Source organism: Pseudoalteromonas sp. A601 (assembly GCF_002165575.1).
GTDB lineage: Bacteria > Pseudomonadota > Gammaproteobacteria > Enterobacterales > Alteromonadaceae > Pseudoalteromonas.
Genome location: NZ_MXQF01000023.1, coordinates 1 through 56,360 on the forward strand (window position 1 = coordinate 1; position 56,360 = coordinate 56,360).

General features: G+C 39.7%; 45 protein-coding genes. 18 read left to right on the forward strand and 27 right to left on the reverse strand.

The features are described 5' to 3' along the window. Nucleotides 1–182 precede the first annotated feature (182 nt). Entirely contained in the window at nucleotides 183–878 is a 696-nt protein-coding gene (locus tag B5G52_RS16265) for a tetratricopeptide repeat protein (RefSeq protein ID WP_254911234.1), read from the forward strand. Nucleotides 879–904: 26 nt separating this feature from the next. On the opposite strand, the gene B5G52_RS16270 is transcribed toward B5G52_RS16265, so the two are convergent. The 7 genes from B5G52_RS16270 to B5G52_RS16300 form a co-directional block, all read right to left on the reverse strand. After that, nucleotides 905–2,293 (reverse strand): coniferyl aldehyde dehydrogenase, encoded by a 1,389-nt coding sequence (locus tag B5G52_RS16270; RefSeq protein ID WP_087533705.1) that lies wholly within the window; start codon nucleotides 2,291–2,293, stop codon nucleotides 905–907. Nucleotides 2,294–2,447: 154 nt separating this feature from the next. Next, nucleotides 2,448–3,920 (reverse strand): DASS family sodium-coupled anion symporter, encoded by a 1,473-nt coding sequence (locus B5G52_RS16275; protein ID WP_087533706.1) that lies wholly within the window; start codon nucleotides 3,918–3,920, stop codon nucleotides 2,448–2,450. A gap of 10 nt (nucleotides 3,921–3,930) precedes the next feature. Next, on the reverse strand, nucleotides 3,931–4,896 hold the full coding sequence (locus B5G52_RS16280) for a porin (RefSeq protein ID WP_087533707.1): 966 nt from the start codon (nucleotides 4,894–4,896) through the stop codon (nucleotides 3,931–3,933). Between the two features lie 196 nt (nucleotides 4,897–5,092). Continuing rightward, on the reverse strand, nucleotides 5,093–6,457 hold the full coding sequence (locus B5G52_RS16285) for a sigma-54 dependent transcriptional regulator (RefSeq protein ID WP_087533708.1): 1,365 nt from the start codon (nucleotides 6,455–6,457) through the stop codon (nucleotides 5,093–5,095). Continuing rightward, complete coding sequence (locus tag B5G52_RS16290; RefSeq protein ID WP_087533709.1) at nucleotides 6,454–8,190, reverse strand: cache domain-containing protein; 1,737 nt, start codon at nucleotides 8,188–8,190, stop codon at nucleotides 6,454–6,456. The genes B5G52_RS16285 and B5G52_RS16290 overlap by 4 nt, the downstream gene beginning before the upstream one ends. Before the next feature lie 27 nt (nucleotides 8,191–8,217). Beyond that, the gene (locus B5G52_RS16295) at nucleotides 8,218–10,155 is read right to left on the reverse strand and encodes a TonB-dependent siderophore receptor (RefSeq protein ID WP_254911233.1); all 1,938 of its coding nucleotides are present in this window, start codon (nucleotides 10,153–10,155) and stop codon (nucleotides 8,218–8,220) included. Nucleotides 10,156–10,318: 163 nt separating this feature from the next. Then, nucleotides 10,319–10,582, reverse strand: a complete 264-nt coding sequence (locus B5G52_RS16300; RefSeq protein ID WP_087533711.1) for a hypothetical protein — start codon at nucleotides 10,580–10,582, stop codon at nucleotides 10,319–10,321. A gap of 211 nt (nucleotides 10,583–10,793) precedes the next feature. Here B5G52_RS16300 and B5G52_RS22100 point away from each other — a divergent pair, with 211 nt between their 5' ends. The 3 genes from B5G52_RS22100 (at nucleotide 10,794) to B5G52_RS16310 (ending at nucleotide 12,559) form a co-directional block, all read left to right on the forward strand. Next, nucleotides 10,794–10,964, forward strand: a complete 171-nt coding sequence (locus B5G52_RS22100; RefSeq protein ID WP_176372569.1) for a hypothetical protein — start codon at nucleotides 10,794–10,796, stop codon at nucleotides 10,962–10,964. 59 nt (nucleotides 10,965–11,023) lie between these two features. After that, nucleotides 11,024–11,938, forward strand: a complete 915-nt coding sequence (locus B5G52_RS16305) for a M14 family metallocarboxypeptidase (RefSeq protein WP_087533745.1) — start codon at nucleotides 11,024–11,026, stop codon at nucleotides 11,936–11,938. Nucleotides 11,939–12,145: 207 nt separating this feature from the next. Beyond that, a complete protein-coding gene (locus tag B5G52_RS16310) occupies nucleotides 12,146–12,559 on the forward strand; it encodes a hypothetical protein (protein ID WP_087533712.1) in 414 nt (137 codons plus the stop codon). A gap of 23 nt (nucleotides 12,560–12,582) precedes the next feature. Here the strand turns inward: B5G52_RS16310 and ccoG are convergent, their stop codons facing one another. Continuing rightward, on the reverse strand, nucleotides 12,583–13,965 hold the full coding sequence (ccoG, locus tag B5G52_RS16315) for a cytochrome c oxidase accessory protein CcoG (protein ID WP_087533713.1): 1,383 nt from the start codon (nucleotides 13,963–13,965) through the stop codon (nucleotides 12,583–12,585). Nucleotides 13,966–14,108: 143 nt separating this feature from the next. Next, nucleotides 14,109–15,527, reverse strand: coding sequence for a sigma-54-dependent Fis family transcriptional regulator (locus B5G52_RS16320; RefSeq protein ID WP_087533714.1), 1,419 nt, complete (start codon nucleotides 15,525–15,527; stop codon nucleotides 14,109–14,111). 137 nt (nucleotides 15,528–15,664) lie between these two features. Here B5G52_RS16320 and B5G52_RS16325 point away from each other — a divergent pair, with 137 nt between their 5' ends. Together B5G52_RS16325 and B5G52_RS16330 are read left to right on the forward strand one after the other, a co-directional pair. After that, entirely contained in the window at nucleotides 15,665–16,600 is a 936-nt protein-coding gene (locus B5G52_RS16325; protein WP_087533715.1) for an ABC transporter ATP-binding protein, read from the forward strand. Beyond that, nucleotides 16,597–17,799, forward strand: a complete 1,203-nt coding sequence (locus B5G52_RS16330; RefSeq protein WP_087533716.1) for an ABC transporter permease — start codon at nucleotides 16,597–16,599, stop codon at nucleotides 17,797–17,799. The genes B5G52_RS16325 and B5G52_RS16330 overlap by 4 nt, the downstream gene beginning before the upstream one ends. Before the next feature lie 34 nt (nucleotides 17,800–17,833). Here the strand turns inward: B5G52_RS16330 and B5G52_RS16335 are convergent, their stop codons facing one another. Beyond that, nucleotides 17,834–18,379 carry a TIGR00645 family protein gene (locus B5G52_RS16335; RefSeq protein WP_087533717.1) on the reverse strand — a complete coding sequence of 182 codons (546 nt, stop codon included), beginning with the start codon at nucleotides 18,377–18,379 and terminating at the stop codon, nucleotides 17,834–17,836. A gap of 286 nt (nucleotides 18,380–18,665) precedes the next feature. Between B5G52_RS16335 and B5G52_RS16340 the strand changes: the two genes are divergently transcribed. Further along, nucleotides 18,666–18,908 carry a hypothetical protein gene (locus B5G52_RS16340; protein ID WP_087533718.1) on the forward strand — a complete coding sequence of 81 codons (243 nt, stop codon included), beginning with the start codon at nucleotides 18,666–18,668 and terminating at the stop codon, nucleotides 18,906–18,908. Between the two features lie 100 nt (nucleotides 18,909–19,008). Here the strand turns inward: B5G52_RS16340 and topA are convergent, their stop codons facing one another. Continuing rightward, entirely contained in the window at nucleotides 19,009–21,720 is a 2,712-nt protein-coding gene (gene topA, locus B5G52_RS16345; protein ID WP_087533719.1) for a type I DNA topoisomerase, read from the reverse strand. Nucleotides 21,721–21,978: 258 nt separating this feature from the next. Then, nucleotides 21,979–25,839 carry a hypothetical protein gene (locus B5G52_RS16350; RefSeq protein ID WP_087533720.1) on the reverse strand — a complete coding sequence of 1,287 codons (3,861 nt, stop codon included), beginning with the start codon at nucleotides 25,837–25,839 and terminating at the stop codon, nucleotides 21,979–21,981. A gap of 204 nt (nucleotides 25,840–26,043) precedes the next feature. On the opposite strand from B5G52_RS16350, the gene B5G52_RS16355 reads away from it, so the two are divergent. Further along, nucleotides 26,044–27,375 carry a dicarboxylate/amino acid:cation symporter gene (locus tag B5G52_RS16355; RefSeq protein ID WP_087533721.1) on the forward strand — a complete coding sequence of 444 codons (1,332 nt, stop codon included), beginning with the start codon at nucleotides 26,044–26,046 and terminating at the stop codon, nucleotides 27,373–27,375. Between the two features lie 588 nt (nucleotides 27,376–27,963). On the opposite strand, the gene B5G52_RS16360 is transcribed toward B5G52_RS16355, so the two are convergent. From B5G52_RS16360 to B5G52_RS16370, 3 genes are all read right to left on the reverse strand, one after another. Then, complete coding sequence (locus tag B5G52_RS16360) at nucleotides 27,964–28,887, reverse strand: pirin family protein (RefSeq protein WP_087533722.1); 924 nt, start codon at nucleotides 28,885–28,887, stop codon at nucleotides 27,964–27,966. A 63-nt stretch (nucleotides 28,888–28,950) separates the two neighbouring features. Beyond that, a complete protein-coding gene (ycaC, locus tag B5G52_RS16365) occupies nucleotides 28,951–29,574 on the reverse strand; it encodes an isochorismate family cysteine hydrolase YcaC (protein WP_087533723.1) in 624 nt (207 codons plus the stop codon). Nucleotides 29,575–29,626: 52 nt separating this feature from the next. Further along, nucleotides 29,627–30,493: a pirin family protein gene (locus tag B5G52_RS16370; RefSeq protein WP_087533724.1), complete on the reverse strand. Its 867-nt coding sequence runs from the start codon at nucleotides 30,491–30,493 to the stop codon at nucleotides 29,627–29,629. 112 nt (nucleotides 30,494–30,605) lie between these two features. Between B5G52_RS16370 and B5G52_RS16375 the strand changes: the two genes are divergently transcribed. After that, a complete protein-coding gene (locus B5G52_RS16375) occupies nucleotides 30,606–31,511 on the forward strand; it encodes a LysR family transcriptional regulator (RefSeq protein WP_087533725.1) in 906 nt (301 codons plus the stop codon). An 88-nt stretch (nucleotides 31,512–31,599) separates the two neighbouring features. Here B5G52_RS16375 and B5G52_RS16380 read toward each other — a convergent pair whose 3' ends face one another. Next, on the reverse strand, nucleotides 31,600–32,088 hold the full coding sequence (locus B5G52_RS16380; RefSeq protein ID WP_087533726.1) for a hypothetical protein: 489 nt from the start codon (nucleotides 32,086–32,088) through the stop codon (nucleotides 31,600–31,602). Here B5G52_RS16380 and B5G52_RS16385 point away from each other — a divergent pair. Continuing rightward, nucleotides 32,073–33,254: a PQQ-dependent sugar dehydrogenase gene (locus tag B5G52_RS16385; RefSeq protein ID WP_087533727.1), complete on the forward strand. Its 1,182-nt coding sequence runs from the start codon at nucleotides 32,073–32,075 to the stop codon at nucleotides 33,252–33,254. The two genes, B5G52_RS16380 and B5G52_RS16385, sit on opposite strands and share 16 nt — an antisense overlap. Nucleotides 33,255–33,457: 203 nt before the next feature. On the opposite strand, the gene B5G52_RS16390 is transcribed toward B5G52_RS16385, so the two are convergent. The 8 genes from B5G52_RS16390 to lrp form a co-directional block, all read right to left on the reverse strand. Beyond that, nucleotides 33,458–33,877, reverse strand: a complete 420-nt coding sequence (locus tag B5G52_RS16390; RefSeq protein ID WP_087533728.1) for a hypothetical protein — start codon at nucleotides 33,875–33,877, stop codon at nucleotides 33,458–33,460. Then, nucleotides 33,874–34,380, reverse strand: a complete 507-nt coding sequence (locus tag B5G52_RS16395; protein WP_140394342.1) for a hypothetical protein — start codon at nucleotides 34,378–34,380, stop codon at nucleotides 33,874–33,876. The genes B5G52_RS16390 and B5G52_RS16395 overlap by 4 nt, the downstream gene beginning before the upstream one ends. A 347-nt stretch (nucleotides 34,381–34,727) precedes the next feature. Beyond that, on the reverse strand, nucleotides 34,728–36,026 hold the full coding sequence (serS, locus tag B5G52_RS16400) for a serine--tRNA ligase (protein WP_087533730.1): 1,299 nt from the start codon (nucleotides 36,024–36,026) through the stop codon (nucleotides 34,728–34,730). Nucleotides 36,027–36,035: 9 nt separating this feature from the next. Further along, nucleotides 36,036–36,422: a fluoride efflux transporter CrcB gene (crcB, locus tag B5G52_RS16405; protein ID WP_087533731.1), complete on the reverse strand. Its 387-nt coding sequence runs from the start codon at nucleotides 36,420–36,422 to the stop codon at nucleotides 36,036–36,038. Further along, complete coding sequence (locus B5G52_RS16410; protein ID WP_087533732.1) at nucleotides 36,409–37,752, reverse strand: replication-associated recombination protein A; 1,344 nt, start codon at nucleotides 37,750–37,752, stop codon at nucleotides 36,409–36,411. Before B5G52_RS16410 ends, crcB begins: the two co-directional genes overlap by 14 nt. A 5-nt stretch (nucleotides 37,753–37,757) precedes the next feature. Beyond that, on the reverse strand, nucleotides 37,758–38,384 hold the full coding sequence (gene lolA / locus B5G52_RS16415; protein ID WP_087533733.1) for an outer membrane lipoprotein chaperone LolA: 627 nt from the start codon (nucleotides 38,382–38,384) through the stop codon (nucleotides 37,758–37,760). Further along, nucleotides 38,385–40,865, reverse strand: a complete 2,481-nt coding sequence (locus tag B5G52_RS16420) for a DNA translocase FtsK (RefSeq protein WP_087533734.1) — start codon at nucleotides 40,863–40,865, stop codon at nucleotides 38,385–38,387. Between the two features lie 122 nt (nucleotides 40,866–40,987). Beyond that, the gene (lrp, locus tag B5G52_RS16425; protein WP_087533735.1) at nucleotides 40,988–41,467 is read right to left on the reverse strand and encodes a leucine-responsive transcriptional regulator Lrp; all 480 of its coding nucleotides are present in this window, start codon (nucleotides 41,465–41,467) and stop codon (nucleotides 40,988–40,990) included. Nucleotides 41,468–41,608: 141 nt separating this feature from the next. Between lrp and ald the strand changes: the two genes are divergently transcribed. Beyond that, on the forward strand, nucleotides 41,609–42,730 hold the full coding sequence (gene ald / locus B5G52_RS16430; RefSeq protein WP_087533736.1) for an alanine dehydrogenase: 1,122 nt from the start codon (nucleotides 41,609–41,611) through the stop codon (nucleotides 42,728–42,730). A gap of 90 nt (nucleotides 42,731–42,820) precedes the next feature. Here ald and pssA read toward each other — a convergent pair whose 3' ends face one another. Then, on the reverse strand, nucleotides 42,821–44,146 hold the full coding sequence (gene pssA, locus B5G52_RS16435; RefSeq protein ID WP_087533737.1) for a CDP-diacylglycerol--serine O-phosphatidyltransferase: 1,326 nt from the start codon (nucleotides 44,144–44,146) through the stop codon (nucleotides 42,821–42,823). A 287-nt stretch (nucleotides 44,147–44,433) separates the two neighbouring features. Between pssA and trxB the strand changes: the two genes are divergently transcribed. The 5 genes from trxB (at nucleotide 44,434) to infA (ending at nucleotide 50,401) form a co-directional block, all read left to right on the forward strand. Further along, nucleotides 44,434–45,384 (forward strand): thioredoxin-disulfide reductase, encoded by a 951-nt coding sequence (trxB, locus tag B5G52_RS16440; RefSeq protein ID WP_087533738.1) that lies wholly within the window; start codon nucleotides 44,434–44,436, stop codon nucleotides 45,382–45,384. 349 nt (nucleotides 45,385–45,733) lie between these two features. Beyond that, nucleotides 45,734–48,547 (forward strand): bifunctional aconitate hydratase 2/2-methylisocitrate dehydratase, encoded by a 2,814-nt coding sequence (locus B5G52_RS16445; RefSeq protein WP_087533739.1) that lies wholly within the window; start codon nucleotides 45,734–45,736, stop codon nucleotides 48,545–48,547. A 131-nt stretch (nucleotides 48,548–48,678) separates the two neighbouring features. Then, nucleotides 48,679–49,395 (forward strand): leucyl/phenylalanyl-tRNA--protein transferase, encoded by a 717-nt coding sequence (gene aat, locus B5G52_RS16450; RefSeq protein WP_087533740.1) that lies wholly within the window; start codon nucleotides 48,679–48,681, stop codon nucleotides 49,393–49,395. Beyond that, the gene (locus tag B5G52_RS16455) at nucleotides 49,388–50,092 is read left to right on the forward strand and encodes an arginyltransferase (protein WP_087533741.1); all 705 of its coding nucleotides are present in this window, start codon (nucleotides 49,388–49,390) and stop codon (nucleotides 50,090–50,092) included. The genes aat and B5G52_RS16455 overlap by 8 nt, the downstream gene beginning before the upstream one ends. Before the next feature lie 90 nt (nucleotides 50,093–50,182). Continuing rightward, nucleotides 50,183–50,401: a translation initiation factor IF-1 gene (infA, locus tag B5G52_RS16460; protein ID WP_002962494.1), complete on the forward strand. Its 219-nt coding sequence runs from the start codon at nucleotides 50,183–50,185 to the stop codon at nucleotides 50,399–50,401. Between the two features lie 177 nt (nucleotides 50,402–50,578). Here infA and clpA read toward each other — a convergent pair whose 3' ends face one another. Together clpA and clpS are read right to left on the reverse strand one after the other, a co-directional pair. Then, nucleotides 50,579–52,843: an ATP-dependent Clp protease ATP-binding subunit ClpA gene (gene clpA / locus B5G52_RS16465; RefSeq protein WP_087533742.1), complete on the reverse strand. Its 2,265-nt coding sequence runs from the start codon at nucleotides 52,841–52,843 to the stop codon at nucleotides 50,579–50,581. A 68-nt stretch (nucleotides 52,844–52,911) separates the two neighbouring features. Continuing rightward, nucleotides 52,912–53,220, reverse strand: a complete 309-nt coding sequence (gene clpS, locus B5G52_RS16470; RefSeq protein WP_176372570.1) for an ATP-dependent Clp protease adapter ClpS — start codon at nucleotides 53,218–53,220, stop codon at nucleotides 52,912–52,914. A 209-nt stretch (nucleotides 53,221–53,429) separates the two neighbouring features. Between clpS and cspD the strand changes: the two genes are divergently transcribed. Further along, the gene (cspD, locus tag B5G52_RS16475) at nucleotides 53,430–53,645 is read left to right on the forward strand and encodes a cold shock domain-containing protein CspD (protein WP_058558936.1); all 216 of its coding nucleotides are present in this window, start codon (nucleotides 53,430–53,432) and stop codon (nucleotides 53,643–53,645) included. Nucleotides 53,646–54,078: 433 nt separating this feature from the next. Then, nucleotides 54,079–56,301, forward strand: coding sequence for an NADP-dependent isocitrate dehydrogenase (locus B5G52_RS16480; RefSeq protein WP_087533744.1), 2,223 nt, complete (start codon nucleotides 54,079–54,081; stop codon nucleotides 56,299–56,301). Nucleotides 56,302–56,360 lie beyond the last annotated feature (59 nt).

The following is a 56,360-nucleotide window of genomic DNA, read 5'->3' on the forward strand; positions in this document are numbered from 1 at the left end:
TCCGAAAAGCCCCTCAGGGGCTTTTTTTATTGCTTTAAATTTTCTGTAAAATCTGTATCTTATCTACATAATTCTGATTATCAGCCTTAGTTTGGGGTTTACCCTTACTTGGAGCTAAAATTAAACAGTTCAAATTGATTGGAGGTCTTGTCATGTGGCAGCCTAAATTAAAAATATGGTTAATGGTTGGAGCCTTGAGTTTATCGTGTGCAACTCATGCAGGCTTAGATGAAGGTATTAAAGCAGCGAATGAAGGTCAATTCGAAGAAGCGTTGAAAGAATTTAATTATCTAGCTGATAAAGGCTACGCCCCTGGTATTTATGAACTTGGCAAACTTTATGAAGATGGTCACGGCGTTACTAAAAATTACCGCAAAGCCGCTGATTTATATCAACAAGCAGTAAAAAAATGGCACGTAGACTCTATGTTTGCCCTCGCAGTTCTCTATGATGAAGGCAAAGGCGTTAAGCTAGATAAACAAATGGCGGTGTCATTATTTAAACAAGCGGCCGAAAAAAATATGCCTGCTGCCCAGTTTAATCTAGGTGTTATGTACTCAAATGGTGATGGCGTAGCACAAGATTACAAACAAGCAATGAAATGGTACGAAAAAGCAGCAGGTAACAACTATTCTTTAGCGCAATTTAATATGGCACTAATGTACTTTGAGGGCTTAGGCGTAGATAAGAATATTGAAAAATCTTACATCTGGAATACTGTGGCAGAATTTAATGGTAATTTAAATGCTAGTCACAGTAGAAAGTTAGACGAGCAAAAAATGTTACCCGCAGAAATCATTGAAGCAAAAGAAAAAGCCAATGAGCTATACGAGCGCATACAAGCTGGGCTATATGGCGGTGAAGGCCGACTTTATTAATATAATGCACTGGTTGTACTGACGTCTTAAGGTCGTAAGTACAACCATTTAAGTGCTTTGACCAATAATTTATTATGTGACAATAGCAGCTTCAGCCTTGGGTTAAATTTACCTGTGTGTAGTTTATTACGCACATGGCTAAAAGTTATAAACCCTTCTTTGCCATGGTAGTTGCCCATTCCCGACTCCCCTATCCCTCCAAATGGCGCATCATCAGAGGTTACTTGCAGTAAGGTATCATTAACCGCAAATGTTCCACTTTGAGTTTGTAGCTCAATCGTTTGAATAAGCTGAGAGTTATATCCCATTACATACAAAGCAAGTGGATGCGGGCGCGCATTAATATATGATATTACCTCGGAGATATTGTCATATTCTAATATAGGTAAAATGGGGCCAAAAATTTCTTCTTGCATTACGGCCATGCCATCATTCACATGTGTCACAATATGCAGACCCATACGGTGTTTTTGCTCATCAGCCATATTCTCATCAAGCGGCTTGACTACTTGCGCTCCGTTACCTTTGGCATCGTTAAGTAATTCACTTAATCTTTTAAAATGTTGCTGACTGATAACAGAGGTTAAATTTTTACCTTCAACCCCTTGTGGGTAGTACTTTTTATACAAAGTACATAAACTATGTGTTAATTGGTGCTGCAACTTTTTTGGTACAAATATATAGTCGGGAGCCACACATATCTGCCCAGCATTAGACATTTTACCAAATAAGATTGTTTTTGCTGCTTTGTTAATATCTGCATCGCTGGTGATAATTACAGGTGACTTTCCACCTAGCTCTAAAGTTACTGGCGTTAGGTTTTTACTCGCCGCGGCCATAACATGACGCCCTACATTCGTCGAGCCGGTAAAAAATAAATGCGCAAAGGGCAAGTTTGAAAACTCTTGACTTAACCGGGCATCGCCTTCAATTAGCAAACAATGTGCATCTAGCCCTTCAATGAATAGCCGCTTTAATACTTGATTAGTATGCGGGGTAAACTCACTGACTTTTAATAAAACGCGATTACCAGCAGCCAATGCTGTGATCACGGGCACTAAAGCTAATTGGATTGGGTAATTCCAAGGAGCGATAATACCTACGACGCCTTTGGGCTGATAGCTAACCGACACCTTAGACGGTGCTAAGCTCAGCCCTGGATTACGCGGTGAATCCTTTACCCATTTTGGTAAGTGCTTAACTGTATGGGTTATAGCCTTAACACTGGGTAGTAAATCACCCATAACAGTATCAAAGGCAGTACGATAACCAAAGTCTTTTGAAGTAGCAGCAACCAAGTCAATCTCAAGCGCAATAAGTTGACGCTTTAACTGTTTAAGTAAACGTATTCGTTCTGCAATTGCTAAATAAGAAGCTTCATTAAACCGCTGTTGCATCTTTATAAAATGCGGCATTAAATCACCTGTCAGTGATGTATTCGTTGCATTTTCAGTCAAGTGCGTATCCACGAATAAGATTAATATGTAGACACTATAACGGTGTTTAAAGGTTGGGGCAATAAAGAGTGCCTAATATAAACTAAGCACTCTTGGTTGGGTAACTAATTGATTAAAAATCAAATACTGATGCAGCAATGGTCATAGTGACTAAAGTAATAAAAACAATTGCAATGATATTTAATACAAAGCCAGAACGTATCATGTCGCGTATTTGTATTTGTCCTGAACCGAATACAATTGCATTCGGTGGTGTTGCAACCGGCATCATAAACGCGCAACTACACGCTATAGCCGCAGGAATAACCCATACTAACGGAGTGCCTGTAACGGACTCAGCAACAGGGCCCAGTAAAGGTAAAAAGCCTGCTGCTGTAGCTGTGTTACTGGTTATTTCTGTAAGAAAGGTAATCAATGTAGCAATGACTAATATACTCAATACAAGCGGGATTGTACTCGCCCCCTCTATCATATGTGCGATATATTCAGCCAAACCAGAGGATTTTATTTGTGCAGCTAACGTTAAGCCGCCACCAAATAATAGCAACACGCCCCATGGCACACCGGCAGCGCTTTGCCAATCTAAAATTCGCTCGTCACTGCCTTTGTTAGCAGGCAATACAAATAGCAATAATGCTGCAGCAATAGCGATACCGGTATCTGATATTTTTAAGCCTGTAAAATCAGCCAATAACGGTCTAAAAATCCAACATAGTGCAGCCAGCGTAAATACACATAGCACACCTTTCTCAGCACGTTGAATTCGACCAAGTTCTACTAACTGCCTGCTAAATAAAGATTTAGTATCAACTTTTCCTGCACCAAGTTTGGTCTTATCCACTTTATAAGCAAATTTGGTTAACCAAACCCAGCAAATTAATAACATGGTGATTGATAACGGTACGCCTATTTTCATCCACTGAGCAAAACCAATCTCTATTTGATAACTGTCAGATAAATACGCTGCCATCAAGGCATTCGGCGGAGTTCCAATTAGCGTCGCAATTCCTCCGATACTCGCACCATAGGCAATCGACAATAGTAACGCTTTGCCAAAGCCATTATTATTAGGGTTTGATTTTTGTACTAAATGCGTAATTGATAACGCTATAGGTAGCATCATCACTGCCGTGGCCGTATTAGACATCCACATCGATAAAAATGCAGTTACAAGCATCATGGCAAGAATTTGTAAACTAGGTTTACTGCCTGCATACATCATTGTCTTAAGCGCAATACGCTTATGAAGACCCCAGCGTTCCATCGCAATGGAAATTAAAAAACCACCTAAAAATAAAAATATTAATGGGTGAGCATAGGGTGCAGCGACACTTTTAATTGCTGCTATGTCAGCAAGCGGCGAGAACACGAGTGGTAATAATGCTGTTGCAGGTATTGGCACAACCTCACTGACCCACCACGAAGCCATCCAAAAAGCCAATCCTGCGACTCTAAAAGCAGCAACACTTAATCCTGTTGGAGGATCTACCAAGCAGGTAATTAACATAACACACGGTCCTAGCAATAGCATAAAGTATTGCATGAGGGGTGATTTCTTTTGATTATTACTGGTTAATACACTCATCACTTATCCTCTAAAATTTATACTTAAGGCCTAATGCAAGGCTGCTATCACTTTGTTGATCGAGGTCTAAATTTGTATAAAGCAAGTAAGCGGTTGTTTGCTTATCAAATACATAATCTACACCGCTAGTCCACTGACTACCATCAGTAGCATGGCGCAACTGCGAGTCATCACTAGCAAACTGTACTTTTGGTGCCCATTGACCCATTTTGTAACTAGCACTGAGTACATAGCCATTACCCGACTTACTGCCATCAAGTGATTCACTGCGCTGATAGATTGCGCCAAACTGCCACTGCGCTTGCTTGATGACACCCGCTATACGCGTAGCATTAATATTATTGAGCGAATCAACATGACTGATAGCCACATAGTAACTTTTATTTTTTAAACCACGATCACCATAAATTAGTGTAGCTGCATACCCAGCTTCGTTATTTGCACTGTCATCTTTAGGTGCATAAGTGAAGGATAGTTGTGCACCCGAAAAAGATTTAGATGTGTAGGTTAGCGTGTCACCTAGTCTATCTTGCCCTGGTAAGAGCTGGGCAATATCAGCTTGAGTCTCATTAAAGTTATCTACTTTACCTTCAGAATACTTAAATCGCGTATCATTACGGCCAAAAACCACTTGACCAAAACTCCCCCTCAAACCCAAGTATGTATTACGCGCGCTGAAAGGTTCGCTGGTATTATCGTGTTCAAACCCCTTTACCTGCACCTCGTATTTAAAAATTGCACTGAGTGATTCACTCAGCTTGTGACTTCCTTTAACACCAATACGAGAAAAAGGTGCATCAATCTGTGTGCCTTCTTGCGCATAGCGCATAGTACCTGTATCTGTTTTAGCTATTTGCACCTCAGCTTTGCCATAGATATCGTAGTCTGCGCCGTACGCTTGATGAGTAGCTGTTGTAGTAGTCAGCGCTGTAAAAATAGTCAGCGCGGTTTTATGGGGTTTATATTTTGTTATCATTGCGTGCCCTATTGTTAGGAGAATATGTTGTTCCTAATCAATAAAGGCAACTTTACTGCCAATGTGCACCAATTAAATTAACCAATTAATTATCAATAACTTAATAATAACAATAAAATGAAAGATAAATTAATGGGTGGATTTATACCTATTTTTTTATAGCGCCTGTCACTAAAACCACCCATTTATAAGCTTATTAATCTTTAAACATTTCTTTATTGAGTCCGTACTTATTCATTTTGTCATAGAGGGTTTTGCGCGCGAGCTGTAATGTTTGCATTGTATCTTTTATGCTGCCTTGGTGGCGTTCAAGGGCTTCTTCTACTAAAGATTGCTCATAAAAACTAACTTTTTCAGCCAAACTCAGATCAGTAGGCAAGACATTGTGATGTCTATTGGTTTTTGCAAATGCAAGCTCGGCACCAAGTAATACTGCACGCTCGGCTTGGTTTCTCAGCTCACGAACATTCCCAGGCCAATCATATTGCATTAAGTATTGTTGTGCTTCGCAGTTAAGAGGTGCTGGGGCTTTATGAAAACGAGTCGCAGCGATTGAACTAAAATGTTTAAATAATAATGGAATGTCGGCTTTTCTATCTCGAAGGGCTGGAATACTCACTTTAACGAGATTCAAACGATAATATAAATCAGCTCTAAACTCGCCTTGCTCAACCAAATGTAATAGGTCAACCTTAGTAGCAGCGACTATTCTCACATCTAAATCAATCGGTTTGTTTTCTCCTACAGGCGTTACTTTACGCTCCTCCAGAACCCTTAATAACTTTATTTGCAAAGCCATTGGTGTACTTTCTATTTCGTCTAAAAATACGGTGCCACCTTGGGCAAATTCAAATTTACCTTGACGACTTTGGGTAGCGCCTGTGTAAGCGCCACTAACTGCACCAAACAGCTCACTCTCAATAAGTTGCTCAGGCACAGCCCCACAGTTTATTGCAACAAAATTACAATTAGAGCGTGTACTCTGATCGTGTAGATACCGCGCTACAAGTTCTTTACCTGTCCCGGTTTCACCTTCGATCATCACATCTGCTGGGGTATCAATAACAGTGTTAAGTAAGTGCATCATATGCTGCATTTGCGGGGTGTCACCTAAAATTCTCACCCCGGGCGCAGATGTTTTCTCAACAGCTAGCTTTAATGCTCTATTTTCCATTACTAACGCACGCTTATCAGATGCTCGGGCTAAACAATCTAATAACTGCTCAGTAAGTGGCTTCTCAAATAAATCATATGCGCCTAACTGCATTGCTTTAACAGCAATAGAGACATCAGCAAAACCGGTTAAAAAAATGACGGGAAGTTCACTATCAAAAGCTTTTATTTGTTCAAGCAATTCCAAGCCGTCCATTTTTGGCATATTTATATCACTCAAAACAATACCATTAAAACGGCGATTTAATTTACTAAGCGCACTAATCGGATCACTAAAACATTGAACTTTATAGCCTTCAAGCGAGAGTAATTGTGATAATGAATCTCGAATTATCAATTCATCGTCAATTACAATGACATGGTTACAATCTTGATTTAATTCGCTCATAAAGCTCCCTTATCTGAGGCCAACGTTATAATAAACTGAGCACCACCATTAGGCCTATTATGCGCAGTTAAGCAGCCATCAAATGACTGAATAATTTGTTTTGAAATAGATAAGCCCAGACCTAAGCCATTACTTGATTTAGTGCTATAAAACGGCTCAAAAATGGAGTTCAAAGCATGTTGTTCAATACCTGGGCCAGTATCTAAAATGGATAACTTCACTCGGTCATCAAAAAGTTCAAGTTCAAAACTTAGTTCTTTAACCGATTGCTTATCCATAGCTTGACTTGCATTTGTGATCACATTCACTAACACCTGTTCAAACTTAATACCATCAACCCAGACGCAAACTTCATCATTAATCTGGATAGGTTTTACCTTTACTTGATTTTGCTTTAATTGTGCGCTTGCGATCAACATGGCATTTTTTAATAGCTGAGCAAGACTTATCGAACGCAATTGAGTTTGCGCTGGTTTACTAAAATGCTTTAGTTGGCCAACTATCTGGTGAACACGGTCAATTAAACCTTGTACTATAACAATGTTCTCCTGTGCAGCATTAATATCACCCTTGGCAATGAGCCTTTTAGCACTCACTAAATAGGTATTCATCGCACTTAAGGGCTGGTTTATTTCATGATTAATTCCTGCACTTAGTTGACCAATGGTTGCCAGCTTAGCTGTTTGTATGAGTGCAAGCTGAGCTTTTTCAAGGGCCTGTGTACGCTCAATCACTTCTTGCTCAAGGCTATGGCGAGAAAATAGAAGCTTTTTATATCCGGCAAAACGTGCCATTAAGCTGTAACTTATAATTAATGCTAAAACATAAAACAAACTCAGCCAGATTAATCGAGGTATCTGCTCTAAGCTCACCGATGTCACATCAACTAATACTGATATTTTTCCATTCAATTGACCAATTTTAGCATCAGCAAACACATACTGCTTCGTTGTAGTATTTTGTTTTATGTCTAATAAATTTATACTTTGAACGTTAATTATTGTAGTGCTTACATTACTTGGCTTATGATCAAGATACCTTCGTGATTTAATCAGCTTTTGCAGGACTGTGTCGCTTAACTCCTGAAATGTATTTAAGCGCCAACTAGGCTGGTTCGACATAGCAATCACACCATCATCAAGCATCAAATAGAAATCACTTGTTTGAGAGGTATTTAGCAATTGCCTATCATTTTCAAATTTAGATACATTAATTTTCAACACGACTACGCCAATAACTTGGTTGCCATTATAGATAGGCTCTGAAAAGTAAATACCACGCTCTTGGGAGCGTTGGCCAAGGGCAAAATATGCCAGAGGCTGCCCCGCTAAGGCTTGATAAAAATAAGGACGAAACGCGAAGTTACTGCCGACATAACTGTAATCCAATAACCAATTACTAGATGCTATGACATCTCCATTAGTATCAAGCACATAAGCGTCAGATGCACCACTTGCTTGTTGAATATCTACTAAATAACTATTTATTGCATTGTTTGATAGATCGCTATTTTCAATAAACTGACTAAGCAGCTGATTATCACTTATAAAATGTGGAATTGAAGCAAAACGAGTTAACTCGGCTTTTAAGTAATGACTCAATTGCTGAACTTGTTGCTCAGCTTGGTTTTGACTTTTAGACAGGTCGTAATGACGACCAAAGTAATAAGCACTGAGTAATAATACCAGAAGTACTGCAAAGCAAACTGCATTTCGTTTTAATAGAGCTTGCATTATTTACCTAGCTTGCAAGAGAAGAACTTAAAATTTTAGCTGGTAGTGTAACGATATTTCTCTCGATACTCCAGCGACAGCACCATCAGCCAATCTAGGATCAAAACTATCATAGTGTTTATCAAAAAGGTTATGAATTTTTAAGGATATATCACTTTGCTCAGTTAGTTCATAGCTTGCCACTGCACCAATTAATAAGTAACTTGGCTGTGAAAATTTAGATATATCATGCCCTATAACGTTAACCTCATCACGCCATATCGTATTAACACTAACCATCATTGGCTTCATATCAAAGCTCGCCACAAGGGTTGCAAAACGTTTAAAGGTTGGATTCATTGGTGGATCAAAGTACTGCGTATAAGTGCCAGTTAATGAAAAATCAGGTGCAACTTGCCACTGGCTATCTAATTCAATCCCACGGTTGGTATCATTTAACTGATTTTCAAAGGTAAACATATTTGTGTTAGATGCATGAGGAACTGTGATAATAAAATCATTAAGTTGGTTATGAAAAAATACTGTATTAAAATACCAATTTTCTACCTGATAACGCCAAACTAACTCAGTTGTTTTTACATATTCTGATTGTAAATTTGTATTACCTACGGTTACATCATCATTGGAATACAACTCGTTCGTTACCGGCGTTCTAAATGATTCCCCATATTGTAATTTAACTGTATTAGCTAAACTTGGTTGGTAAATAGCAGCTATTCTAGGAGAAAGTTTACTATCGATGTTTTTAACGTCATCATAGCGCCCACCCACAAATAATGTGAATTGATGTGATAAAGTTAGTTTTAATTGTGTATATAAACTGTGTGTTTCAAACGTAGCTTTAAGGTTTTTAAATGCTGAATAGTCTTTAATCGTCGTTATAGCCCCTAAATAATAGGGTTGTTCAACGATTATTTCACCGCTCGCTTGGTCATAATAATTAGTGCGGACATCTGCTGAAATTTGTTTTGAATTTGCATATTCATAGCCTGCATTTATCACCCAATCATTATTAAAGTGATGGCTATAATCAATGTCTATATTGAAATCAGTGGTTTGCCAATCAGGCCCTAATAAAAAGTCTTCACTTGCCTTAGGGTTATTCGCACCCGCTAAGATCAATCCTGCACTGGCTATTTTGTGACCTGAATAAGCTATTTTAGTGGCAAGTTCTGTCGTCGCATTTTTTATCACGCTATAAGCAAGTGACACAAAACTATTTTCACTGTTGTGCTGGTTTTGTTTCGAGTAGCCAGCTAAGTTAATAAACTCATCGAGTTCAACCTGATTATAGCGACCTCTTAACTCTAATTCAGCTATATCAAGACCAAATTCAAAATACACTGATTGCAGCGGGTCTTTTACACCTTGCGGGTACTTTTCTCCCTCTTTTTGGTTTATCACAATTGACGCAAAACCCATTAGATCATCGGTAAGTTGCTTAGAAACGCTGGCCGAAACACCATACTTACCGTGTGTACCAATCATAGCGGCTAAAGTATTATCAGTATGCTTAGTAATTATATTCATTACACCGAGAAATGCATTACTGCCATACAAAGCAGAGCCAGGGCCACGAATAAACTCGACCTTATCAATGACTTCAATTGGAATAAACGGCATATACACAGATGCTTTACCAAAGGATGACTCGTTAATTCGCTCACCGTTAATCATAACTAAGATATTACCACTATCTAAATAAACACCTCGAGCATGATCTTTTGGGACAGCACCAACCCAATCGCCTCGGGTAGAGTGCATACCAGGCACAAAATTCATTAATTCGTAGGCACTTTCAATCCCTAATAATTGAATGGATTTTTCATTAAATATTGTGATTGATGAAGGAGCTGATGCAATTGTTTCTGGTGTTTTCGATGCAATATCCACTTTTACTTCTAGTAAGTCTTCAAGTTGCATAGTGAATAATTCATTTGACTCAGTTGCAAATAAGGAAGCCATGTGAAAACAGAAAAGGATACAAAAAAAATGCTTTAGAGTCATTACGCCGCATTACACCTAGGATTTATATTGAATTTATTAGATTGTTTACACAAACTACTATTAACAATAATAATACAAATGCACGGCGGCGTGAGGTTTTTTTCTAACTATTTACATTTACTTAGGCAGTAACTGTAGTGCGTTTCGCTTTAATATACTTATACAAGCCAATTAGCGAAGCTGCTATCCAAAATATTTCAATAACAAAACTTGCTAAATTAAAGTTATAACAAAGACTTATAAGCAATAAAATAGCGCCTGAAAGGTTCATCATATTATAAAGCAAGCCAGTAGGTGTTGCTTTACCAAGTTGTAGCATAAAAAACGCGCCAACCACCAAAAAAGTACCTGTCATACCAATAATATCAAATAAAAGTGCAATCACGAGGGGTTCCCTTGTCCATTACGATAATCACCCACACTACTGGCCCATTCCATGGGGAGGGTTGTTTTCATTCATTGAAACAGCAAACCGAGCGATCTTAACAAACTTCTTTGAACATCACAGGATATATGTCCTCCCCTATGAGCACTATAAATAAAGCCAACCTTATTATTTGCTTCAATTATAGAGCCTAACGGCCGCTATTTAATAAATGAATAAACAACATATCACCCTAAACGTGGATCCTGTTAGACAAAGTAATCAAGGGGTTGCCGCTGAAAGAACCCATTCCCTCGAAGGGAAAGAACAAGTTCGTGTCTATTTAGTTAATATGCATAAGCTTCAATATGCTAATTTATACAACGGTATTAATGCCAGTTAGTTGCGCTAAAGTATCAGCATAGATAAGCTATGCCCTTTATTGTTAAAGATGAAGATTTTATGAGCGAAAATAGATACCCAATTGGCACTGCAGGGACACCTTGGTCAAACCAAGAAAAACAGCAATGGTTTAATAAACAAACTATTAAGCGCAGCTATCAGCAGCAAGTTGTCTCTGAGATTAATGAATTAAGTGAACAGTTTGATATTCAGCAGTACGGTACACTGGAGTACAACACTGAACACTACCCGCTTTATGTTATCAAATCTAAAAACTGGCAAGCTGATAAACCATGCGTATTAGTAACGGGTGGTGTCCATGGTTATGAAACCAGTGGTGTGCATGGGGCATTACGATTTGTAAAAACCAAGGCTGCACAATACAGTGAGCATTTTAATTTGCTTGTTGCCCCTTGTATCAGCCCTTGGGGATACGAAACGATTAATCGTTGGAACCCTGCGGCCATAGATCCTAACCGCTCTTTTTATATTGACAGCCCAGCTCCTGAGTCAGCAGCCATAATGGCTTATATGCAAAACAACAATATCGCGCCAATTGCACATATTGATTTACATGAAACCACTGACACTGATAACAGCGAGTTTAGGCCAGCCCTTGCAGCCCGTGAAGGTACGATAAATACAAATTGGAATATACCCGATGGGTTCTACCTCGTTGCAGATTCAGTAAAACCAGAAACTGCATTTCAAACAGCGATTATTAAAAAGGTTGCTCAAGTCACGCACATTGCGCCAAGTGATGAAAACAATCAATTAATTGGTGTGCCTCAAGAACAGTTAGGTGTAATTAATTACAGTGCTCGTAAATTAGGTTTATGTATGGGCTTTACTGACGCACAATATGTGTCGACAACAGAGGTATACCCTGATAGCCCCACAGCGACACATGAAGAATGTATCCTTGCCCAAGTTGCCGCTATTACTGGCGGATTAGATTACATTTTAGCAAAATAGTTAACAATTTAAACCAAAGTATATAGACGTAGAACCTAATTATTTTAGTCTATAATATCTACTTTGGTTAATTTTAAAGCTGTATAAACTACAAACAATTAAAATGATAGAAAATTTATGCAAAACACATAATTTGATAATAAAGAACTAGATTTAAGTCTGTATTTGTTTAAAATTCGCGCTCTTTAATTTTAGCAAGGACAGAAATTGGAATTTAAAAATAAGTATGGTCACGTCATTTTGCAACATAAAAACAACATTATTACAGCTAGCTTTGCCGGCAATATTAATGAGCGTTTAGCTAATGAGTTTAGTCATCAGTTATTAACCTGTGTTAAACAATTCGCAGGGGCTCCTTGGGGTTACATAAGTAATTCATTTTCAGTGCAAGCTGCTACCCCTGACGCAGAAAAAAGCTTTGTTAATTTAACAACCAATATGTTTAAAGAAGGCTGTATCGCCAGTGCCTATATTTTAGGTTCAACCCTGGCTATAAACCAAATGCAACGCGTACTGAATAATGCAGGCCTGAATCACTTAAACATTCATGACTACTTATTTAATAGCTTAGATGAGGCAAAGTTATATATTGAAAAAATGATAACAGAGCCTGCATTCTAAACTTTAAAAACCTTACCGAATATTTAATTTCGATAAAATAAACTTGGCTGCGTTTGTGTAATGCTCGCATCCTCATTTGCTGTTACAACAAACTCAAGCTTTGTCATTTTTTTAGCTAAGTCATAACCATCTGCCACAATAGTCACGGGTATTTGTTTCATAACGCCTGGCTCCACTCTTGTATTCTGCGGGCTCTTAAGTGTTGCTATATCAAGCCCCTTTAATGAAATACGGTAGTGTAACGGTTGCTGTGTTTTATTAATAATAGTTAAAGTATAAGGGTTTTCTACCAATCCCTCATAGTTCACTCTATATAGAGCGTTTCTATCGCGCAATACTGAGACTTCGATTGGCGTTCGTGCGCCAAGCCACGCAATCATCGCAATGGATAACAACAACGTTAGTCCACCATACCCTATAAGCTTTAATCTAAATGGATTGGTCGTCCCACCGGACATTTGTTTTTCACTGGCATATTTTATAAGGCCTTTATCATAGCCAAACTTGTTCATCGTATCATCGCACGCGTCGATACATAAACCACAATTAATACACTCATACTGTAAACCATTGCGAATATCTATACCCGCTGGGCATACCTCTACACACAAATTACAATCAACACAATCACCTAAACCTAACTTTTTAGGATCTGCTTTACGTTTACGTGGGCCACGATTTTCACCTCGTTGACTGTCATAAGTAACAAGCAATGTATCTTTATCAAACATAACCGATTGAAAGCGTGAATAAGGGCATGCAACCGTGCACATTTTTTCACGCAAGAACCCTGCATTGCCGTAAGTACAAAAAGCGAATAAAAACACCCAGAAGCTGGTGATACCTGTCCATTGTAATGTAAGCATGTCGCTATATAGTGACTTTGCAGGTATAAAATACGCCATAAATGAAGTCGCAGTTAAAATTGAGATCACTAACCAGGCGCTATGTTTGGTGATTTTTTTACGCCATTTAGTAAAGCCCCATGGTGATTTATCAAGCTTAATACGTTGATTACGAGTCCCTTCTACACGTTGTTCCACCCACGAAAACAGTAACATCCAAATAGTCTGCGGGCAGGTATATCCGCACCATACCCGGCCCAACCAATTTGTAACAAAAAAAAGCGCAAATGCACCTAACATAAACAACAGCGCAAGTATCATAAAGTCTTGCGGTAGCAGGGTTAAGCCAAAAATGCTGAATTTCTGTGTTGCGACATCAAGTAAAACAGCTTGCTGACCTTTATAAGGGATCCAGGGGATAGCAATAAAAGTAAGCATCAATAACCACCCGAGATTTTGTCGGATGCGTTGAAAAAAGCCCTTTTGCTCACGAATGTATATTGGCCCTTCATGCTTGTAGGGCTTAATGATCATATCTTCTTCTTTAATATCAAACTTCATAATACTTACTTCATAGTGACGGTGACATATAAGTATTTGCAACTTTCAGACCAAACTGAAGATTTTATTATAACTTAAAATTCAATACCTTAAGATTAAAATCAAAAAACAAATTCGCGATATATAACGAATTACGCGCTATATCACGAACTTTTAACTAACCCTAATTTTTTCATTTTGGATCTAAGTGTACTTTCTGGGACGCCTAATAAGCTTGCAGCACCATTAGCACCTGATATTTTATTGTTTGTCAGAGAAAGAACACTACTGATGTGCTGCCTCAATAAATCATCAAGAGACAGTGATGAATTAACTGGCGTTTTCGAATGTGAATTCAACGGTTGGGTCAAATTTAAAATTGATTGTTTTGATAAAATAGCTTCACGTTCAAGTACGTTTTGTAATTCACGAATGTTACCGGGCCAATCATAGGCTTGTAATTGACTAAGCGCTTTATTGCTGAGCCCTTTTAACTGTTTACCTAAACGTTTATTTAGCTGTTGCACCAAGTTAATACATAAAAGTGGGATATCTTCTTTACGCTCTTTAAGTGCGGGAACTCTGATCGGAAACACATTTAGTCGATAATATAAATCTATTCTAAACGTCCCCTCTTCGACCATTTTCGATAGATCACGGTTTGTTGCAGCAATAACACGTATATTTACCTTTATTGTTTGGCTACCGCCGACTCTTTCAAACTCTTGTTCTTGTAACACTCGTAGTAATTTGCTCTGCGCCTCAAGTGGTAATTCGGCTATTTCATCTAAAAACAGCGTCCCATTATGGGCTAACTCAAAACGACCTTTACGCCTTTCATTTGCGCCTGTAAAAGCACCTTTTTCATGACCAAATAATTCAGACTCGAGCAAACTTGCAGTAAATGCTGCACAATTAACTTTTATAAATGATTGAGTGCTGCGATTGCTTAACCGATGCAAGTTGCGAGCTACTAACTCTTTACCCGTGCCATTTTCACCTAATATTAATACAGTACTGTCGGTTGGACTTACTAATTTTATTTGTTCTAACATAGCGTGAAAAACATGGCTTTTACCGACTAACCCTGAGTCTTGCCAATCTTCGTTTAATTGTGCTGTAAGGTAACTATTTTCATCTTTAAGTTGCTCACTTAAGTCACTAACTTGTGTGAGTGCTTGACGTAAAGCCAATTGGGTTTCGTGTTGTTTTGATACATCGCGAAATACAGCGACCGCACCAATTAGTTGATCGTTTTTATACACTGGGGTCGATGTATATTCCACAGGAAAAAAACTGCCATCTTTGCGCCAAAACACTTCATCTTTAACTTGCCGATGAATACCATCAAACATTGTACAATAGATTTGACACTCGTCTGCAGGATACGCCCTCCCATCTGCATGGCTATGGTGATGATACTGATGAATTTTTTTACCTAATAATTCATCTGCGCTCCAACCTGTCATTTTCTCTGCCGCCGGGTTGACAAAAACTGCATTTCCCGACAAATCAAAGCCGTAAATTCCCTCACCTACTGCATTTAATAACAAACTTGGGTCATTTAAAAACTGTTTAATCATTACAATTAATCCATTCGCGAAATATCACGATTATTATGACACTGTTCCTTGATTGTTTACACTTTTTCTTACAATTATTTTGTTACATTAAATTTACCAAAAACTTACACTGACTAAAACAACAGCGCAAGGCTCCTATGTCGTTAATCATCTCAAATCTCGCAAAACACTACGATACAGTAACCGCAGTAAATAACCTGTCATTTGACGTACAACCGGGTGAAATTTTTGCGTTACTAGGCCCGAATGGGGCTGGTAAATCGTCTCTTGTGAAAATGCTGGTTGGGTTTACTTACCCCGATGCGGGCTCCATTAAACTCACTGATGGCAGTACAACCTATTGTAGTATTCCAACCCACTTATTGGGCTATTTACCTGAGGATAGAGGGCTTTACCCCGAAAAAACAATTAAGCAAAATTTACAATTTTTTGCTCAATTGCATGGCGTTACAGCGACTGATTTTGATCTTCGCTGCCAACATTGGCTGGACAAATTCAACTTAGTTAAGCGCATAAATGACCCTCTTAAATCTCTTTCCAAAGGAAATCAACAAAAAGTACAACTGATTACAGCCATCTTACATAAACCTAAATGGGTTATTCTTGATGAACCGTTCTCAGGGCTTGATCCAATCAACCAAGAGTTAGTCGTAGAGTTTTTAGCTGAATTAAAACAACAAGGCATGACCGTTTTGCTAAGTGCACATCAAATGGCTATGGTTGAAAAGCTAGCGGATAGAGTATTACTACTGAATAAAGGCCAAAGCGTACTATATGGTCAGCTTAATGATATCTTTAAGCAATATAATAACAATGTGATTGATGTGACTTTTGAACAATTAATCGAACCGGAGCAATACGCATTGTTAGATACTTACCAAAGCAAACAGCTTAGCAGTAATCATTTGTCTATAACGTTGAATGAACAACAACCACTCAGTCAATTACTGACAATTTTGATCAGAGTTGGAAATATTTGTGAGCTTAAAAACCAATCACAATCATTACATTCAATCTATTTACAAGTAGTCGCTAAACATAATAAAGAAGTTCATCAGGGAGTGGCATCATGAATAAGCAAAGCTCACTAACTCAAAAACAAATTTGGACAGTAGCAAAATGGGAGTTCTTGCATTTTTTTAAATTAAAACAAGAAATTATTTCTAAACTTATCATGTTGGTCATTGCGGGAATTATTTATTTTTTTGCTACTAACAATATGCATCTCGCCAAACAATATAATATCGCTGTCAATACAACATTCGAGTTAGCATCCCACATTGACCCCGCATTTAATTTTATAAAGCTTGGTGATATCAGTGATCTTGAACATAACTTAAATGAGACCACTGACTATGATGGCTTACTCAAATATGATTTCATAACTACAAAGTACGCACTCATAACCGCTGAAAAAGACACCTGGCAAACTACATTTAAAAGCCAGCTCAATTCAGCGCTCAAACAAGCACAACTCGATGCAATTAACCTAACTCAAGCACAACGTGATGGTTTAGCTAAAAATACAGACGTTGAACATTATATTCTAAATGAAGAGCTTAAAAATCAGGCTGATAAAAGCCAAACATACACTGCTTTTGGTGTGTTGATTTTACTGTTTGTTGCAATGTTTGGGATATTTGGTCAGTTATTTGTGAGTATTACTGGTGAGAAACAAAATCGAGTAACCGAGCAGTTAATGGCCACTATGACACCGCAAACCTGGATTGACGGTAAACTTAGCGGGCAGATTTTATTAGCACTTAAAACCATGATCGGCACATTACTCTCTATTATACTTTCTATGCTATTTTTCACCGTTGTTATCAAGCAACAAACGTTAAGTTTAGATTTTATAAACTGGGCAATGCTACCTTGGTTCATTGTGTTTGCTATATCAGGGTTAGGGATATGTGCTGCATTTATGGCTGCAATTGCTGCAGGTATTGATGACCCAAACCACAGTAGTAAAAGCGCGTTAATGATGCTTCCCATAGCCCCAATCGCTATTGCTTTTTTTATAATGGACACACCTAATAGTGTTTTAAGCATAGTACTGAGTTACTTGCCCATTACTGCATTTGCAGTAATGCCAGTGCGTATGTCATTAGTTGACTTACCATTTTGGCAGCCATTGCTTTCACTCTTTCTGAGTATTGTCTGTTTTTATTATTTACGCATTTGTGCCGCACGGATTTTTAAAATGGGTATGAATATGTATGGAAAAGAGCCGAGTTTAAAGGCAATGTGGTTGGCAATTTTCAAACCATAAAATAAGGTAGGCTACTAAAGCCAGCCTACCTAGTTTAATGACTTTGTGTTTTACTATTAATAAAATCAGTTAGTGCGAACAATACGCCAGAGATGACAAACGTGACGTGTATCACTACTTTTAAAATAAGCTCTTCACTTGTATAAGCTGACGAGCTAATAAATACTTTTAATAACTCGACCGCAGAGATGGCAACGATCGCACTGATCAGCTTCATTTTTAAACCTGAAAACCCCACTTTTCCCATCCACACAGGACGATCTTCATGATTATCAATATTGAGCTTGGAAACAAAATTTTCATAACCACTAAAAATGATGATTAGTAATAACCCCGCCAACAATGCGGTGTCTACCAATGTTAAAATACCCACTAATAGCTCTTGATTTGTTGCAGTAAAGGTCGCAACTCCCATAAGGTATAGCTGTTTGAAAAACTTGATCAGTAATAAAATAACCGCAAACAATAAACCAACAAAAAATGGAGCCAATAGCCAGCGTCCGCGAAAAATGAATGACTCAAGAACAAGTTCTGCTTTGCCTGCTTGTCTTGGGGTTTTATTGCTTGGTTGGTGATCCATAACGCGCTTAATTTACTAAAAAACAGATTTTAAACGAGTTTATATTATGATACAAACATTTAAACAGTTTTTATCGTATATTTATTTTATCTTAACGATAAAAATATTTCGTTATCTTTTATTGTCATTTCGATTAAGAATTTCACTACCAACTGAGCATTTCTCTATTGGCTAACTGTTACTTTTTATAAGTAATCGCCATACCGATTACATTATTTAATACCTGCTATTTAGCAGCTAGTTACTTAATCAAATAGGTATAAATACTTTATTTAGGAATGAACAAATGAAAAAACCATTGCTAGCACTAATCGTAGCGCCCTTTTTTAGCCTTGCTACGACTTATGCTGTCGCTCAAAACGCTGTTGAAGCTTCTGTTGAGACTATTCAAGAATACACCGAGATGTGTTTAGATTGGGCTAAGGACGACGATATAAGCAATGAAGCGCTTAAACCATACGTTCTAAAGTGCGTCAATGATGAACTTGAGAATGAAGGCTACAAAAAAATAACTGACGTAAATCTTTAAAAAATCGCTTTATCATATTAAAACCGGGATGACGCAAGGGCGTGCATCCCGATTTTTCCTTACTGGTGTATTAATAGTTGAGCACAGTACGGCTCAACTATTAATCATCAGTTTTTTTAGCAGCCTTTTTTGGCGCTGCTTTTTTGGCTGGTGTTTTTTTAGCGGCTGCTTTCTTTTTAGGCGCGGCTTTTTTCTTTGCCTCTTCAACCCACTTTCCAGCATTGTAATGTGCTGTCCAGCCCGTTGCTTTACCTTCAACCTCGGTCATTACGTACTGCTCTTTATTCTTACGGCTGTAGCGTACAATTGCTAAGTTACCGTCAGGATCTTTTGCAGGTGCGTCAGCTAAGTAATAAAACTTAGGTGATATACGATCTCTAAAACGCTGTAGTTCTTCAACTTTAGGTGCACGAGTTTCACGAGACTTAGGGAATGTATTAGCCGCTAAGAAAATACCTGCGGCACCATCACGCAATACAAAATAAGCATCCGACTTTTCGCATTCTAGTTCAGGTAATTGTACTGGATCTTCTTTTGGAGGCGCAGCTTCGCCGTTACGTAATAACTTACGGGTATTTTTACACTCGTCGTTACTACAACCAAAATACTTACCAAAACGACCCGATTTAAGCTGCATGTCTGAACCACATTTATCACATTCGATAATAGGTCCATCATAGCCTTTAATCTTAAAGGTACCTTGTTCAATAACGTAACCTTTACAGCCAGGGTTGTTACCACAAACATGCAACTTACGCGTTTCATCAATTAAGTATGAATCCATCGCCGTTTCACAAATTGGGCAACGCTTCATTTGCATTAATGTTTCGGTTTCAACATCTTCAACATCAGCTGCAACAGCCTCATCACCTGAAACTAAGTTCATAGTGGTCGTACAACGCTCTTTTGGTGGAAGGTTATAACCTGTACACCCTAAGAATACCCCTGTAGAAGCGGTTCGAATGCCCATTTTACGAGAACACGTTGGACAGTCGATGTCGGTTTCGACCATTTCATTTTTACGCATTCCACCTTCAGCTTCTTCACCACTTGCAATAGTAAGTTGAGTCGAAAAATCAGCGTAAAATTTATCTAAAACTTGGGTCCAAACACGTTCACCTTCAGCGATATCATCCAAACGCCCTTCCATTTTTGCAGTAAAATCAAAGTTCATTAAATCGGTAAAGTTTTCAACTAAACGGTCTGTCACTATCTCGCCCATTTTCTCTGCAAAGAAACGGCGATTTTCAACACGAACGTAACCACGATCTTGTATTGTTGATATGATAGATGCATAAGTAGATGGACGACCGATACCCCGTTTTTCAAGCTCTTTAACTAAACTTGCTTCACTAAAACGCGCAGGTGGCTTAGTAAAGTGTTGCTTAGGATCAAGCTCTATCAAAGTCAGTACTTCGCCTTCTTTTACTGCAGGTAAGGATTGATCTTCTTCATTCTTTTTACGTGCTGCCGGCTGTACACGTGTCCAACCATCAAAGCGTAAAACACGTCCTTTAGCTTTTAAATGAAAATCACTTGCTGCCACAGTGAGCGTTGTTAAGTCATACTCAGCTGGTACCATTTGGCACGCGACAAACTGACGCCAAATTAGCTCATACAGTTTTTTCGCATCTGGGTCTACACCATCAAGGTGGCCTGATAATACAGTTACACTCGATGGACGAATCGCCTCATGCGCTTCTTGTGCATTGCCTTTAGAACTGTAATTAATTGGGTTTTCTGGTAAGTACTTTTGCCCAAACTGTTCAACAACATAATCACGACACATGCCTACAGCGTCTTTTGATAAGTTAGTCGAGTCAGTACGCATGTAAGTGATATAACCAGCCTCATACAAGCGCTGAGCTAGCATCATGGTCTTCTTAACACCATAACCTAAGCGAGTACTTGCCGCTTGTTGCATTGTCGAGGTAATAAAAGGCGCACTAGGTCTACTCTTACTTGGTTTTTCATCAACACTTATAACTTTATATTCAGCGTTTTCAAGTGATGCAACCGCAGCCATTGCTTGCGACTCATTAACCGGTTTAAACGGCTTATCTGCTTGCTTTGCAACTTCTAAACGTAAGTTTGACTCAGTATTTTTAACATCAGCATGAATATCCCAAAACTCTTCAGGAATAAATGCTTTAATTTCACGCTCACGCTCAACTAACAAGCGAACTGCAACAGATTGTACACGTCCTGCGGATAAACCACGGGCTACTTTTGCCCACAATAATGGTGACACCATAAAGCCAACAACACGGTCTAAAAAGCGACGTGCTTGCTGAGCATAAACCATATCAGTGTTTAGTTCGCCAGGTGTTTCAAACGCTTGTTGAATCGCATTTTTAGTGATCTCATTAAAAACCACGCGTTTATATTTTTCGGGCTCACCACCAATAATTTGTTCGAGGTGCCAAGCTATGGCTTCCCCTTCTCTATCCAAATCCGTTGCGAGATAGATTTGGTCAGCATTTTCAGCAAGCTTTTTTAATTCTTGAACGACTTTTTCTTTACCGGGAAGAACTTCGTAGTGAGGCTCCCAGCCTTTTTCTGGATCGATCCCCATCCGAGCAACTAGGTTAGTGTAATCACGCTGCTTTTTATAAGCCGCTTTATCTTCAGGAGACATTTTGCGCACTTCAGCTGGCGTTTTTGTCGGCGCAGTTTTGGTTTTGCCAGAACCTGAGGTAGGAAGATCTCGTACATGCCCAATAGAGGACTTGACGATAAAATCGTTTCCTAGATATTTATTAATTGTTTTAGCCTTAGCAGGAGACTCTACAATTACTAGCGATTTGCCCATAGTTGCCTATTTCTAACCAAATATTTTAAATGTGTTTAGCCCACTTCGGGCACGAATATTTATAGGTATATCTACAAACACCAATTGTTACAAGCTTTTAATCGAAACTTTTCTACATTTAATGATTAATTAAACAATTATTGCCTTTAATTTAGACAAAACGGTGTTTTTACATATTTGCAGTGGAATATATAAGAATAGATACAAAAATGCCAACCTAATGGTTGGCATTTATTTTATCTAAGTGCTCGAAAGCATCTAACCATCATCACTAATTTGTAATCGTGCTGTGGTGTTATTGTCTTTTGGCGTCGTAAATGAAATAGATAAATCACCAACCGATTTTTTATTCGGCTCAGCTTCGCGACTAATTGCAAGTCCAATAACGGCGGCGTTTGTTGCTGTAGAGTTACCAATCACAAAATCATCTACACCACTATAATCGCCATTCTCACTGCCAACCACTACACTTGTATTTGCTGCAAGAGGGTTATTATAGATATCTGAGTAATAAAAATTAAAAGATAATGCATCCAACTCCACACCAGAGTCATAAGTCTTAATATTTACTTCTGTAATATCACACAGTTGATCGTCTTCACTTTCTTCAAGGCCGAGCACCACAATAGATGAATTATCATACTGATTCAGAATATCTGAACAAGTGCTAATACTATCAGTAACACCTAACGCATTTGCTGAAAGATTTCCTGTTAGATTGCCATCTGCATCTAACTCAGGTTCCGCCATTGCTGCTGCAAACTTACGACGTAATGACTCTTTATCAATTGCAAAGCGATAATAAACGGTGCTACCCGACATAATAACTTCAAATGAACGGCGCACATCTATAAGCTCTTTGTTACACATATTAGCAGCCTGTGCAGCTTCTGTGCATAATAAGCCATTATATTTGCCATCACGTAATGTATGCATACCATTAGAGTCTATATCACCAATTGGTTCCTCAAAATGGGCACCGTTTGTTGCAAACTCACTACATGGATCAGTGTCTGATCCATCAGTACAAAGTTGGGCATCTTTGACTATAGAAGCTGTTACTGGATCATAAATAGCTGATAAACCATCGTAAGTACCACTTTCATTATGATCAACGAACGCTTCACTCAAATCATAGCCTGAATAATATTCATTACTATCAAAGAGCCCATTGCCATTAATATCAATGAATGATTCCTGCCCTTTTGCTGTAACTAAAACTGTTGCACGGGCCCCAAGCGGCACTCCTAACTCATTACTATTCGCATTTAAAATCCCGTTCAAACAGGGCGCTGGTGCATTTCTATATAAATCACAGTTACGCGTTTCTTCTAGCAATCCGGAAAAATTGGCATCACTATTTAATTGTGTCAATGATACTGCATTACTTTGTTCAAAGGTTGGATCAACAATACCTTCGATATCTTCTAAGTACTTTGCTTTAACACGAAGTAGTTTTTTAGGGTTATAATCTGATACTTTATTCCCCCACTTACTTTCCGTAAATGGTCTAGGATTTTGGCTACGCCATTGCACCGTACAGGCACCATCAATAGATCGGCATTCTAGTTGGGGATTGCCCTCTTCACCATCTAAAGTACCAATAGCCCCTCCCTCTGTTGTTAAATAGACAGCGGTTCCATCTGGAACTGGGTTATTAAAATGGTCTGCAATGAGTACAGTAATATCAAACGTTTCATTATCGTATTGCAAAGTTTCTGTTGAAAAATCAGTTATGGATGCTGTAAAACTATTATTATCAGGAAGACCTGTACTAATAGAAAGTAAGTCAGATACGCTGATGATTTGTTGATCTAACGACACGAGCGATAAATTCCCAGTTGGACAGCTCACACCTTCCTCACGGTCACCCTCTGCTTTTTGGCATTCGGCATACACATCTTGCCAACACGTTACATCATCATTTTGATCAGCAGGAATTTGCTCATCTGGAATAAAGCACGCTTGCACTCTTACTGCCATTGGCACAAAACCTGAATTAACTTGAACTAGTGCAGATCCTTCCCCATCAGTGTCAACACTATGATGCGATAAACTGATCCCCCCATTAGTCGATGTAAGACGAAAATCTAAGCGTTTGTTTTCTACATCTTGACCAATTTTATCGATTAATTTAAATTCTAGTTTACTGTTTTCTTGACGGCCAACGCCTCCAGTACCCTTTAAAGCAATCACATTTGGCTCCGCTGAAATAAATTCAATTGATGCCACATCAGCTTCAGAAACTGGAATGTTAACAGATGCAATTTCAGGTGTTCCGCCAGTTAATACCGTTGCGATAACGGTATCACCTTGCGTACTTTTACAGCCATTTGTTCTATAGGTTGAAGTCGCAATCCCGCCAATGCTGATCACGTTTTCATCAATAATCGATTTGCCACTTTCTACACAACTTGATGTAAACTGAACATCAAAAGGAGTAACTATTAAATCATCATTATTGTCTCTAATTTCAACAGTAATGACAGTTGTTGCGCCCGCCGCTAATGGTTGATATTGTCCTTCGACTGGGTTGCCCGAGCCATCTAATAAATTGGGTAAACCATTATCAATAGATACATTTAATTCTGCCGTACTAATTGAGAAAGCTTTATTTAAACTGCTATCTTTTGCTGTTGCAGTTAATGTTCCAGCACCACTACTTGCTCCAGGTTGTAATTTTAATAATGCAAAACCAAAATTATCTGTTAATGCTTTTCCTGAATCAGGCAGTAGCTGCCCTAAATCAGTGGACAATTCAGCGATAATACCAGCGATGCCGTCACCACTACTCGTATCAACCACTTTAATAAGAACATCAATCAATACATCTGATGAAAATGTATTAGTCACTGCACAACCAGTCGAAGGATCGAGTGGATTTAATGCCTCGGAATTTCGATTCGCATCCCAATTGGCATTACACCCTTGTAAAAGTTTTATATCTAACTCGGCTTGTGCATTTTCTATCGGGGCATCATCGCCATTTGAAACAAAACCAGCTGTTTTAGTTATGACTTCGTCACTTTCTGACCCATAGCTTGCTATAATCTGGCCTGCACCTTTGAAATTACCGCTACTTAGTGTCACAGTAGCAACACCATTTACATCGGTTAATGCTGTACCTAACTCTGGGGTTATTTTACCTGTATATTTAGATGTGAAACTGATTAATTGTGACGCTAATGGAAGTCCATCATCTTTTAATGTTGCAGTGACGATACCTTTATTATCTTTACTTACCGGGTTTAACTCTGAAAATACAGCACCACTTTGGTCTAAAATATTTAAATCGAGAGTAATTGTACCTGATACCCCTGTATCAGTTCCTTGACCACCAGTTGACTGAAAATCAAATGTACCTGTGTAAGAATCACCATCTATACTGTACGTAGCTGTAACCATACCTGCACCAGCATCTTTACCTGCGGTAAGCTGAACTGTTGCTACGCCGTCATTTTGTGTTAAAGCAGAGCCTGTCGTAGGCTGTAACAAACCGATACTATCAGTTAAGGAGAAAACAATGCGCTTACCGGCTACAACTGAATCGTTGTATTTTAATGTAGCCCTTAAATCGAGTGGCGCAGCATTTGTCACTGTATTAGATGCAGTCCCAGTGTCCTGCGTATACCCTTGTACAGTAATTGTGTAGTTATCTTGTACAGTGCCATCAGCATCTCCAGTTGATGTAAATGCAAACGACTGTGCGCTACTAATCGTTTCGCCCTCAATCGTGACAAAAGCATCAACAGTGCCAGCTCCTGCGTTACTACCCACCGCAAGAAGAATTTTTGCAGAACCATCATCATCAGTGATCGCAGTGCCTGATGTTGGTTCAAAAACTCCGTACTCACCGTCTGTGCTAAAAGTAACTCTGACATCTGAAACTGCAGCTCCATCTTTCAACAATTTTGCCGTTAGCTGTAAACGTTGTTCTGAGGAGACCTCATTAGCGGCTTCACCTGTTGTTTCAGATACACCACTTACAGTTAATGTATACGTTGCAGAATCTGTACTGTCATCAAGTGATCCCCCGTCCTTTTCAATTGAACCACCGCCACCACAGGCTGCGAGTAGAAAACTGAACATCACAACACTGAGCCATCGAATTAAAGGCATTGATCTCTCCCTAGCGTTTGTTATTAATATTAAAATATATATTTACTCAATATTAACCTATAACTGGCACTAAAATCACAACTTTTTATGAGTTTATTAGTTGTTTTTTTGATCCGACTTTTTTTTACATATTTATCGATTTTTTCTGTATAAAAATCTGCAGGCTGGTAGGCTATGGCAAATTTATAAAAATAGATTGTTACTATGTCGAAAATCCGTTCAATGAGTTTAACAACCCGTATTATGATTGGCATGGCCCTAGGTGTGGCTGTAGGCTTTATTTTCCAAGCTATTTTAGCTGGCGAAGACGATTACCTAATTCCGCTTGGGTTATTCTCTTTGCCAATTAAAAGCTTCTTTGTAGATGGTTTATTTCATATTGGTGGGCAAATATTTATTGCCAGTTTAAAAATGCTGGTAGTGCCATTAGTATTTGTGTCTCTGGTGTGTGGAACATGTAGCTTAAGCGACCCTAAAAAATTGGGTCGCTTAGGTGGTAAGTCCATTGGTTTATATTTAATCACCACAGCAATTGCAATAACAGTCGCTATGACTCTTGCTCTTCTTGTCAATCCAGGTGAGGGTATAAATCTTCCAACTGAAGCAGCCTACAGCGCAAAAGAAGCACCAACACTTGCTCAAGTTATTATCGACATGTTTCCTACCAATCCAATCGATGCGATGGCAAGTGGCAATATGTTGCAAGTCATCGTGTTTTCGCTTTTATTTGGTATCGCGATGGCCCTCAGTGGTAAAGCCGGTAAACGCGTCGCTTTAGTATTTGAAGATTTAAATACTGTTATTCTTAAATTAGTAACACTATTGATGAATGTCGCTCCGTATGGTGTGTTTTGTTTAATGGCAAAACTATTTACCACTATAGAGCTTGATTTAATTGTCAGCTTAGCAAAATACTTTGGTGTGGTGATGGCTGCACTCGCTATCCACGCGTTCATTAATTATTCAATCCTTCTAAAAATTCTTACCGGTCTAAATCCTGTGACTTTTTTAAAGAAAATGAAGCATGCTTGCTTGTTTGGTTTTAGCACCTCGAGCTCAAGTGCCACTATGCCAATTACCTTAGAAACTGCGACAAAGAAATTAGGAGCTCATAACTCAGTTGCCTCATTCACTGTTCCTCTAGGTGCCACTATCAACATGGATGGTACTGCCATCATGCAAGGTGTTGCGACTGTATTTATAGCCCAGGTGTTCAGTGTTGATTTAACCCTGTCAGATTATTTAATGGTTATTTTAACAGCTACTTTAGCGTCTGTTGGTACTGCAGGTGTGCCAGGCGTTGGCTTGATAATGTTGGCAATGGTGCTTAACCAAGTAGGTTTACCGATTGAGGGAATTGCGATTATTATTGGTGTTGACCGCTTACTTGATATGACTCGTACAGCCGTCAATGTCACGGGGGACTGTATGGTTACCTGTGTTGTTGCAAAGTCAGAAGGCCAATTAGATGAAACTGTATTTAATGACCCAGATGCAGCAAAAGACTTAGAAGACTATCATCAAAAAGAAAACTAAGTTCTCGTAATACCTAAAAAGCCAGCTACTGCTGGCTTTTTAGGTTAGAATCTTATATTGTTTTTTTAACCACATCAGCAGCTGGTTTTCTTAATTTTACGCGTTTAAGTAATATGCTTTTAAGCGAATCTAATACAGGTTTAGAGTATATTGCCCAAATTGAGTTATGGCCGCATCATATTTACCAACACCAATTGAAATTTTCCCAACTTGATCTACACGGATCAACGTATCAAAAAGCTTATCCCAAATGGCTAAGGCTGAGCCTAAATTTGTATCAAAGTGTTTTGGATTATCACTGTAGTGAATTTAATGTAGCGCAGGACTAATAAACCAATTTTCAGTACGTTTTCCCCAGCTGAGCCATACATGTGAGTGACGAGGGTTTGAGCCCATCGTGTTAAATGGCAAATACGAACACGTAGCTCCTAGTACATCAAGCATAGAGAGCTGCGTGCCAAATATATAAAAACAAAGACCAATCCATTGAGTGAAGGCCATACGACATGCGTATAAATAGTAATAAGGTAAATATAGCTGGTACCGTAGTTAAAACGATAGGCACATATTATATACCTACAGCTATCCCTATTTCCCCGCAACTGGGTATGGGATGAATTCATCTGCATCATTTACTATTTCCGGAAACTGCCTGTCATTCCATAGCTGTTTGGCCTGCTCTATTCGCTGCTTATTACTAGAAACAAAATTCCAATCAACATATCGCTTACCTAAACTTTCGCCTCCTATGAGTGCAATTTGGCTATCTTTATGTGCTGTGACTGTGACATGTTCGTTTGCATCTAGTACAACCATTGAATGTTCAGTTATTTGAGTGTTTTTTAACTTTAACTCACCAGAAACAACATACAAACCTCTTTGTGCCGCATTAGGCAGCTGCAATGATTGCCCTGCCTTTAAATAAGATTCAATATAAAGCGTCGAGCTATAAGTTTTTACTGGTGATGTAGCTTTGAATGCTGTTCCTATCATTATTCTTACACTAACGCCATCGATTTCCAATTGGGGTAAGTCTTGTGCGCGGTAATGATAAAATGCAGGATCCGCTTCTTCATCTTGTTCTGGTAAAGCTAGCCAAAGTTGTAAGCCATGTACCGAGTGCACTTGATTTTTAACCCTTGAAGGCTCTCTTTCAGAGTGAACCATACCTGAGCCTGTTACCATAAGATTTAAATCTCCTGGTCGAATAACCTGCTCACTTCCGATTGAATCTCGGTGTAAAATTTCTCCCTCAAATAAATAAGTTACCGTTGCTATATTAATGTGTGGGTGCGGCCTAACATTAATTCCTTCACCTGCTGCAAAGGTTGCAGGTCCCATGTGATCGAAAAAAATAAAAGGCCCAATATTCTTTATGGCTTGATTAGGTAATGTACGGCGTACACAAAAACCGCCAAGGTTTTTTTCTTTTGGATGAACTATTTTTGTAATTGCACCACAACCTGCCTCAATATCACATGACATTTCAGTTATTTGGCTTTGACTACTCATTTTTATCCCCACTATAATGTATTGAAACAATAAGGCGTGTTTTCTCACGCCTTATTTTGTCTACTACTGTGATTTAAATGTTGTATAGCTATTAATCAAATTGCGGTAATCAGGTATATGGTTTGAGAACAGCTCTCCTAACCCTTCTACATCATTTCGCCAATCACGGTGCAGTTCGCATGCTAAACCAAACCACGACATCATTTGTGCGCCTGCTGCCGACATTCGATCCCATGCGGCATCTCTTGTCATTGGATTAAACGTACCAGATGCATCAGTGACTACAAATACATCAAAGCCTTCTTCAATTGCTGATAAAACAGGAAATGCCACGCATACTTCTGTTACGACTCCAGCAATTATTAATTGCTTTTTACCTGTCGCTTTAATTGCCTTAACAAAATCTTCGTTATCCCATGCATTGATCTGACCAGGTCGAGCTATATAAGGCGAATCAGGAAACATTTCTTTTAGTTCCGGTACAAGAGGACCATTTGGCCCTTCCTCAAAACTTGTAGTGAGTATAGTTGGTAATTCAAAATAGTTAGCACAATCTGCCAACGCTAACACATTATTTTTGAATTTATCGGGGTCAATATCTCTTACTAATGATAATAAGCCAGTTTGATGATCGACTAGAAGAACTGCTGCATCTTCTTTATCTAAACGAACATAAGGTTTAGTCATCTTCATTTCTCCTATATAAAAGTGCGCAATGCACCATATGCATTTAGGAAACCTAAATGCGCGTTAAACGACCAAACTTTCCAGTTTGGTAGTCTGTAATCGCTTGTTTTATCTCAGCTTCGCTATTCATTACGAAAGGGCCATAACCAATAATAGGTTCATCAATTGGCTTTCCTGAAAGTATTAACAACTTACTATCACTAAGTGCTTCTATAGAAAGCCCATGATCTGATCCCGAAATAGCGAGTGTTTGATTTTTAGATAAAATTTTTCCATTTAGTTTTAACTGTCCATCACGAACAACCACAATCGTTGTCCAACCATTTTGTAACGGTAGGTGGTAGTGACCTGAAGTTTTGATTTCACCATCCGCCACTAAAATAGGACTGTGAGTTGATGCCGGTCCTTTTTTGTTAGCTAACTGGCCTGCAATGACACGTAGAAAACCGGTTTTATCAGGCAAAGCCACACTAGGGATTTGCTTTGCTTTAATTTCTTGATATTTAGGTGCAGACATCTTGTCGACCTTGGGTAAGTTGACCCATAACTGCATCATTTCTAATACGCCACCTGTTTCAGCAAAGGCGTTTGAATGAAACTCTTCGTGTAAAATTCCACTTGCCGCTGTCATCCATTGCACATCACCTTCACCAATTACACCTTTCTCACCAGTGGAATCTTTATGTGCGACTTCTCCTTGATACACAATAGTGACTGTTTCAAACCCACGATGCGGATGTTCTCCAACACCGCGTTGATGCTCAGAGGGATAAAATTGCATTGGCCCAGCATGATCAAGTAACAAAAAAGGGCTAATAGATTGTCCCTGTTGCTGATATGAGAATAATGTTTTTACCGGGAAGCCATCTCCCACCCAGTGAGAATGGGGAGAAGAAAAAACACTTTCAATTTTTTTCATTACTGACTCCTATTGTTGAACATGCTTATTAGTTTAGTTTTTAAATATAAGTTTGAGTAGATAGCAAAAATGAGTATCATAGTTCTATAAATAGAACGATAATAGTGACACTATGCAAGATCTTAATGATTTATATTATTTTGCAAAAACAGTAGAATATGGTGGCTTTGCGCCTGCTGGGCGAGCACTGGGGATTCCAAAATCAAAGCTAAGTAGACGAATTTCAGCCTTAGAAAATAGACTAGATGTTAGATTGATATATCGTTCAACTCGTCAATTTAAAGTAACTGAAATCGGTATGACGTTTCTTTCTCATTGCCAAGCAATGCTTGTAGAAGCTGAAGCAGCGAAAGAAGCAGTAGAATTCATTCATGCAGAGCCCTGCGGCACCATTAAACTATCATGCCCAATTGCATTACTTCATGTTCATATTGGCCAAGTACTCGCTGATTTTATGGCACAATACCCAAAAGTAAACGTTCAACTCGAAGCAACTAATCGCCGAGTCGATGTAATAGCTGAAGGAATAGATGTAGCTATTAGAGTCAGGCCTGCGCCTATTGAAGATAGTGAACTCGTGTTAAGAGTATTATCACAAAGAGGAAAATGCTTAGTAGCAAGCCCTGCGCTTGTCAATAAATATGGCCTGCCAAAAAGGCCTGAAGAATTATCAACATGGCCAAGCTTAGGCTTAGGCCAACCGCAGCATCATTACACTTGGCTGCTTTATGGTCCTGATGATCAAGAAGCTAAAGTTAGTCATGTACCACGTTACGTAACAACCGATATGATTGCGTTACGTAATGCAGCTTTAAAAGCAATTGGTATCGTCGAGTTACCTGTACTTATGGTTATGGAGCAATTAAAAGATGGCTCATTGGTTCATTTACTACCTCAGTGGCAACCTAAAACTGATATTATTCATCTTGTATACCCTTCTAGGCGTGGTCTTCTGCCAGCTGTAAGGGCGTTGGTTGATTTTCTAACTAATTATTATCAATCATTCGAAGAAGCGTAAAACTTCCCGCCCCTCTTTTAGTTTATTATCAATCTGATAGGCAACGTCATTAGTCTATTTAATTTCTAAATCACTATCATTTGATAAGTTAATCTATGGAGTTTATTGCTGCTGATGAGTTTAAATTAGGCTGTTTATTTCTTCGGCTTGCTTTAGTTAAGTACTCAAAAATAAAGCCACCGATTGCACCTGCTACCAATTGTAAATAGAAACCCCATCCTCTAGCGCCGGCAATAATGGTAATATTCATAATTGATTCAATCGCTATTAAAACCACTGCAAATGCAGTAATCCCCGATAAAACAAATAATTGAAAGGCGTATTTATTGTATTTTCTATAAATTAGCCCTGCGACCGAAAATGCGATAGCTAGTGCAACGGCTATTATCGCACCGTAGGTGGGCAGTAAGCCTAGCCAGTCGTCGAGCGTTAAATTAATGCGATCGCTAAAACCAACCACAACGCCCACATTCACTAATTGATTGACAACGTATTGACTATGAAACAAGCTAGCAAGGGTGAATGTTAGTAACCAAGAGGTTAAAAATGAAGGCAATAAACGTGTTAAAAAGTGCATGGTTATCTCAAATCAAAATAAAACCTTTTACCTACACTAGCAAAGGCTTGCGCCGTAGACAATGTATCTGTTGCTTTACCGCGTTATGGTCTTTGTCACTTCCTGTGAATGCAAATTTTCCTCTACCAGCAGAACAATATAATACCAACACACTTGCCACGCAATTGCAGTCACCGTGGAGTATGGTTGAGCTGCCAAACGGCACATGGTTAATCACCGAACGTGATGGTCATGTAGTCATTGTGAAAGATAACGCACAAACCCGAGTTAAACTAGCGCTCGATGGTTTATACGTTGCAGGTCAAGGCGGATTACTCGATATCGTGTTATCTCCTGACTATAGCCAGTCCAACGAAATAATTTTCACATATGCTCAAGGTGAAGCTGATGCCAACCGAGTCGTAATTGCTAAAGCCATCTTTGATGGTACAGACTTTTCAAAGCCAGAGATAATTTATCAAGTAGCAACAGATAAAGACACTCCACAGCATTATGCTGGTCGCGCCTTAGTTCTGCCCGACAACACTTTATTATTTTCAAGTGGTGATGGCTTTGATCACCGAGAGCAAGCACAAATTACTACCAGCCAACTAGGTAAAGTATTACGCATTAATTTAGATGGTAGCTTGCCAAGTGATAATCCATATATTGAACACGAAAACCTTGCTGCGCGCGCAATTTATTCAATTGGCCACCGTAACACCCAAGGGTTGGTTTATGATTATGATACCCAGCAAATAGTCAGTCACGAGCATGGCCCTGCTGGCGGCGACGAACTAAACTACTTAACTGCTGGCACCAATTACGGCTGGCCGGTGATAACCTACGGTAACGATTATTCTCAAGCCCGCATTTCGCCTTTTAGGGAATATGCCGGCATGAAAAAGCCCACCATAGATTGGACGCCCTCTATCGCGCCATCTGGTATGGCGTATTATGGCTCTAAGCAAAATGCCTTTCCTGCACTGCAAAAGCACGTACTTATCACTACATTAGTGGATAAAAAACTTTATGCAGTAGATTTAGAAGATGGCGAATTTACCCAAACTCATGTATTCCCAGAAGCAGCCGGACGATTAAGAGATGTACTTGTTACAGCAAAAGGGAATGTCGCGGTGCTAACCGATGGTAAAGAGGCAAAGTTATTGCTCGTTACTCCAAAGTGATTAACTGCATTAAGACGGTAGCGATTTAACTATTGGTATTTTTTATCACAATTTACCTTGGAAGAATAATATCTTTTTAATCACAGTAAATCAGTGGGTTCAAGGTTTAAAAGTGGGCAAAACAAGATGTGTAGATCCAACCTAAATAGGATATTCCTACAGCCTCAACGCCGCTTTATATTCTTGTAATATTGCGCTTTATCCTACCCCTGATTTATTTTATGTTGCATATACATCACATGAAAAATTGATGTAAAAAACGGGTTCAACCAAAGTTTGTCACCTTTATGAGATCCTGCTATTAAATTAATACGATTACGTACCATAATTATCCACGTTACATCGAAAGCACTAGATAAAGCATGAATAACAATTGAGCTTTTTAAAATTGATAAATCGTGAATATTAGCTAAACCATAAATCAAACTGCCTAATGAAATGATAAATAAAATTATTGTAGTAAGAATAAAATAATTAGGTATTTTAAGCTCTGTATGCTCATTAATTTGGCTTGAAAAACGGTAAAGTTTATATATTAAATATGAGCCAATAGTCAGTACACATAAAACTAGAGTCTTTAGCACAGAGTCAACTTCGAATATATCTGTAAGTCCTTTTTTCATTTATCCTCCAATGCTTTACATAGGCTATAGTCGACATCTTTAGCGACTTCATGCGGCATCTTATCAACTTGAAAATACCCCCAAATAGACAATAAAATTAATAACGTTGGTATTAATAAATGCAATACCGACTTTAAATGCCCCTTCCAGCCTCTAAGAATTTTCGTGGGTTTGTAAACTTTCATTCCCTTGGGAGGAAACTGTTTTTGAGTAATACCTTTATAGCCAATTGGAACAGTAACCACACCAATTATGAAAGCACATAAAAGCGGCAAACCTACAAACAACGAATACCACAAAACTGAAATTCCAGAATAACCTAGTGGAGTATGGCAATGTGCTGTGTCAGCATACCAAGAGATAAAAGGGAAAACCCATTTGTTATGAGTGATCATAATAAACAAACCTAGCAACATTGCTAAAAGTATTCTTCTTAATTTTTCTCCTTTAGAGAACTCTTCTGCATATTCGATAACACTCTCTCCTTGAGTAAAAGCTAACAAACCTTACTGAATAAAATTTTGGATGTTATAACACCCAAAACGGTGCATATTGCATGCGCTAATAATTCCATTATACAACTCCAATGTAAACAAGTAATTACGCGGGTTATAAAACAGCTATTTAAAGCATGCCCTACGATGAGCATAAATTTTAATGCCAAAAGCTTAACCTTCATATGAACTTGATAAAATCATGGCTAAAGCCTATTCCTACGTAATAAATTTAACACCGGGTTAATCTCACAACTCGCTAACTTTACTCTTGCTAACTCGCTAACTAAACCTTAATTAACAAAAAAGCCGCTGTTCGTCACAAACAGCGGCTTCTCTTATTAAAGCTATTCAGCTTATTTAATCACTTCAAGTCCACCCATGTATGGGCGTAGTACTTCTGGTACGACAACTGAACCGTCGGCTTGTTGGTAGTTTTCAAGTATTGCTACTAGTGTACGACCAACGGCTAAACCTGAGCCGTTTAGTGTATGCAGTAATTCTGGCTTTTTCTCACCAGTACGGCGAAAACGTGCTTGCATACGGCGTGCTTGAAAATCAACCATGTTAGAACATGATGAGATCTCACGGTACGTGTCTTGTGCTGGTAACCAGACTTCTAAATCGTAAGTTTTTGCAGAGCCAAAACCCATGTCGCCCATGCATAAAATCACTTTACGGTACGGTAATTCTAAAGCTTGTAAGATTTGTTCAGCATGGCCTGTTAGCTCTTCAAGTGCTTGCATTGAATCTTCAGGTTTTACTAATTGTACAAGCTCTACTTTATCAAACTGGTGCTGACGAATAAGGCCGCGGGTATCACGGCCGTAACTGCCCGCTTCACTTCTAAAACACGGCGTGTGCGCAGTTAAACGAATAGGTAAGTCTTTTTCGTCGTAAATTTCATCACGAGCGCTGTTAGTAAGCGGTACTTCAGCTGTTGGGATTAAGCTAAAACCTTCTTGCTCTTCTCCGTCATCATTAACTAGACCTTTGGTGTGAAATAAGTCTTCAGCGAATTTAGGTAACTGACCTGTGCCGTATAGGCTGTCGCGGTTAACTAAATACGGCACGTACATTTCTGTGTAGCCGTTTTTATCCGTGTGGGTATCTAGCATAAATTGAACTAGCGCACGGTGCATGCGTGCAGTTGCGCCGCGCATAACAGTAAAACGAGAGCCAGTGATTTTAACGCCCATTTCAAAATCTAAACCATTTAGGTCTTGGCCTAAATCAACGTGATCTTTAACTTCAAAATCATATTTCTTTGGCTCACCCCATGTTGAAATCTCAACATTTTCAGACTCGTCCGCACCTGCTGGTACTGATTCATCAGGCAAATTAGGAATAGCAAGCGAGAGCTGCTTTAATTGTTCTAAAATTGCATCTTGCTCAGCTTTAACGCTATCTAGTTGAGCGCCTAAGCTACTAACTGCATCAAGTAATGGTTGTGCGTCTTCGCCTTTTGCTTTTGCTTGGCCAATCGCTTTAGAGCGGCTGTTACGCTCACTTTGTAGTTCTTGTGTTTTTACTTGCAGTGTTTTACGTTTTTCTTCAAGTGCGCTGACAGTCGCTGTATCAAGCTCGTAGCCACGTGCTGCTAGGCGCGCTGCTGTTTGTTCGATATCTTGACGTAATAATTTAGAATCTAACATGTTAGTTTTTTAACCTTTTTGCATTACCAGCTGAAGGCCCAGCCAAGCCATAAAAATACACACCGTCACGTTTAAGACGATATTGAGGGCCATTTTTAAAAAGTGGCCTTGTTGCAATAGCAACAACGAATCCATTGAGAATGTCGAAAAGGTGGTCAAAGCACCTAAAAAGCCAATTCCGATAAGGGATTTAGCGGGGCTGACGGTGATAATTTCGCGCTCTATCAAACCGTATAATACGCCCATCAACAATGAACCCAGAATATTAACCGCCAACGTGCCAAAAGGGAATCCCCTACCTAGCAGTTTTAGCATGCTTTCGCTAATAAAAAAGCGTAAACAAGCACCAGATGCCCCACCCGCTGCAATCATGAGGTAGAACTTAAGTGTTGTCATAGCGCTTTAGCTCACTTTGTTGATCACGTTGTTTGAGGTAATCAAGCTTTTGCTTAATTTTTTGCTCAAGGCCACGCTCTGTTGGGTAATAATATTGCGTGTCGGCAATTGGCTCAGGAAAATAATTTTCGCCTGCGGCAAATGCACCTTCTTCATTATGTGCATAACGATACTCGGCACCATAGCCTAAGTCTTTCATTAGATTGGTAGGCGCATTGCGTAAATGCTCAGGCACAGGGTAACTGGGTTCATTTTGCGCATCCGCCTTGGCTTGATTAAACGCCATATAAACCGCATTACTTTTTGGCGCACTGGCTAAATATAAAGTCGCTTGGGCGATAGCTCGTTCGCCTTCGCTTGGCCCTACGCGCTGAAAAATATCCCATGCATTTAGGGCCACTTCCATTGCGCGTGGATCTGCGTTACCGATGTCTTCTGTGGCAATGGCTAATAATCGTCTTGCAACATAAAGCGGATCGCCGCCACCAGCCAGTATTCTGCAATACCAATACAAGGCACCATCGGGTGAACTACCGCGCACTGACTTATGAAACGCGGAGATCAAATCGTAAAACTCATCACCGCCTTTGTCATATTTGGCTAAATGTGTTGGTAGTACTTGGCTCAATACGTGTTCATCCACTAAGTATTGACCGTTGCTTTGTGTGGTTAAATCAATGGCTTGTTCGAGTAAATTAAGCACTTTTCGGGCGTCACCATCGCTTGCTTGGCACAGTGCTTTTTTTGCATTATCGGCAAGGGTAATGGTTTTTGTGCTGAGTTCATCATCGCTTTCAAGGGCGCGTTCAATAACTAAATGTAAATCAGCTTCTTGTAATGACTTAAGCACATATACTCGGGCACGGGATAAAATCGCGTTATTTAACGCAAATGATGGGTTCTCGGTGGTGGCGCCAACAAATATAAAGGTGCCATCTTCAATGTGTGGTAAAAATGCATCTTGCTGAGATTTGTTAAAGCGGTGTACTTCATCAACAAACAATAATGTACGCTGCCCACGGCCCTCAAGGTTATTGCGAGCCTCACTCACTGCATCACGAATATCTTTAATACCTGCAGTTACCGCCGACATTTGAATCAGCGCGGCATCTGCGTGATTCGCTATAATTTGCGCAAGGGTGGTTTTACCCACGCCCGGTGGCCCCCACAAAATAAGGCTATGACAGCGCCCTGCTAATATCGCCTGGTACAGTGGTTTATCTTGGCTTAATAGGTGTTGCTGCCCTATATACTGCTCAAGGTTCGTTGGTCTCATACGCGCTGCAAGCGGGCGCACATCTGGGCCAAAATTAAAGCCTAAGTTACTCACTGCTATTATTCGCCTTGGCTTTGGTCATCTATTTCAACGTTTTCAGGAATGGTAAATTCAAACGTTGCGTTGGCTAATTGTTCATTTACTTTGGTATCACTAAAGGTGAAGGTAGATGATTGACCTGAACTGTCTTTAACCAGTAGTTTTTCAAGCCCTGTTTGGCCTTGAGCAAATACGATATCAAGCTGTTCAACTTGGCTTGCAACGCCTTTATTTGGTGTCACGCTAAAGCCTGTTTCAGTGGCTTTCACTTGGTACTTTTGCCACTGCGCTGGGTCTTTTGAGGTTAATAATACAAACGGTGTTGAATCAATCAAGCTATGGGTATTCATGATAGTCACTTGCTCAGCAAAGCTGTCAAAATAATACGTTTTATCACCATTTGATATAAACAAGGTATCGTCTGGACTGGCTTGTTGCCAACGGATCATCATAGGTTGTTGTAAGGCAATATTGCCCTTCCCTTGCATGATTGACTCACCTTGGTCGTCATTAACTTGTTGTACAAACTGCGCTTGAAAACTTTTTAGCTCGGCAAGTTTATCTTGTAGTGCTTGGCTGTCACTGGCAATCGCTGTTGTAGATAAAACACAACTTACTGCTAGTGCTAAATAGTTAAATTTTTTCATTTAATTTGCTCCACTGTTGGGCACTAAAACATCGCGAGCACCGTTATGTCCTGGTGCGCTCACAATACCCGACGTTTCCATTTGCTCGACTAAACGCGCTGCGCGGTTATACCCTACTCGCAACTTACGTTGTACACTCGAAACCGACACTTTGCCGGTTTCAATCACAAATGATACTGCTTCATCATAAAGCGGATCAGACTCTTCATCCGCGTTTTCGCTGGCTTCGCCCGGCAGTAATATCTCTTCTGTGGCATCACCGTTAAGTATTTCATCTACGTAGTTTGGTTTACCCCGTTTTTTCCAATCATCAACCACCGCATGTACTTCGTGGTCGTCTACAAATGCGCCGTGTACACGCACAGGTACGCTGGTCCCTGGCGGTAAATACAACATGTCACCCATACCAAGTAGGTTTTCTGCACCTTGTTGATCTAATATGGTGCGCGAGTCAATTTTACTTGATACCTGAAACGCCATACGCGTTGGTATATTGGCTTTTATTAAACCGGTTATTACATCAACCGAAGGGCGCTGCGTTGCCAGTACTAAGTGAATCCCCGCAGCACGGGCTTTTTGCGCAATACGTGCAATCAGCTCTTCAACTTTTTTACCAACAATCATCATCATGTCGGCAAATTCATCAATCACTACAACGATGCTTGGTAGTTTATCAAGCTCATCTGGGCCTTCTTTCATGCCGTCGGTGTCTTTAAATAATGGATCTAGAATTGGATAACCCGCTTCTTTGGCTTCCAGTACCTTTTGGTTGTAACCTTTTAAGTTACGAACACCTAACGCTGACATTAACTTGTAACGACGTTCCATCTCGCCCACACACCAACGTAGCGCATTGGCAGCTTCTTTCATGTCGGTGACAACTTCACACAATAAATGTGGGATACCTTCGTAGACTGAAAGTTCCAACATTTTCGGGTCAATCATGATCATGCGAACATCATCAGGGCCTGATTTATACAGTAAGCTTAATATCATCACATTAACGCCCACTGACTTACCTGAGCCCGTTGTACCGGCTACAAGTAAATGCGGCATTTTGCCTAAGTCGGCACAAATTGGCTCACCCGCGATGTCTTTACCTAGCACCATAGTAAGCGGTGATGGATTTTGCTCAAACTTAGGCGCGTCAATGACTTCTGATAAACGCACTATTTCACGGTGTTTATTTGGCAGCTCAATCCCCACGTAGGTTTTACCAGGGATGACTTCAACAACACGTACGCTCACCGCTGATAATGAACGGGCTAAATCTTTAGCAAGGCCGGTAATTTTAGACACCTTTATACCCGGTGCTAAATCTAACTCAAAACGAGTAACTACAGGGCCTGGGTATACCCCGACAACTGCTGCTTGTACGTTAAAATCAAGTAATTTGGTTTCAACTAAACGAGATACAGCTTCAAGCTCTTCAGGCGAAATTGGGTTTTTCGCTTTGTCTGGCCTGTCAAGTAAATCAAGGGTTGGCAGCGGCGCACTTGGCGGCTTTTCATCTAATAACTGCTCAAACTTTTCTTTCGCTGTAGGTGGCGGCTGATAGGTGCTTTTTGGCTTAGGCATAGGTCTCGCTGGTGAAACAACCGTTGTTACTGGTTTTTCAGGCTCAGCCACATGGCTTTGATCCAGTGCATTTAATGCAGCAGCGGTATCCATTGGCTCATCATCTATGGCGCTAAAGTTAATTTCTTGATCAAGAATATCATCGAGTTCATCAAAGGCATTATGCTGTGGTTGCGACTGCATTTGATCTGCGGTAAATCTTTTTGGTGGTTGTTCGTTAGTTGGTTCATCATTAAAACTAATTGCGCCTGCTTCAACTAAAGGTTCGTCTAAATTGCTCTGTTTTTCTGGGTGTGTTGCTTCGCGTTCACGGTGTAACCAACTGTTAAATTGTGCCGCAATGTATTTGTAAATACGTACGACCCAATCACCCAAGAAGTCAACAAACTGCACCCAAGACACACCTGTTAGTAATGTAAGACCAGCGAAAAAAAAGCACAGTAATAAGATTGATGTACCGGTGAAGTTAAACGCTGGCATCATGGCCCCAGCAATCACATCTCCTACTACCCCACCCGATGAAAAGTTATAAATATCATCAAAATTTATGCTGCTAATTGCTGTGGCCGAGGTAATAAATAACGCAAATCCAATTACTCTTAAGGCAAGTGTGGTGTAATCAAGCTGAAAAATTTTATGGGGTTGTTTAAATAATAAATAACCGAATACTTGAATCGCAGCAGGCACTAAATAAGCTAACCAACCAAAAGTAAGAAGTAAAATATCAGCTATCCAAGCCCCTGCGGCGCCGGTAATATTATTGACGTTTCTAAACTCACCTGTTTGCGACCATGCAGGATCGGCAGGATCGAAACTAATTAACGCACACAAAATAAATATTGCCGCGAAGCTACTAATGATTAGTCCGGTTTCTAATAGTCTTTGTACACCGTTTAGGCGCATAATTCCCTATTCCTCATTTTTCTTTATTCTCACACTTAGCAGTGGAATACCTTAGCAGGAAATACTTTTTGTTGCACTTTATCTTAACCTTGATGGCCTGATTATGAACGGCTTTTTAAGATTTACGCGATATAAGGTCGAATGATCACGCCTTGTTCGCCTTTTACTTCTTCCATCACCACATAAGTACGGCTTTCACTGACATTAGGTAGCTTTAATAAAATATCGCCTAATACCCCTCGATACTCGGACATATCATTAACCCGGGTTTTTAGTAAAAAATCGAAATTACCCGACACCAAATGACATTCTATGATTTCATCGTGCTTTTTCACCGCTGCGCTAAACTCATCAAATACATCCGGGGATGTTTTAGTAATGGTCACTTCTACGTAAACCGATAAGCCCTGCCCTAACTTAGTTGGGTCTACCACAGCTTTATAACCTACAATGTAACCTTCTCGTTCCAGCTTTTTTACGCGCTCTAGGCAGGGCGTGGCGCTGAGGCCAACTCGTCGGGCCAGTTCAACATTAGAAATACGGCCATCATGCTGTAATTCCATCAATATTTTACGATCAATTCGGTCTAATAACTCATGCATTTCGCCAACTAGTTTTTTACACTGTTTATTTTCTATATTTAGATTATATCACTAGTTAGCAACTTAAAAAAGGTGAGACACACTGGTCAATGATGAATATAATAGTGAAAAATTTTATCCCGTTCCAACAAGGCAAAGATTATGATTATTGGTGTACCTAAAGAAATTAAAAACCATGAATACCGTGTAGGTATGGTTCCTGCGAGTGTTCGTGAATTAGTAAATCACGGCCACCAAGTGATTGTTGAAACTGATGCAGGTATGGGCATTGGTTTTACTAACGAAGATTACACCCTTGCAGGTGCTGAAATTTTACCGACAGCTGCAGATGTATTCGCAAAAGCAGAAATGATTATAAAAGTAAAAGAACCACAAGCTGTTGAACGTGCAATGCTACGTGAAGACCAAATTCTTTTCACTTACCTGCACCTTGCACCGGATCTTCCACAAACTGAAGACCTTGTTAAGAGCAAATCAATCTGTATCGCTTATGAAACAGTCACTGATTCACGCGGTGGTTTACCACTTCTTGCTCCGATGAGTGAAGTAGCTGGTCGTATGTCTATTCAAGCTGGCGCACAAGCACTTGAAAAATCAAACCACGGCCGTGGCATGCTATTAGGTGGCGTACCAGGAGTTGAGGCAGCTAAAGTAGTTGTCATTGGTGGTGGCATGGTTGGTCGTAGCGCTGCACAAATGGCTGTAGGCCTAGGTGCTGACGTTGTTGTACTTGACCGTAATATCGATGTACTACGTGCACTAGACGCACAGTTTGGTAATAAAGTTAAAGCGATTTACTCAACGGCTGATGCACTTGAAAAGCACGTGTTAGAAGCTGACTTAGTAATCGGTGGCGTGCTTATCCCAGGTGCAGCTGCACCTAAGCTTGTAACAGCAGAGCACATCAAAGCAATGAAGCCTGGCGCTGCAATTGTTGACGTTGCAATCGACCAAGGTGGTTGTATCGCAACTTCTAAAGCAACCACTCACGCTGATCCAACTTACATCGTTGATGAAGTTGTGCACTACTGTGTTGCTAACATGCCAGGTGCTGTACCGCGTACTTCTACGTTTGCACTTAACAATGCAACACTGCCTTTCATCATTAACCTTGCAAATAAAGGTTATAAGAAAGCTTTATTAGATGACGCTAACTTCCTTAAAGGTCTAAACGTGATCAAAGGCCAAGTTACTTATAAAGAAGTTGCCGAAGCGTTCAACATGGAATACGTGGACCCACGTACTGCTGTTGAAAATGCATAAACTGCAACACGCATAAATGAAAAAAGCAGCTAAATTTAGCTGCTTTTTTTGTATCTAAATCTTAGAGTCTGCTGTCAACAGACCCTAGTGTTATATAAAGCGTTTAATTATAAAGTCAACTTTAACGCGCTTAGCCTGCCCTAACAACTTCTTCACCGCTTGCGGATAGTTATCCATTGTTTCTAAATCTTCTGGCCCATTAAGGCGCCTACAGTGTTTTAGGATCTCTGCTTTTTCATTATCAATTGCAGGCATGAGCGATTGCTCAGGATCTTCCAATAAGATGCCGTTTTCAATATCTAAGCCCCATGCACGTGGGTTTAAATTATGGCCACTTAGTAAATGATACTTACGATCAGAGCAGATACCTTTTAAGTGAAACGAATTGCTTTCATGCTTCCACAAATAGACATTTAAGTTACCATTGGTAATGTGACGTTTTTGCGATTTTAAAAACTTAAGTAAAATCGTTTCATATAAATAAGGCAATGCACCAATTTTACTAAATGGCTCACTCGGCGGTAAATAAAAGTCATTGGCGGTTTTATCACCTACCACAATAGTGACTTGCTTGCCTTGTTTAAGCAAACGCCTTAAAGAGCGCATTAATGGTGCAGGAAAATTAAAATAAGGTGTGTACAACACCAGCTCCTGCTCCGTGCTATCAAACAGTGACTTTATCAGTCGATTAAGCTCATTGCTACGACGCCCTAAACCTAAAAACAGTCTAACCCCAAGCGGCTGCGTATTTGCATCGACTGCGTGAGCGTAACTAGCTTGCTTTAAAGAGCGCATTAATTGTTTTTGCGCTAGCTTAATGTCGTTAAACTTAGTAAGCGGACGTGTATCAATGCGCGGAACTGCTTCAGAGCTTAATAATTGCCCTTCAATAAAATCAACAACTGCATTACATAAGGATGCCTGCTTAACTAAAAAATAACGGTCTAGGCGATAGCGTTCATCGTACTGTAAATACACATTATTTAAGCTTGCACCGCTATAAAGCAAGGTATCGTCTATTACAAAGCCTTTTAAGTGTAATACACCAAATAGCTCTTTTGCTTTTACTGGAACGCCATATACTTGAACATTAGATTGATACTTTTGTTGATAGTCACAATATAAGCTGGCGTTACCATCTGATTTTGCTGCGCCAATCAACCCGCGTTGGGCACGGTGAAAATCAACCAGTACTTTTACTTCTAGTTCTGGTTTGGCTAATGATGCTTGATGTAATGCTTCAAGTATTTCTCGCCCTGCTTCGTCATCTTGTAAATAAAGCGCGGTAATATATATACGTGTTTGTGCGCTTGCGATCAAAGCAAGTAATTGTGTGTGGTACTGTTTTGCATTGGTTAAGACGTTAACGTCTTTTGAAGTCAACCCAAATGCGGGTTTTTCCTGCCAAAATAACATAGTTGCCTATTCACTTAGGTCACCCTTGTGCAGGGGGACAAATCAAAATTAATTAAAACATATCAAAAAAACCGAGCTTGGTCATGAATTAACGGTGTCTGTTAGATTAATAATGGTTTGATAGTTCATATATCATACAGAACGGTTGTTTTGTGCATTCTAGTACACAATATTTGACAGCTTTGCGATTTGCTAAAAAAAATAATCGATAGTTTTATTTACTTCCCCCTTGTTTCTCTTAAAATCGAGCACATTAATACGCTATCAAAACGTTTAGGATAAAAAGCATGAGTGAAGCAAAACATTGTAAGTTACTAATTTTAGGTTCTGGCCCTGCAGGCTATACTGCAGCAGTATACGCAGCACGCGCAAATTTAAACCCTGTATTAATCACAGGTATGCAGCAAGGTGGCCAACTTACAACAACAACTGAAGTTGAAAACTGGCCTGGCGATGCTCATGGTTTAACAGGTCCTGCATTAATGGATCGTATGAAAGAACACGCAGAGCGTTTTGAAACTGAGATTGTGTTTGATCACATAAATAAAGTTGACGTATCAAAACGCCCATTTACCCTTACTGGCGATCAAGGCACATATACATGTGATGCTTTAATCATCGCAACCGGTGCATCTGCTAAATATTTAGGTTTAGAGTCTGAGACAAACTTTCAAGGTCGTGGTGTTTCAGCATGTGCTACCTGTGATGGCTTTTTCTATAAAGGCCAAAAAGTAGCGGTCGTTGGCGGAGGTAATACAGCCGTTGAAGAAGCGCTTTATTTATCAAACATTGCGGATGAAGTACATGTTATCCACCGTCGTGATAGTTTCCGTAGTGAAAAAATCTTGGCTGACCGTTTAGCAGAAAAAGCAGCAAATGGTAACGTGGTTCTACATTATAACCGCACATTAGACGAAGTACTTGGCGACCAAATGGGTGTGACAGGTATTCGTATTAAAGATGCCAATTCAGATGCGACCGAAGAGCTTGATTTAGCGGGTGTATTCATCGCTATCGGCCATAAACCAAATACTGATATGTTTGTTGACCAACTTGAAATGAAAGACGGCTATTTAGTTGTTGAGTCTGGCCTAAACGGTAACGCAACTCAAACTAGCGTACCGGGTGTATTTGCAGCCGGTGATGTATCTGATCACATTTATCGCCAAGCAATTACTTCTGCAGGTACAGGTTGTATGGCTGCATTAGATGCTGAACGCTTTTTAGATAACCTGTAATTTATACAGTTATACCAATTGCATGAAGGGCTGATTTTTTCAGCCCTTTTTTGTGCTTAACAAAAAATGTTTAATTAGTGAGTTATTTTGATAGTTTCTTTATTCCCATTACTTTTGATATCAAACGGCATTCACAAAATTTATAGTGAAGATTCATTTTATATATACAATTAATGGTGGAAGTACGGTAGGATCTGAACGGTGCAATGATTACCGTCAAAGTAACGCAAGTAAAATGAGCTATAATTATAGTTGGGCATAAACGCTTTATTCATTTGGGCATGACGAAAGACTGTAAAATAAGTTAAAATGTCCAGCTTCATATCAAGTAAAATACCGAGAGTTTTCTATGAGTTTGTATACAAAATATATGGAAGAAATCCAAACCCGTAAAACGGAACTTGGATTAAACCCAAAACCAATCGATAGCGCTGAGCTAGTATCTGAATTAATTGCTCAAATTAAAGATACTAATAACGAGCACCGTAAAGATTCACTGCATTTCTTTATCTTCAATACATTACCAGGAACAACCAGTGCTGCGGGCGTTAAAGCACAGTTTTTAAAAGAAATCATTCTTGGTGAAGAAACGGTAGCAGAAATCACTCCAGATTTTGCATTTGAGCTTCTTTCACACATGAAAGGCGGCCCGTCAATTGAAATGCTACTTGATTTAGCATTGGCCGAAGATGCTAAAATTGCTGCACAAGCTGCCGAAGTTCTTAAAACACAAGTATTCTTATACGATGCTGACATGGCGCGTATAAAAGCGGCATACGAAGCAGGCAACGCAATTGCTAAAGATTTACTAGAGAGCTTTGCAAAAGCTGAGTTCTTTACAAAACTACCTGACATCGAAGAAAAAATAGATGTAGTAACTTACATTGCTGGTGAAGGCGACATTTCAACTGATTTACTGTCTCCAGGTAACCAAGCGCACTCACGTGCCGACCGTGAATTACACGGCCAGTGTATGATCACACCTGAAGCACAGCAAGAAATTGTTGAACTTCAAAAGAAACACCCAAATGCTAAAGTAATGTTGATTGCTGAAAAAGGCACTATGGGTGTTGGTTCATCACGTATGTCTGGCGTAAATAACGTCGCACTTTGGGCAGGTAAACAAGCAAGTCCTTACGTTCCTTTCATCAACATTGCACCTGTTGTTGCAGGTACTAATGGTATCGCACCAATCTTTTTAACCACGGTTGATGTTACCGGTGGTATTGGTCTTGACCTTAAAAACTGGGTTAAAAAAGTCGATGCTGATGGGAATACAGTGACTGATGCAAATGGTGATGCTGTTCTTGAAGAAGCGTACTCTGTTGCCACAGGCACTGTTTTAACAATCGATACTAAAGAGAAAAAACTTTATAACGGTGATAAAGAACTTGTTGATATTTCATCAGCATTCACACCGCAAAAAGTTGAATTCATGAGAGCTGGCGGTTCTTATGCTGTTGTATTCGGTAAAAAACTACAAACATTTGCTGCTGAAACACTCGGCATTGAAACACCGCTTGTTTATGCACCTTCAAAAGAAATTTCACATGAAGGTCAAGGTTTAACTGCGGTTGAAAAAATCTTTAACCGTAATGCGGTAGGTGTATTATCTGATACACCACTTCACGCAGGTTCAAATGTTCGCGTTAAAGTGAATATCGTTGGTTCGCAAGATACAACCGGCCCAATGACATCTCAAGAACTTGAAGCAATGGCTGCGTCAACAATTTCACCACTTGTTGATGGTGCCTATCAATCTGGCTGTCATACAGCGTCAGTATGGGATAGCAAAGCACAAGCAAATATTCCAAAACTAATGGCATTTATGAATAAGTTTGGTCTTATCACTGCACGTGACCCGAAAGGCGTTTACCATGCAATGACTGACGTTATCCATAAAGTACTGAACGACATTACAATTGACGACCGTGCAATCATCATCGGTGGTGATTCGCATACACGTATGTCAAAAGGTGTCGCGTTCGGTGCCGATTCAGGAACTGTTGCGGTTGCCTTAGCTACGGGTGAATCAGCGATGCCAATTCCTGATTCAGTTAAAGTGACGTTTAAAGGCAAAATGGCCAAGCACATGGATTTCCGTGATGTGGTGCATGCAACTCAAGCGCAAATGCTGAAGCAATTTGGTGGCGAAAATGTGTTCCAAGGCCGTATCATTGAAGTTCACATCGGTACTTTAATGGCTGACCAAGCGTTTACCTTCACTGACTGGACTGCAGAAATGAAAGCGAAAGCGTCAATCTGTATTTCAAACGATGAAACATTGATCAAGTCAATTGAACTTGCTAAATCACGCATCCAAATCATGATCAACAAAGGCATGGATAACGAAGCGCAAACACTGCAAGGTCTAATCGACTTAGCTGATAAGCGTATTGCGGGTATCCAATCTGGTGAAGAGCCTGCTCTTTCTCCAGATGACAACGCTAAATACCACGCAGAAGTTGTGGTTGATTTAGACCAAATCGTTGAGCCTATGATTGCCGATCCAGACGTAAATAACGATGATGTATCTAAGCGTTATACTCACGATGTGATCCGCCCTGTTTCATTCTACAATGACAAACCTGTTGATTTAGGCTTTGTTGGTTCGTGTATGGTTCACAAAGGCGATATGAAAATTATTGCTCACATGCTACGTAACCTAGAAAAGAAAAACGGTTCAATTGAATTTAAAGCGCCATTAGTTGTTGCGCCACCAACCTATAACATAGTTGATGAGCTTAAAGCTGAAGGCGATTGGGATATTCTAGCTAAGTACGCTGGTTTTGAGTTTGATGACTCTAAACCTAAAACAGCGGCACGTACTAAGTATGAAAACATTTTATACCTAGAACGCCCTGGTTGTAACTTATGTATGGGTAACCAAGAAAAAGCTGAACCAGGCGATACCGTTATTGCTACATCAACACGTCTTTTCCAAGGCCGTGTAGTAGCTGATACATCTGAGAAGAAAGGTGAATCACTACTGGGCTCTACACCACTGGTAGTACTTTCTACTGTACTTGGTCGCTTCCCGACTATGGACGAGTATAAGTCTGCAGTTGAAGGCATTGATCTAACATCGTTTACACCTGTTGAAGAAGCGATGACAACTAAATATGACGCTGCGCAAGCAGTGCCAGTGAAAGTTGTTAGCTAATTCGATTGAGTTAGTAGTTCAAATAAGCGCGTTTTTATAACGCGCTTTTTTTATGCCTAAAATTTGTTGTTTGTGATTTTAAAGCAACAAGTTACAATTTATCTGCTGGCGTAGTCACAAGAAACGGTGTTATGACAAAACAACTCTATCAATTATCCCAAGACCATTTTATTTTCCCAGATCCACAGTATGCGCTAGATGATCCTGATGGGTTACTAGCTGTAGGAGGCTGTTTATCTGTTGCGCGGTTAAAAAACGCTTACAGTCAGGGAATTTTTCCTTGGTTTAGTGAATACGAGCCTATTATGTGGTGGTCGCCGAGTGAGCGAGGCATTATCGAGTTTGCTGATTTTCATGTCAGTAAAAGTTTGCGTAAGCATTTACGTAAAAACCCCGTGACTGTTACGATTAATACCGCTTTTGATGAAGTGATTGAAGCATGTCAACAACAGCGTATTGACGCCGAAGGGACTTGGATCACAGAAGAAATGCTCAATGCCTATAAACAAGCTCATTTAGACTCTCTGGCTCACAGTGTCGAAATATGGGATAACGGTGTGCTGGTAGGCGGTTTGTACGGCATAATGCAAGCTGGGGTGTTCTGTGGCGAGTCTATGTTCCATTACCAAACCAACTGCTCAAAGCTTGCGATGTGGGCGTTGGTTAATTGGCTTAAACGCCACAATGCTCATTTTATTGATTGCCAACTAGAAAACCCTTATTTAGTTACTTTAGGTGAAAAAATTGTACCTAGAGCTGATTTTTTAACTAAACTTGAACAAGCAGCAAGTTACAAAATTCCAGCAACTATGTGGCAAGCTCAGGAGCTTAAAGCAATTTATGACTGATCATCTTCCCGCTCGCTTAGGTTTAAGCCAACAATTTGATTGCAGCTATTTGGGCGACCGCCAAGAGCAATTACTGGTTATCTTAGATCCCAGCTGTTACAACAGCAGTAAATTTGAAGCCTTACTTGGCTTAGGCTTTCGCCGAAGTGGCGACCAAATTTACCGACCACACTGCCCTGTGTGCAGTGCGTGTAAGTCGGTGCGTGTGTTAGCCAACAAATTTTTGCCGTCTAAATCTCAAAAACGTAAACTTAATAAAGCAAAAACGGTCTTTGAAGTTAAATATTCAGAGCAAGAGCGCGCTGAATATTACCCACTCTATAGTAAGTACATCACCGAGCGTCATCAGGATGGCTCTATGTATCCTCCAGAGCAATCACAATATAAAAGCTTTCTGTTTTGCCATTGGTTACCTATTACATTCATTGAACTATGGCACGCTGACACCTTGGTCGGCGTTGCTGTAACTGATTGTATGGACAATGCAATTTCTGCTATTTATACATTTTTTGATCCTGATTTTGAGCATTACAGTGTGGGCACTTTAATGATTTTAGAGCAAATAAAGTTCGCGCAAGCGTATAATAAAGAACACCTCTACTTAGGCTATCAAATAGACGAATGCGCTAAAATGCGTTATAAAACTCAGTTTTTGCCTGCCGAAAATAGGGTTGGTGATGATTGGCTGGCTATTTAATTTACAAAAATAGCCGCTGTGGCTTTACTTATTGGTGTATTTTGGGCAAAATCTGCATCGTTTAACTATTAAAGAGGTGTTACGCTAAACATGGCGAAAGAAGACGTAATCGAAATGCAAGGGACGGTCCTTGATACTTTACCAAATACAATGTTCCGAGTTGAGCTTGAAAATGGTCACGTTGTTGTGGCTCACATTTCAGGTAAAATGCGTAAAAACTATATCCGTATTTTAACCGGCGATAAAGTTACCGTAGAAATGACCCCATACGATTTATCAAAAGGTCGCATCGTATTCCGTGCTCGCTAAGTTAGTGCGTTAACGAAATATCAAGTTTTTAGCTAAGTTGATTAAGTAACTTAGTTACTTTCTACACAGCTTGAAGCGTTTATTAAATGTAATTGAAAGCACCTGCAGACCATTACATTTAATAAACAAAAAGCCCAGCATTTGCTGGGCTTTTTGTTGTCTACATGATTGTAACGATTATGCAGGCGTTAAATCGGTTTCAAAATCAAAACGCAATTTTTTATCTTTTAGTGACACTTTTACTGTGCCCCCTTCGATTAACTCGCCAAACAAAATCTCATTCGCCAATGGCTTTTTAAGTTGCTCTTGAATAACACGTCCCATGGGGCGTGCACCCATAGCCTTGTCATAACCTTGGTCAGCTAACCATTCACGTGCTTTTGAAGTCAGTTCAAGGTTAACTGATTTTTTATCAAGCTGAGCTTGAAGCTCTACAATAAACTTATCGACCACTAATAAGATCACATCACGCTCTAGGTGGTTAAACCAAATAATGTTATCTAAACGGTTTCTAAACTCAGGTGAGAACACCTTGTTTATCTCGCTCATCGCATCATGAGAATGATCTTGCTCAGTGAAGCCAATTGACTTACGCACAGTCTCTTGTACACCGGCGTTAGTTGTCATTACCACAACTACGTTTCTAAAATCCGCTTTACGACCATTATTATCAGTTAGGGTACCGTGGTCCATTACCTGTAATAAAATATTGTAGATATCAGAATGCGCTTTTTCTATTTCATCAAGCAACACCACTGAGTGTGGGTTTTTAATAACCGCTTCTGTTAGTAAGCCCCCTTGCTCAAAGCCAACATAGCCTGGCGGCGCACCAATTAAACGACTTACAGCATGACGTTCAACGTATTCAGACATATCAAAACGAATAAACTCAACGCCCATACATTTTGCTAGCTGTTTTGTGACCTCAGTTTTACCAACACCCGTTGGCCCTGCAAACAAGAACGAGCCGACTGGTTTATCTTCGTTTGATAAACCTGAGCGAGACAAGCGTATCGCCGAGGTTAACGCGTCAATTGATTGGTCTTGACCAAACACTAACATTTTCAGATTACGATCAAGGTTCTTGAGTGTTTCTTTATCACTCGATGACACGCTTTGCTGTGGAATACGAGCCATTTTCGCGACAATTGATTCTATATCTGCTACACCAATTGTCTTTTTACGTTTTGAGCTTGGTTGTAAGCGTTGACTCGCACCTGCTTCATCAATCACATCGATAGCTTTGTCTGGTAAATGACGCTCATTAATGTATTTGGCACTGAGCTCCGCAGCTGCTTTAAGTGCTTTTTGCGTATAACGAATACCGTGGTGCTCTTCGTAACGTTCTTTTAGACCATTAAGAATTTTGGTGGTATCAGCCACGCTTGGCTCAAGCACATCAATCTTTTGAAAACGACGCACTAAAGCACGGTCTTTTTCAAAGATGTTTTTGTACTCGTTGTAAGTTGTAGAACCCATACAACGAAGTTTACCACTTGATAATAACGGTTTAAGTAAGTTAGACGCGTCCATAACGCCACCTGATGCCGCTCCTGCACCAATAATGGTGTGAATCTCATCGATAAATAAAATCGCGCCTGGTTGCGCCTGAAGCTCTTTAAGCAAGGCTTTAAAACGTTTTTCAAAATCACCGCGGTACTTAGTGCCTGCTAATAGTGCACCCATATCTAACGAGTAAACGACTGCATCAGCTATTACATCCGGTACTTGTTCATTTACAATGCGATACGCAAGGCCTTCAGCAATAGCGGTTTTACCAACCCCAGCTTCACCAACCAGTAACGGGTTATTCTTTTTACGACGACATAAAACCTGTACTGTACGTTCGACTTCGTTATCACGACCAACAAGAGGGTCAATGTTACCTTCAATCGCTTGAGCGTTTAAATTAGTGGTGAAGTTGTCAAGCTTAGAGGGTTCTTCTCCTTGCACTTCTTGCACTTCTTCATGGATATCATCAACATCTTCACCGCCTATTTCATCATCAGATTTAGCAATACCGTGGGAAATAAAATTAACAATATCAAGGCGTGAAATATCGCTCTTTTTGAGTAGATAAACCGCTTGGCTTTCTTGCTCAGAAAATATAGCAACCAGTACATTAACGCCAGTTACTTCGTTTTTGCCCGACGACTGCACATGAAATACTGCACGCTGTAATACCCGTTGGAAACCCAGCGTAGGTTGTGTTTCTCGCTCTTCCTCTAGATCAGGAATAACTGGCGTGGTTTCGTCAATAAATTCTGATAGCTCTGTTTTAAGCGCTGCCATATCAATTGCGCAAGCATTGAGCGCCTCGCTTGCAGAAGGGTTATCTAGTAGTGCAAGTAATAGGTGCTCTACTGTCATAAATTCATGGCGGCGAGTACGCGCTTCACGAAACGCCGCGTTTAAAGTTAGTTCTAAGTCTTTGTTTAGCATTGGCAACCCCTTACTGAGATAAATATATATACCGTTGTGATGGGTATTTTGATCACCCTACCTTGGTATTATTCCTGCTCACAACTACAAAGCAGTGGATGCTCGTTATCACGTGCATAACGGTTTACTTGATCAACTTTGGTATTTGCAACATCTGCGGTATACACCCCACATATTGCCCGACCGTTTTGATGAACTTGTAGCATCACATCTGTTGCTCTATCGCTATCCATATTAAAAAACGTCACTAGTACTTCTATCACAAAGTCCATAGGCGTGTAATCATCATTATTTAAAATGACTTTGTATTTTCGCGGTGGTTGTAGCTTTTGCTTTTCACTGTCGCGAACTGTGTCTAAAACACCTGAATCTTTCATGCCACTCATAATTAAATATAGTCTTGTCTTTGGAACTCAAGCAAACTTGAATAAAAAAATAAATTAATTGTTAAAAAATAGTTTAAAACACTTGACTGATCGTATAAATAAACTACAGTCAATTATAGATTGATTAAACCTTAGTCAGTCTATCAAATTATACGGTTTAGAATAACTAAATTAGTCAACTTATAGAAGGATGTAGAAGTATGGCTTGTGGTAAAGTCAAATGGTTCAATAACGCCAAAGGTTTTGGTTTCATCGTAGAAGACGGCTGCGAGAATGATATATTCGCCCATTACTCAACGATTGTAATGGACGGTTATAAAACACTTAAAGCTGGTCAAGATGTAACATTCGAATTGCAACAAGGTCCTAAAGGCCTACATGCGACTAATATTGCTCCTAACGAAGAGTTAGTGTAGTTGTTATAGAAGTTCGACACTACAAGCGAGCGACCTGTAAAGATCCTCGCTTAACTTCTTTTTCTGATATTTTCTATTCCCTTCTCTATTACAGCTCTGCGCTTTGTTAATTAAATACTTTAAAAGCACAAAATCTGTCCTTAGTCTTGAAATTACTTTTTAATGCCCCAATATTCTATTAGTTATTAGCCCTTTTGTGCCAAGCTTGTTACACTCTTTGTGCTTAAAAAGCCCGAAAATGGCCCTTTAAGTGGTAAAACTATGCTAATGGCTAATTCCATTGGCGGGTTTTTAACATTAAATTTATAGCAGTCCGTCAGGTGTGGTTATTGAATTACAGTATTAACACCTAACAGACTGATCATTGCCAGCATTGGTGATGATATTCTTGCATTGTTGAATATGGCTTTATGCCTACTATCTAGGAATGATGATGACATCAAAAATTATCTATACTAAAACAGACGAAGCTCCGGCACTCGCAACTTACTCTTTGCTACCGATCATTCAAGCATACACAAATGCCGCTGGTGTTGAAGTTGAAACACGTGACATCTCTTTAGCTGGCCGTGTAATTGCAAACTTCCCTGAGTATTTAACCGAAGAGCAACGCATTGGCGATGCATTAGCTGAACTAGGTGAGCTTGCTAAGACACCTGAAGCTAACATCATCAAATTACCAAATATCAGTGCCTCTGTTCCACAATTACGTGCTGTGATCAAAGAACTACAAGCAAAAGGGTATGCTCTTCCAGAATACCCAGCTGAACCAAAAACAGACGAAGAAAAAGCAATTCAAGCGACTTACGACAAAATCAAAGGTAGTGCAGTAAACCCTGTATTACGTGAAGGTAACTCTGACCGTCGTGCGCCAGGTTCTGTTAAAGAGTATGCACGAAACAACCCACATTCAATGGGTGCATGGAGCAAAGAGTCTGCTTCATACGTTGCTAGCATGAGCGAAGGCGATTTCTTTGGTTCTGAGAAATCAGTAACGGTTGAGCAAGCAACAGATGTACGCATTGAGCACGTTGCTAAAAATGGTGATGTGTCTGTTCTTAAGCAAAGCACTCCGTTACTTGCAGGTGAAGTCATTGATGCATCATCAATTAGCGCAGCTAAATTACAAGCTTTCTTAGCAGCTGAAATTGATTCTGCAAAAGAAAAAGGTGTATTGTTTTCATTACATATGAAAGCAACCATGATGAAAGTATCGGACCCAATCATCTTTGGTCACGCTGTTAAAGTATTTTATAAAGACGTATTTGCAAAACATGGCGAGTTATTTGAAGAGATAGGTGTTGATGTAAATAACGGTCTTGGCGACGTATATTCTAAAATTCAATCTTTAGACGAGGCAAAACGCACTGAGATCGAAGAAGATATTCAAGCTGTTTATGCACAGCGCCCTGCTATCGCAATGGTTGATTCAGACCGTGGTATCACTAACCTCCATGTTCCAAGTGATGTGATCATTGATGCATCTATGCCTGCAGCAATTCGTTCTAGCGGTCAAATGTGGAATAACGATGGTAAATTACAAGATACTAGCTTTGTAATTCCAGATCGTTGTTACTCAAGTATTTACCAAGCAACTATCGACTTCTGTAAAGAGCACGGTGCATTTGATCCGACCACTATGGGTAGCGTGCCAAATGTTGGCCTTATGGCGCAAAAAGCAGAAGAATACGGTTCTCACGACAAAACATTTGAAGCAAAAGCTGACGGTGTGATTCGTGTTGTTGATGCTAACGGCACTACTTTACTAGAGCACAATGTTGAGCAAGGCGATATTTGGCGCATGTGTCAGGTTAAAGATGCACCAATTCAAGATTGGGTTAAACTTGCAGTAAACCGTGCTCGCGCTACAGGTAACCCAGCTATTTTCTGGCTTGATGAAAACCGTGCACACGATGCGCAAATCATCAAAAAAGTAAATGCATATTTACCAAACCACGATACTGATGGTCTTGATATTCAAATTTTAGCACCTCTTGAAGCAACTCTTTTCTCACTAGCGCGCATTAAAGAAGGTAAAGACACTATCTCAGTAACGGGTAACGTATTACGTGATTACCTAACTGATTTATTCCCAATTCTTGAGCTTGGTACAAGTGCGAAAATGCTGTCTATCGTACCACTTATGAATGGCGGTGGTTTATTTGAAACGGGTGCAGGTGGTTCAGCGCCTAAGCACGTACAACAGTTCGAAAAAGAAAACCACTTACGTTGGGATTCTCTAGGTGAGTTCTTAGCTTTAGCTGCTTCACTAGAACATTTAGCAGTGAATACAGATAACAAAAAAGCACAGGTACTTGCAGATACACTTGATAAAGCAACGGGTACTTTCCTTGCAGAAAACAAATCACCTTCTCGTAAAGTAAAAGAAATTGATAACCGTGGTTCTCACTTCTTCTTATCTTTATTCTGGGCTCAAGAACTGGCTAAGCAAGACGATGATGCAGAGCTTAAAGCTCAGTTCACTCAAATTGCTAGTGACTTAGAAGCACAAAAAGAGCAGATCGTATCTGAGCTTAACAATGCACAAGGTGTTGCGGTAAATGTAGGTGGTTATTTCCAACCTAACGATACGTCAGCATTTGAAGCAATGCGCCCAAGCGCAACATTTAACGATATTCTAGCTAAACTAGTTTAATCGCTAATATGTACAAAAGGCGCTCACTGAGCGTAATGCCAGTCAGTTAAGCTGACTGG

Bases quoted from the DNA above. Each gene is read 5' to 3' on its own strand.
- B5G52_RS16265 (WP_254911234.1), top strand. From the start codon at position 183: ATGGTTGGAGCCTTGAGTTTATCGTGTGCAACTCATGCAGGCTTAGAT.
- B5G52_RS16270 (WP_087533705.1), bottom strand. From the start codon at position 2,293: ATGCCGCATTTTATAAAGATGCAACAGCGGTTTAATGAAGCTTCTTAT.
- B5G52_RS16275 (WP_087533706.1), bottom strand. From the start codon at position 3,920: ATGAGTGTATTAACCAGTAATAATCAAAAGAAATCACCCCTCATGCAA.
- B5G52_RS16280 (WP_087533707.1), bottom strand. From the start codon at position 4,896: ATGATAACAAAATATAAACCCCATAAAACCGCGCTGACTATTTTTACA.
- B5G52_RS16285 (WP_087533708.1), bottom strand. From the start codon at position 6,457: ATGAGCGAATTAAATCAAGATTGTAACCATGTCATTGTAATTGACGAT.
- B5G52_RS16290 (WP_087533709.1), bottom strand. From the start codon at position 8,190: ATGCAAGCTCTATTAAAACGAAATGCAGTTTGCTTTGCAGTACTTCTG.
- B5G52_RS16295 (WP_254911233.1), bottom strand. From the start codon at position 10,155: ATGGCTTCCTTATTTGCAACTGAGTCAAATGAATTATTCACTATGCAA.
- B5G52_RS22100 (WP_176372569.1), top strand. From the start codon at position 10,794: ATGAATAAACAACATATCACCCTAAACGTGGATCCTGTTAGACAAAGT.
- B5G52_RS16305 (WP_087533745.1), top strand. From the start codon at position 11,024: ATGAGCGAAAATAGATACCCAATTGGCACTGCAGGGACACCTTGGTCA.
- ccoG (WP_087533713.1), bottom strand. From the start codon at position 13,965: ATGAAGTTTGATATTAAAGAAGAAGATATGATCATTAAGCCCTACAAG.
- B5G52_RS16320 (WP_087533714.1), bottom strand. From the start codon at position 15,527: ATGATTAAACAGTTTTTAAATGACCCAAGTTTGTTATTAAATGCAGTA.
- B5G52_RS16325 (WP_087533715.1), top strand. From the start codon at position 15,665: ATGTCGTTAATCATCTCAAATCTCGCAAAACACTACGATACAGTAACC.
- B5G52_RS16330 (WP_087533716.1), top strand. From the start codon at position 16,597: ATGAATAAGCAAAGCTCACTAACTCAAAAACAAATTTGGACAGTAGCA.
- B5G52_RS16335 (WP_087533717.1), bottom strand. From the start codon at position 18,379: ATGGATCACCAACCAAGCAATAAAACCCCAAGACAAGCAGGCAAAGCA.
- B5G52_RS16340 (WP_087533718.1), top strand. From the start codon at position 18,666: ATGAAAAAACCATTGCTAGCACTAATCGTAGCGCCCTTTTTTAGCCTT.
- topA (WP_087533719.1), bottom strand. From the start codon at position 21,720: ATGGGCAAATCGCTAGTAATTGTAGAGTCTCCTGCTAAGGCTAAAACA.
- B5G52_RS16350 (WP_087533720.1), bottom strand. From the start codon at position 25,839: ATGCCTTTAATTCGATGGCTCAGTGTTGTGATGTTCAGTTTTCTACTC.
- B5G52_RS16355 (WP_087533721.1), top strand. From the start codon at position 26,044: ATGTCGAAAATCCGTTCAATGAGTTTAACAACCCGTATTATGATTGGC.
- B5G52_RS16360 (WP_087533722.1), bottom strand. From the start codon at position 28,887: ATGAGTAGTCAAAGCCAAATAACTGAAATGTCATGTGATATTGAGGCA.
- ycaC (WP_087533723.1), bottom strand. From the start codon at position 29,574: ATGACTAAACCTTATGTTCGTTTAGATAAAGAAGATGCAGCAGTTCTT.
- B5G52_RS16370 (WP_087533724.1), bottom strand. From the start codon at position 30,493: ATGAAAAAAATTGAAAGTGTTTTTTCTTCTCCCCATTCTCACTGGGTG.
- B5G52_RS16375 (WP_087533725.1), top strand. From the start codon at position 30,606: ATGCAAGATCTTAATGATTTATATTATTTTGCAAAAACAGTAGAATAT.
- B5G52_RS16380 (WP_087533726.1), bottom strand. From the start codon at position 32,088: ATGCACTTTTTAACACGTTTATTGCCTTCATTTTTAACCTCTTGGTTA.
- B5G52_RS16390 (WP_087533728.1), bottom strand. From the start codon at position 33,877: ATGAAAAAAGGACTTACAGATATATTCGAAGTTGACTCTGTGCTAAAG.
- serS (WP_087533730.1), bottom strand. From the start codon at position 36,026: ATGTTAGATTCTAAATTATTACGTCAAGATATCGAACAAACAGCAGCG.
- crcB (WP_087533731.1), bottom strand. From the start codon at position 36,422: ATGACAACACTTAAGTTCTACCTCATGATTGCAGCGGGTGGGGCATCT.
- lolA (WP_087533733.1), bottom strand. From the start codon at position 38,384: ATGAAAAAATTTAACTATTTAGCACTAGCAGTAAGTTGTGTTTTATCT.
- B5G52_RS16420 (WP_087533734.1), bottom strand. From the start codon at position 40,865: ATGCGCCTAAACGGTGTACAAAGACTATTAGAAACCGGACTAATCATT.
- lrp (WP_087533735.1), bottom strand. From the start codon at position 41,467: ATGCATGAGTTATTAGACCGAATTGATCGTAAAATATTGATGGAATTA.
- ald (WP_087533736.1), top strand. From the start codon at position 41,609: ATGATTATTGGTGTACCTAAAGAAATTAAAAACCATGAATACCGTGTA.
- pssA (WP_087533737.1), bottom strand. From the start codon at position 44,146: ATGTTATTTTGGCAGGAAAAACCCGCATTTGGGTTGACTTCAAAAGAC.
- trxB (WP_087533738.1), top strand. From the start codon at position 44,434: ATGAGTGAAGCAAAACATTGTAAGTTACTAATTTTAGGTTCTGGCCCT.
- B5G52_RS16445 (WP_087533739.1), top strand. From the start codon at position 45,734: ATGAGTTTGTATACAAAATATATGGAAGAAATCCAAACCCGTAAAACG.
- aat (WP_087533740.1), top strand. From the start codon at position 48,679: ATGACAAAACAACTCTATCAATTATCCCAAGACCATTTTATTTTCCCA.
- B5G52_RS16455 (WP_087533741.1), top strand. From the start codon at position 49,388: ATGACTGATCATCTTCCCGCTCGCTTAGGTTTAAGCCAACAATTTGAT.
- infA (WP_002962494.1), top strand. From the start codon at position 50,183: ATGGCGAAAGAAGACGTAATCGAAATGCAAGGGACGGTCCTTGATACT.
- clpA (WP_087533742.1), bottom strand. From the start codon at position 52,843: ATGCTAAACAAAGACTTAGAACTAACTTTAAACGCGGCGTTTCGTGAA.
- clpS (WP_176372570.1), bottom strand. From the start codon at position 53,220: ATGAAAGATTCAGGTGTTTTAGACACAGTTCGCGACAGTGAAAAGCAA.
- cspD (WP_058558936.1), top strand. From the start codon at position 53,430: ATGGCTTGTGGTAAAGTCAAATGGTTCAATAACGCCAAAGGTTTTGGT.
- B5G52_RS16480 (WP_087533744.1), top strand. From the start codon at position 54,079: ATGACATCAAAAATTATCTATACTAAAACAGACGAAGCTCCGGCACTC.